This is a genomic window from Nocardia sp. NPDC051990, from assembly GCF_040680755.1.
In the GTDB taxonomy this organism is placed as follows: Bacteria; Actinomycetota; Actinomycetes; order Mycobacteriales; family Mycobacteriaceae; genus Nocardia.
In genome coordinates this window covers 1-57,671 of sequence record NZ_JBFAXH010000002.1, presented here as the reverse complement: position 1 = coordinate 57,671, position 57,671 = coordinate 1, and the positions used below count along the sequence as shown (strand labels likewise).

Here is a 57,671-nt window from a genome sequence, read left to right as displayed (position 1 = left end):
GACTACGGCGCACTCGGACACATCCACAAGCCCCAGCGCCTCGACAGCATCGGCTTTCCCGCCCACTACGCCGGAAGCCCCCTGCAGATGGACTTCGGCGAAACCCGCGACATCAAGAGCGTGGTGCTGACCGAAATCGCTCCTGGACGCGATCCGCGCATCGAAGTCGTGCCACTGACTTCCGGTCGCCGCCTCGTCAAGCTCGTCGGAACATTGCAGGAGATCAGGCAACGCGCGGGACGTATCGGTGACGCCTGGGTGAAGGCAGTGGTCAACGTCGCCGAACCCACCCCGTCGCTGCCGGAAACCCTTGCGGCCCTGCTGCCCAGGGCGACAATCATCGATATCGAGGAGCATCGTCCGGGCGCGGTGAGCCGCGTGCTGGACCGCGCGGCCTCGACCGATGAACTGCCCAGCGTCGAGTACCTGCTGCACGACTATTTGGCTGACCGCAAAGTGACCGGACGCACGCTGGACCGAGTCATGGCCACCCTCGCTCACCTGCAGGCCGAACCGGATCCCACCGACCCAACGCCGTGCTGTGAGGAAACGCTACTGACCGCCGCCATCGCGGGGCACGGCCTCGACGAGGTCGATCGCGCCGGGCTGCTGGTCAACGCCGAGACCATCGGATCGGAGGCGCAGCGATGAAACCGATTACGCTGTCGCTGAACGGATTCCGCAGCTACCCCAAGCCGGTCACCATCGACTTCACCGGTAAAGGTCTGGCCGCCGCGCTCGGTGACACCGGCGCCGGCAAGAGCAGCTTGCTGGACGCCATCACCTTCGCGTTGTTCCGCAAGAGCGCCTGGGACGCCAGCGAACCGCGCCAACTCATCGCCGACAACGCCGATGCCATGAGCGTCGAACTCGTATTCCTGCACGACGGGCACCGCTGGCAGGTGCACCGAACGATGCACGCCACCAACAGCAATGGCGGACGGAACCATCTGATCAACCTGGATACCGGTGAGGAGCTCGATGGCGTGGGACCCGTCGGCGCGCGCCTGAAAACCGTGCTGCAGATGGGTTATGACACCTTCCTGCGCGTCGGGCTACTACCCCAAGGCAAATTCGACAAGCTGCTTGTCGCCCCGACCAAGGAGCGTACGACCCGGCTTCGTGAACTGTTCGGCACCGATTCCCTTGCTGACGTCCGCCAGATCGCCGCCGACCACTCCACTCGGCTCACCGGGCTGATCGGACAGGCTCAGATCAAACGCGAAGCGATGCATAGTGATCCGGCTCGAACCGCCGCCGATGCCGGCACCGCGGCCGACGCCGCCGAAGCGCGCGCCGCGCGCCTGAACACCGCGATCGATGTCATCACGAAATTGCGTGAAGAGATCTCCTCGACGCGCTCCCGCGCGGATTCGGCGACCGCCGCGGCCGATAGGCTCGCCGAGCGGACGGTGCGGGAAGCGACGGAGGCCCTGGACGCCCTCGAACCTGTCGCCGCTCGAATCGCCACACAACGAGCGGCCCTGGACCTACGTGCTGCGACGGCCGCAAAGACGGAGAAAAACCTGGCCGCGCAGATCGCGGCCATCGAGTCCGGTGGTGAAGGCCAGGACAAGCTCAACAAGGCCGCCGCGATCCTCGACAACCTCGCGACACGCACCGCGGAGCACCGCGGCGAACGCCAGCGGATCGTCGACCGCACCGCACAACTCGAGGCCGACGCCGAGCAGATCATGGCCGCCCATACGGAGCTGGCTCATCGTGCCGTTCAGGCCCAGCCTCTCATCGACGCCGCGCACGCCGCCGAGAGCCTGGCCGCCGATCTCCGCGCCCACGCTTCCACCACCCGCACCCGCGTGACCGCCGCGACGACGGCCGCCCGCCGCATCGCTGAAACCACTCGGGCCCACCGCACAGCCGTCGACGCACACACCGTCCATATTCAGACGGTCGGCGGCCTCGAGCGGAAAAACGATTCCGCCGCCGAGGATGTCGCGACCGTCGAGGCGAAACTGGATGCGCTGAAACTACGCGACCAGGCCGCCGCAATCGCCGCCGATTTGAGTCCCGGAGACGACTGCCCGGTATGCCACCAACACCTGCCGGCCACCTTCGAACCAGCATCCGAGGCAACCGCCGCCGAGACGCGTGGCGCGAAAACGCTGCTGCGCCAAGCGAAGACCGCATACGAGAAAGTCGCGGCCGAACTCGCCCAAGCCCGAGCCTCGGTCACGCTGTCCGAAGCCGCCGTGCCCAAACACGCGGACGCCGTTCGAACGGCGCACCTGGAGGCAGAGAAGGTCAGCAACGCGGTACAACAGGATTTCGCGGATCTCGCCGCCTTGGCCGCGCGGGTAGGCGGATCCTTCGACACCGAAACCGCCTGGGCGGCACTGACCGCCGCCATGACCGCCTCGGCCGAACACACCGATGAGCACAGTGCCGAACTCGAAACGATCACCAGCCCACTGCTCTCGTCGATCACCGCCTGCGAACAAGCCGCTGCCGACTACGTCGGACGACGGCATGCCGAAGCCCTTGGCCATACCGCGAGGATCGAGGCCGATCGCAAGGCGCTGGGCGCACGCGAGGCCACCAACCAGGAGGACTTGCGAGCCACCCGGGAGGCGTCGCGGCGACTGGCAAAAGCCGTGGCCGTCACCGAAACCCAGGTACGTGCTCTACCCGACAGGATCCGGGCGCTACTGCCCGACGAGGTGATCGAGATCGGGCCCGACGATGTGACCGCGGCAGGCGCGGCGGTCGCCGACCGGCTCTCGGAGGTTCGAGGAATCTCCGAAGCCCGAGAGGCCGCGCGAGCGGAGAACACCGCGGTCCTCACCGCCCGGAATGCTCTCGACCGCGAGACGCACACGCAGCTGCAAACACCGCTGACCAAGCTGCGCGAAGCTCTCGACGGATGGGCGCATGCCGCCGACAACGCCATCGCCTACCTCGACGCTGGTATTCGCCATCGCGTCCCCGAGCCGCCCAGACGGTCGGGAATCACCGAGATCCGGGAATTCGCAGCCGAGTTGGCGAAGGTCACCTCCGCTCTCGACGCCGAGCTCACCGACGCTCATATCGCCTACAGGTTCCACGCGGATACCGCAGTCGCCCGTCTCATCGAACAGGCCGCCACGCTCGCTGACATCGACGGTTTCGACGATCGCGCCGACCTGATGGCACCAAATGCGTTGCACCCGTTGGTGGAGGCGAAGACCAAGGCGGACAAAGAGGCCGAGCACTGGCGCACCGAACAGCGCACAGCGCAACAGCAAGTGCAGCCCGCCGCCGATCTCGACTTCGCTATCACCGCCGGGCGCGCCCGCCTCGAAGCACTGGAGGTGCTGCGCCGCGAACTCGTCGAGGCCAGATTCCTCGGCCACCTCACCGCCTGGAACACCCGCGCGCTCCTGGGGATCGCCAGCGAACTGCTAGGCCAGTTGACCGACGAGACGTTCGGCTTCGCCGACAATTTCGAAATCGTCAGCCGCGGCTCCGGCGTCGTCCACCACGCCAACCGGCTCTCCGGCGGCGAGAAGTTCCTCGCCTCGCTCGCGCTCGCGCTGGCACTGGCCGAGCTGCACTCCTACAGCGGTCCGCGCCTCGGCTCACTATTCCTCGACGAAGGATTCGCGACCCTGGACCGGGCCGCGTTGGAGGCGGCGCTGGATGTGCTGCGCGCTAGGGCCGGCAGCGACCGCCTCGTCATGGTGATCAGCCACTTGCACGCCGTCGCCGAAGCTGTCGACGATGTCTTGTGGGTCGAACGCGAGCCCACCGGGTCAACGGCACGCTGGCTGACGGCGACCGAACGCGACGAGCTCATCCACGCCGACCTCGCCAGCGGTCTGCAGGATCTGGCGTAACGATGGTGGCGAGCCGAGCGCTTGACACCGTATTGGTAACTGCCGGTGTTGAATTGGGGCGGGGAGGAACCCGGATGACTGAAAAAGGTGGCCGCGGTCGCGGCGAACTGAGCGAATCGCCGGAGTGGTGGCGCAATGTGGTTCCTGGTGACTGGGCGGCCTTCGCGATACCCGAGGAGCCGTATCGCGAGCGCTACTCGGCACTGCTGGCAGCCCTGGAGGAACTGAGCACTCGCGGACCCAGATCGACCCTCGCCGAGATCACAGAGCGGCTGCGGGCCGTCGGTTTTCACGATCCGATCTCCGAGGCCGAGCTCAGAGCATTGCTGGACCAGCTCGCCAAATGGGGTCTGGCCGAGCCATTCCGAGATTTCGCGGCTCCTGTTCGCAATTTCCACGGCGTCCTCGGGAGGCAGGAGGCGTGGGCGCTGACCCGTCGAGGACGTGCTGTCGTCGCCGCGGTGCGAAATGCGGTCTCTTCGGCGGACCGGGCGTTGCAGTTGCCGAGCCGACTCCTCGACAGTGTCGAGCAAACCTTACGAACACTGTTGGAGCACGTCCAGGATCCGGCTTCGCATGGTCTCCTCGATGCGGACCTCAGCAATGTCGGAACGCGCATCGCCGAGTTGCAAAGGGTGACAGCCGATTTCTACGATGCGCTCGGTCAGCTGGTGCAGTCCGATGTCACCAAGGACGAGGTCTTCGACGGCAACCGAGACCGGGTGGTCGAGGCGCTGAGACAGTTCGCGCGAGAGTACGACCGCGGCTTGGTGCGGGTCGACGCGGCGCTCACCGAGCTACGGCTGGCCGGTCACCAGCATGTCGTGCAGTGCGCAGTCGCGCATGCGGGACTGCTCGAGCCGCACACACAGCAGCGTTGGGTCACCGATCGGGTGTCACTGTTGTCGGCGTTGGAAGCCTGGTTCGTGCCGGAGGGCAGCGTGCCCAGGCTCATCGAGTCGGCATACGGTGCGGTGAACACGCTGCTCAACGCGGTCGATCGCCGCTACAACGCGCGGCTGCGCGGGTCGGACCTGTCGGTCGATTTCCGGACCATAGCGCAATCGCTACATCAGCAGATCGATGACGAGAGCGCTCGACAGGTATACGCGGCCGCGTTCGGCGACTGGCCCGCGTGGCATGTCGTGGCGGGCCCGGCGCAGGAGAACGTCGACCACGCCACGACAGCGGCAGCCGGCCAGGTGCCGTTCACGGTGGAGTTGACGCTGCGTGAGCACGAGCGGCACGGTTCCGTCGGTGGCCGACCGAGGAAGGTCGCCGACGCCACGGCGGAGCGTAAGCGAGCGCTCATGCAGGCGCGGGCCCAAGCCCAGCACCGACGCCACTGCGCGGCGGCGTTGCTGACGCCGGGCGAGGTCGAACTCGACCACTTCGCGGGACTCGACGGGGAGACCGCAGCTGTGTTGTTCGACGCGCTGCAACTGGCCTTGGACATGATCGACCCCGCCACCGGAATCGGACAAGTCGAGGCCTACGAAGCAGGCGTACTCATCGGCGTCCGGATCGTCGACCGTCATGAGCGAGTGGTAGTGCCACTGGACGAAGGCGAGCTGAGCGCGCCCCACCTTCGGGTGACCGTAGTGTCCGCCGAGGCGGAGCTTCCCGCTCCGACAGTGCGGGCCGACTCGACATCAACCGCGAATGCAGGTGTCGCATGAGACAGGACGCGCTGCTCGATCCCGACCTCGCCGAGCCGGCGCGCCGACTGATCGCTCAGGCCCGATTGCTGGCCGAACGCGAACCCGAGCTGTATCGGGCCGCGGTTCGTGGACGCGGCGAGCTGACGAGGTTCTTCGCCGCCGAACTCGGGTGGACTCTGGACGTCTACGAACCGGCCGACATGGTCCGGTTGCACAAACGCAGGCACGACGTGCCCGGCGAGCGCGGGCCGCGACTGCGCCGATCGGGCCGGGATCAGACCGTAGCGCCCCGCCTCGTGTTGATCGTGGCAGCCCTGGTCTGCGAACAGCTGTGGCGCCGACCGCGGATGACGTTGAACGACCTGTTGCAGGCGGTGGCGCAGGTGTGCGCGGCCGACAGCGAGCAGGGTCTGTTGCCGCAGTTCGCGGTGGTGCCGGGCGATGGCGTGTCCAAGCGGGAAGCGCACGCCAATCGGCAGAGCCTGGTCGACGCCCTTCGGCTGCTCGAGGCTGATGGAACGGTCACCGTCGAAGGAGATTTGGATCAGACCGCCGAGGACGGCACCGGTGACGGAGTCGTCGCGGCGTCGAGGGACCGACTGGCGGCGAAGTTCTCTTCGCTCTCGCCCTCGTTGCTCAAGCTGTCGCAGCTTCCGCCACATCAGCACGCCATGGCCCTGACCGCTGACACCGCGGACATCGACTCCGAGTCCCCGTCGATAGACCAGTCCATTTCGACACCGGACGGTCGGGGTGGACGCGACGACACGACCCGCAGACGTCAGCAGGCGATCCGGCGACTGGTCGACGACCCGGGAACAGACCCGCGCTGCGACGACTACCTGCAAACCTCGCCCGGCCGCAATCGCGCACTCAACGTGCTGCACGCGCTGGGGTTGGTGGGTGTTGTCCGGCGCGACTGGTGGCAGGTTACTGATCCCTCCGGGCTCGGCAGCGCGCTGGACTTTCCCACCGGGCGACGCAATGAACGGCAAGCCGCTCTGGCACTGCTCGAGCACCTTTCGCGCCGCCCGCTGACCGACGACGGGCACGAGCGACCCATTGAGATCGGCGAGGCGGTGCGTCTGTTCGAGCAAGTGCGGGCTCGGATACCGCGGTGGGCAGCGGCATACGTCCAGCTGTCCCTGCTGGCGGAGGCTGCCGCGCGCGAGCTGGCCGATGCGGGATTCCTGATTCGAGTCGCACCGATCGACGGCACGTCCGAGGGTGACAACGACAACGAAAGCCGTTGGCTGCCCACCCCCGCGGTGCGGATGTGGCGAATCAAGCTCAACGCCCACGCCCCGGACTCGAGCGAAGAGCCGACCGACAAGACCGTCGATCCGGCCCCGCTGTTGCTGTTCGACAATTCCGAAGGAGCGCACTGAATGTCCACGGATATGTTTCGCACCGAAACCGCCACGGACTCACCCGTTTACGGGATTCCCGGGGTCACTGGCCGCTGGCAGCCCACCCGTGCCGGGGTGCTCAACAGCTGGAAATGGACCGACGAGGAGTTCCAGTTCGCCGACGGCTGGCTTGCGTTCATCGGCCGCAATGGCTCGGGCAAATCCTTGACCGCTTCCCAGCTTGTCACCGTCCTGCTCGATGGTGACACCTCGCAAACCGCACTCAGCGTCTCCGGCCGTGCGGCGGGGACCCTGATGAGTCGGCATACCGACAATCGTGACAAGGACGACAAGACGGGGGTGTGGTGGCTCGAATACGGCCGAACAGATCCCGTCACCGGTGCGACCGAGTATGTGACGACGGGTCTGTGGCTCCGCTCGTCCGGGCAATCGTTGCTGCGCGCGTTCTTCCTGGTCCCGGCCAGAGTCGGCGAAGAACTCACCCTCCAGATCGACCGCAACGCGGTGTCCATCGACCGCCTGGCCGAGCAACTCGCCGCCCGCGGCGGCGAACTCTTCACCGACGCACAGCGTCTCAGGCCGAAAGCGGCCGCGCACCTAAGTTCCATCGGTGCCGAGTTGGGATACCGCACGGCGGTGCGCACACGATTGTTCGCACCGCTCGACGAACTCCAATACGACGCGCTGCTCAGTGTCCTGCGCACGTTACGCAGCGTCCGGACCGCGGAGAAGATCTCCGCACGCGAGATGCTCGATGTGCTCACCAGTGCGTTGCCCGCCCTCGACCAGGGAAAGATGCGCGAAATCGCCACGGCGATGCAACGAATCGCCACCCTGGAGAGTCAACTGGCCGACACGACGGAGCAAGCGAAGAAGCTCGCCGCAACCGACCGGGTGTACGAGCTATACCGGAGGGCGGTCGCATTGACCGTCGCCGCGGCATTGCGGTCGGCGAACACCGATTTCGACAACCTCACCCGTTCCGAGCGAACCGCGGAAAAAGAACTCGGTGACGCCTTATCGATCATCGAGCAACAACAGAAGGCCTTGAAGCAGGCCAAATTCGAGGTTTCCCGGCTCGAGGGCGAAGTTCGTGCCGCCGAGACAGCCTTGCGTGACCATGCCGGTGCCGAACTCCCCCACCTCGAACAGCGCGCCAAGGACCTGGACACCTCCGCGGCGTCCGCCGAGGAGCGAGCAGAGCAAGGACGAAGCGACGCGGTCGCCGCGAGTGCGACTGCGGCGCAGGCCGATCGAGACGCCGTCGCAGCGCAACAGAGCCTGACGAAGGCGGTGCAAGAGTTGTCCCGGACCGGCGGCGCAATCGCTGCTGAGAGCGTTCTGACAAGACTCGTATCGACCGCCGAGGAGCTGGCCCGTCCTGACCAGCTCGATCCGGATGCCGTGGCATCGAGCGACATTCCGGTCGACGAAATCGCCACCACCCCCTTGGAATGGGTTCGTATGCGTCGAGGCCAGGTCGAGGAGGTCAGCGGCGCGCTCGGCGCGCTGGGTGCGGCGAATCGGACTGCGACCGACGCCGCCGACGAGCACCGCGCGGCGCAGGATGAGGCCGAACGACGCGACGCCGCACTGTCCGAATGCGTCACGGCGCGCAGCACGATCGAGCAGCAACTCGACACCGCGATCACCGCATGGCAGCAAACCACCGAATTCTTTCCGCCGGTACCCGACGCTTTGCTCGAACCGGACCCGATCGAGGGCCGGGTCGATCCGGCGCGGCTCACGGCGTGGCTCGACCAGCAGGCCGGTGCAATTCGGGATCGGCTCGACGTCCCCGGTCACCGCGTTCGCAAAACCGCTGCCGATGACGCCGCGAACCGAGCCGCAGCATTCGCCTCGGACCAGAAGACGGCTGCCGACAAAGCTGCCGACGCTGTCGTGAAGGTGAAGACTCGTTACGACGAGCACTGCCAGCAGAACCTCATCGCCGACGAGTCCGAGGCCCGCACCGAACGCCAGGCCGAGCTGGAACACGACCGTCTGGTCGACGCCGCGCGGGAGCACCGGCATATGGCGATCGTCGAGCAACTCGACCGTACTGAGGAGGCACTGCGGGCGCTCGTCGACTGGTCAGATGGTGTCCGGAATTGGCGATCCGGCCTGCAGCACCTGGGTGGCGACTGGACGATTAGGTCGCAACTGCCCACTACCGATCCGCAAGAGATGCTCACCGAGCTGAGCGCGGCCAGAACCCAGGCAAGCGAGGATCGGCTCGATCGCACCACGCCCCCGGTAGCTGTCGCCGATCGATCGCTGTCGGTGCTCGCCGACTACGACGACGGACCCTTACAGGCGGCGATGGCCGAGGCGGCCCAAACCGCGGTCGCCCGATTGAACCGTCGGCTCGCCGAGGCCGATCACGACGTGGACCAGCGCCGAGAACGGGTCGACGAGACGAGCGCGGAGCTCCTCGACGCCAGGCGAGCGCCGCTTCCGCCGACAGCCCCGAACTGGCGGACCCGTTCGGATGGCAGTCCGCTGTGGTCGCTGATCAACTTCTATGACGATATCCCCGCTGACCTCCGAAACCGTTGCGAGGGCGCACTTCTGGTTTCCGGGATCCTGGACGCCGTCGTCACCGCAGACGGCCGGGCACGCGTCGGCGACACCGTTCTAACGGGCAACCCACCCGTTCACGGACCCAACCTCGCCGATCTACTCACCGTCGAACCCGACAGCCCGATCGACCCGGCAGTGACAGTGTCAGTGCTACGCAGCATCTCCTTCGTCGATTCTGTGGAAGGCACCACTGTTCAGTCCGGCGTGCTGACCGCAGCCGCGCCGACCAACTACACCTGTCGCTACATCGGGACTACAGCACGAGAACGAGCTCGCGCGGAACGGATCGCCGATCTCGAAACCCGGCTCGAAGGATTCACCGCCGAACTCGAATCCGCCCTGCTCGAACGGCAGCGATGCCAGGACGCGATAGCCGAGGCGCATGCCGAGCAGGAATCGTTACCCTCGTCAGCGCCTTGGAAGGCCGCTCGCTCGAACGCGCGCACGGCGCAGGGCGCCGCACACACCGCTGATCACGAAGCCGCCGAACGCCATTCACGCGCAGACGCCGATTTGCGTTCCGTCCGCGACACCTTGGCCGCGGCGCGACGCGCCCGCACCGACTCCCTCGCCGCCGTAGGCAACGAAGTCGACACCGCGCGTGCACTGGCACAGCAGGCCGAAGACTCGGCGGCCAACGCAGCCGAGAAGGCCGAGGAAGCAACCGAATTCGCGGTCCTAGCCGCAGCACGGCTCGAGGACGCGGCAGCGGCACAAAACCGCACCGACGACGATCAGCGCAGGTTCCCATCGCTGGAAGTCCTGTTCGACGCCCTTGCCGAAGAGGACGACGCCGCCCAACAGTTGACCACCGCTCGAACCCAGGTCGTCACCACCACAGAACGGCTTCGTAGAGCACAGGCCAAGTCGAGGCAGGCGCTGCTGGCTTTGAACCGGGCGGTGGACCTGGGCGAGGGCCGGATGCTGCCGACGGACCGCGCCGCGTTGAAGAACTTCTCGAGCTCGCTCACGCAGCTTTTCGAGCAGGTACACACCTGGCAGCGCTGCATCGACCGAGCGCTGAACCTGTGTGCCCGAGCACGCACATCGACCGCCACGTCGCTCAAGCTCCACAAACGCGCCGACAGGCAGTCAGAGGAAGCGACCAATGCGCGAGCGGAGGCGCTGTCCGAAGCCGCAACCGTCGCCCAGATGCGCGAACTTCACGGTGCCGCGTACGAGCAGCTGCGCCACGCACTTACAGAGTCGACGACAGCTTATGAGAACGCGCAAACGCATGCCGAAGAAGTCCGCGACGAGATCCATCGAGCCGAAGTGGCGGCGTCGGGTGCGCGCAGCACCCTCGAAAACATTGCGCCGCAACGTAAACAGGCAGAACTGGGGCGCGAACGATGCCTGCGGCAGATGAATCGGCTCGTCGACGAGCACATCGCGACCGTCGACGACGACATCCCCGTCGACGTGGCCGGGCGACCGACCAATCTCACCGCGGCCCTGGCGTGGGGCACGAGCATGCTGGCGGCCGAGCCGCGCGCCTACCCCCGTGACGAACTCGCCAAGCTGCTCGAGAATCGGCGCGTCCGATTGGAGGCCGAAGCCAAGAAGACCAGCACCGAGCTGGTCCGATTCGACCGGCAGGTGACGCTGCAGACCATCCCGGGAACCGATTGGCGCAGGGCGGTCGTCGCCGCCCCGGACGCCTTGATCGGCGAAGACCTGCACGAGACGGTCATGACGCTGCAGCAGACCGCCGAGCAGCTGCAGCGCGACCTGCGAGACGACGTGAAGAACACGCTCAAGACGAGTATGTTCACGGCGCTGCGCCGAGAGATCGCCACCCGTCGGGCCGCCGCGCAAGAACTGGTCCGGCAGATCCGCGCCACGCTCGCCGGCGTGCGCACAGGTGTGGCTCGAGTAGGCGTCGAAGTCGACTGGAAAGTCAAGTCCGATCCCGACGCTCAGAAGATGATCGAGCTGGTCAGTGCTTTGCCGTCGGATGAAACTTTCCAGCAGATGTACGACGTGCTGCGCCAGCGGCTCGAAGACGCGACCGGAGACACCTGGGAGGCCCGCGTCGCGCATACCTTCGACTACCGCGTCTGGCACGAGTGGGACATCAAGGTCACCCATGCCTCGTTCGGCGACGGTGCGACCGAGGTATTCCGACCGCTCACGGCCCGCACGAACCCGCTCGCCTCGTTCAGCACCGGTGAAATGCGGTTGGCGACAATGCTTCCGTTGTTGGCGGCCGCCTGGTCGATGTACGGAACACCGGACTACCAAGGCCCGCGGCTGTTGTTCGTCGACGAGATGAACGCCGCGTTCGACCCGCAAAACGTCCGAAAGTTGCTGGCGCTGCTTCGGAAATGGAACTTCGATGTTCTCTCGACCGCGCCGGAGATGAGCGCCATGCTCAAGGCCGAGGCTGAACGGGTCATGATCGCTCAGGTGACTCACTCGGGTGATGTGCGGGTCGTGATGCCCTGGCTCTGGACCGGTTCGGGTCAGCCAGTGCTGATCGCCGAAGGCATCGGGAACACGGCGGAACTGTCGTGACGGAACCACAAATGCCACACACCGTCCGAGAGCTCGCCGATGACGCGGATCTGCTCCCGCTGTGGGAGGCGGTTCACGAACGACTTTGTGCAGGAACCAAACCAGCACGGATCGCGACGATCACCGTTTCCAACATGCCTGCCGGTGGTGTGGCTGTACTGAGGAACTGGCTCGACATAAGCACCCGTCGCCGACGTGGGAACTCGGCGGTCTCGACCGCGGGCAACCAAACGCAGGTGCCCTTGCGAGAACTACTCGACCATTTTGGTTTGGATCCCGAGCAATTACCGGTGATTGCGGCCCTGGCGGTAGGTCGGCCAGTGGTTAACCGAGCGCTGGCTCGCGCGGTCAGCGCCACTGCGCGAGAACAGCTCTGGGCTCAGGTCGAATCCGACCTGGCGGCGGTTCCACGATTGGCTCGCCGGATCTGTGCCAGCGGGGTCGCCGAGTCGGACATCGAGGCGATCGCTCTGCAATGTCAACGGCTCAAAGCCGCCCTGATCGCGATCGACACCCTACGAGGATCGGTGGCCGCACCGTTGACCTTGGCGAAGCTAGCGCACGACTGCGCAGGCGATCCCCACGCCTTCGATCTGGACACCCTCACTGGACGGCGTCTGGTGGAGGCAGTTGCGGAGCTACTCGACGAGCCGGAACCCACCCGGCCTGACGCGGTGCGTGCTCTACTGGCCCGAGTCGGCATTCTCGCCGACCGCCTCTCTTCGTCCGTGCTAGTGCTCAACCTACAGGCCTCGGGAAACGGGATCGTGGACCAACGCCTTCGGCTCGGCGGGGGACCACTGCCGCTGACCCTGTACGACCTCACTGTCCATCCGCCGGACCTCGAGGCAACTCCGCTACTTGTGGTTGAAAATCCATCGGTTCTCGAAGCAGCTCTTGCAATTGGATTTACCAAGCCACTGGCCTGCACCAGTGGGCATCTACGAGCCGTCGATCACGCTTTCCTCCAACGAGCCCTCGATTGCGAAGTGCCCTTGTCCTATTCGGGCGACCTCGACCGGGACGGGCTGATCATCGCCGGTCAGATCCGGGATCTCTATGGAGCGCGAATCGTTGGGATGAACGAGGAGGTCGTCCGACAAGCCGGATCCTGTCCGTCAACGGTGTCGCTGAACGCTCTTCCGCCTGTACTCCCGGCGGAGCTGGCAGTGGCGCTTACCGAAACCGGCAGGGCGGTCTTCCAAGAGAACGACGCTGTCCTGCAAGCCCTGCTCACCTGACGGAGACGTGTCCAGAAGTCGAAGCGACAGCCAAATCGAGAGGGCGCATCCCGAGATGGACAATTCGCCGAGACGATCCACGGTCTCTACAAGACCGAGTTGATCAAACCACGCGGCCAGTGGCGAGCTGGGGCACTCCCGCGAGGGATCACCGAGCGGCACTACATCGCGTCACCCCGGCAGGCACCGAACTCATCGGCGGTGCTGGAGCGGGGATTCGGCGCGGCGGCCCGCTGACGAACGTTGTAGCGCTGAATTTTTGGTGTTTTCTTGGAAATGGTCCAATCCAACGGATGAAACGAATCAGGCCCCTGACCAGATTGCCTGGTCAGGGGCCTGATTTTGCTCCCCCATCTGGACTCGAACCAGAAACCTGGCGTTGCCGTAGCCATTCCCGGCAGCCGGACCAAACCGTCGGACATGAAGTGAAATCGTGCTCAAGGCCAGGTGTCAGATCACACCCGGCACAGTGAGTTCAATTCAGGTTGTCCCACGCCCACGGTGTTGCGGGCATGGTTTCAGGTTGAATTCCGAACCGGAACCGCTCGTTGTCATTGCATATAGCCATGAAATCGTCGAACTCACCGATTGCGGGCAGACGTCTGGCAAGGTCGGCTGCCTGCGCATCTGCCCCGGCGTGTTTGAGCGTGATCGCGAGATCACCGGCACCATGCAGGTCGGTGGAAGGGATGCGTCCGGCCGGATCGCGTTTCAGAAGGGTGGCTATCTGCGCGTGCATGTTGGATTCCGACAACACGTCTAGTAGATTGGCGACCTCGAATGGTTTGTCGAGGGGCGCATGCTCGGCGGCGCGGTTCGCCAATGCGATGAATTGCTGGTTGGCCCCTATCTTCAGCAGTGCGTGCAATAAGTCGCCGATGTCGTAGACGTTGTCGAGTGGTAAAAGTTCGGCGGGGTTACGCGTCAATAGGGCGTCGACCTGGTCATCGGCACCAGCATCCCGCAGCTTGTATAGCAGGAAAGCCACTTCGTAAGGTTTGGCGAGCGGGATGCGTTCGGCGGGGTTGCGTGCGAGTAGCGCCGCCACCTGGTCAGCTGCCCTGGTTCTCTGCAGTATCTCGAGAAGGTCACCCAGGGCATACCCGGTGAGCGGGACGCACTCGACGGCGCGTTGGGCCAGGGTGATGACCGCCTGTCCAGCGCCGACGCGATGCAGTACTTCAAACGCGACGGTCAACCAGTCCGGATGATCGACTGGAACGTGTTCCACGAAATCGCGGGCAAACCACCTCGTGACCTCTGCGTCGGCTCCGAGTTTGTACAGCGCATCCAGCAAGTCGATCACGTACAGGTCCTGGAGGCGAGCGTGTCCGACGGGATCGCGGGCCAACAACGTGGCGATCTGGTCATCCGCCCCGACCTCTCCGAGGGCGGTCAGCAGTTGGGCGACCTGGCGCGGCTGATCGATTGGCACGCGTGCAGCCGGGTTGCGCGTCAGCAGCGCGGTGATCTGAGCCTCGGCTCCTGCCTCGCGCAACGTCGTCAACAACTCCGATACAGCCTGGGCGTTTTCAATAGCCACGTATTCGATGGCGCGTAGGGCGAGAATCGCGACCTGATCGACTGCTCCGAGCTCGTTCAGTTTGTTCATGAGAAGCCGAACGCCCACTTCGCGGTCGAGTGCACAGTCCCCGGCAGGGTTGCGTGCCAGCAGAGCGGAGATTTGGTCGTGCGCCCCCGCGTTTCGTAGCGCAGTCAGCAAGAAGAACACGTAGTGGGGGTCGTCCAGGACGCTGTGTGCGCCGGGGTTGCGAGCCAGTAGCGTGGCGATCTGGTCAGCTACCCCCATCTCCAGCATCGTGTTCAGCAGCGAAGCCACGATGCCCGGTTGGTCGACAGGGATCTTCTGGGCAAGCCATGCTATGGGACCGTGGACAGGCAGCTGCAGGGCTCTGAAGTGGCGCAGCAGTTCGTACAGCGCGCGAGCGTCGCCGTGGCAGGTGGCGTTCTTCCAAAGCTGGGCGGCGGTGCGGTACAAGCCGCGCTTCCGGGCCGATTGCCCGAGGCTAGATAGGTCGTCCGGGCGCGCGTACTGGGTGGCCGCCGCCCAGAAGCCGCTGGGCGGAAACCCGTTGCTGCGGTGGTTTCGGCCGTACTGGTCGAGAAAGTCGGCCAGTCGGTACCTCATGGAGTCGGCACCAGCAGCAACACCATTGCGGCTGAGGGCAGGTGTCTGCTGCTCGGTCGGATCCGAGGGCCGCGGCCGGATAGGAGTAAGGGGCCCGAGCACTCCTTTGCAGGGCTCGTTGGTCTCGACGAGCGCTCGGTCCAACCAGCCCTCTGTGACCTGCCCCCAGTCCCTGTCGGTCATGTAGTACGGCGCCGCATGGTGCAGGAAGTCGTATGAGAGGGAGTTGGTATGTCCCATCCGTACGGCGTCCATCGCGGCATCGATGACAGCCTTGGCAGCTGGTGACGCTGAGAATCGGTATCGGTTCACCAGTTCCGGCCCGCCGGCCAGGTATTGGGTGAACTGGTTGTTGTCGGCCCCTTTGACAGCGGCAGCAATCCGAGGGTCGCTGTCCGCGGCGTCACGAATCGCGGCAAGATCGTTGCCGGAGAACGATTCCGGCACAGGGATCAGTTTGCCGTTCAGCAGCTTCGACACCGACGACATCGGTTCGCGACAGAGATCTTTGTGATGGCTGCGCCAGAGCGTGCCCAATACCAGTACCGGAGCTCGGCTGGCGTCGGACAGCAGATCGTGCAGCGCGGCGGCTGCATGTTCGGCGTCTGGACCGCTCAGATACTCCTGGGTTTCATTCAGCCACACCACCGTGCGGGGACCGACCCGTGTAATCGAGTCGTGGAACGCTTGGCGGCGAGTCGGCTGCCACGGATGCCACAATCGCCATCCGGGCGCGGCACGGAGCGGAGTCAGAGCTTCCCACAACGCCGTGGTCTTGCCAGTCGATGAGTCACCCACCAGCACCACCATTTCGCTCGCGCCCTGCACAACACGCTGGACTGTGTCAGCCAGTGCGGCGTCGTGATCACGAGAGACGTACGGCGGAAGGGGCGGGAGATCACCGGCACCGGCCACTGCGATCGGCTGATGGACTTCGAACTCGAACGGATCGAGCTGTGCAGTCAACGGCTTGCCGACGGACACGCTGGCCCGTTTGAGCGCCGTCTGCCACGGGTCGATCTCGGTAGGTGGCACGCCCCACGTTTTCAGTACTGGCCGCAACGTCGACCAGCGAGGCACTTGCCCCTGCTTGATCCAGGCATAGACCGAGGCGACACTTACGCCCGAATCGGCCGCGAGTTGATGGTAAGAACGGCCGTCGTGGTCATGCAGGGTCTTGAGTGCGGCGTGTAGGTCACTGCGGGTGCTGATGCGTTCGGGATCGATTCTCAAGCTGTGTCACCTACCAGTTGCCGTTCGATTTCGTTCGGACGATATGCGCGTCTCTTCCTGAGTACCAGGTCGTTTCGGCGGGTTCTGCTCGCCGAATGCGTCCGAACGGTCAGCTCGCCGATCGTGGTCGCATGACCGAAGCAATCGTGTACATCACCCTGATCGTTCTCGTGCTCCAGGCTGCGAATCAGGTGCCGCTCGCGGTCGCCGAGCTACTGCGCTCCTGCCAGGCCACGCTTCTCGCGATTCGTGACCTGCGCGCGGTGCTCAATCCACCAGCGGCTTCGTCGGACGATAACCAGGCATCCAGCATCGATAAGCAACGACAGTGATCCGCACGCCTACCAGCCGACCCCCATGCACCCCACACGACGGCCGCCGCGCAATCAGGGTGCCGTCCCCGTACAAGACCATCTCGATCAATTCGACCCCGCACGCACGCGTCCCCTCGCCTCCGACCCTGAAATCGCTGCGGCACAACAACACCAGGACTACACCGACACCCGCAGCGACGGCGACGACAAACCCGAATACTGGCCGATCCCCCGCGGATTCGACCACCCCTATTACGTCGCGCCCCTACCACCGCGACCGCATCATGAACGGACCCGAATACGGCGAAGACGACCCCGACTACGACCGCTTCACCGTCCGCAACACCCATGACTTGCCATGTGTTGCCCGCGGGATCGGCCGCGCCGCCAACGAAGCCCGCCCGATACCACCCCGACGCAGCGACGACGGTCTATGCGAGGTATGCCGCTACGACAACCGCCAGCCCACAGATGCAATCGGCTTCGATCACCAGCCGCCCGCCCGAGGCCGCAGATCGTCCCCGTTCCCTTGTTCGACGCGCCCCGCCAGGGACGCACACCATTCGTGGGAACGACAGACGGAACGCCCCTATCGCCCTTGGCCAGAAATCTGATTCGTCGTGCCGGTGCGCCTCCAACTTCGGGTTGGTGAACAGCTCCGAAGCGACCAGAGGCGGCCCGCCCCGTTCAGGCGCCTCACTCAGCAACCATCGACCATGCCCGGGGGCGGCGGCTGGTGATCAGAACAGCGAGATTGGGCGGTCGCGGACGAGCTGAACGTGTGATGTGACCCCCGCGATGCTCCGGCTGGCATCATCGGCTGCTGCGTTGCCGGACACACAACATCCCGGCCCAGATCTACGATTTTTCTACGATTTGGCGCCAAGTCACGCCGGGAAATGATGGGACATTGCGTGCCGCCATGGGACGACCAGAATCGATCTACCTGCATAAACGGGTTTTGTTGGGTTTCGTCGGTCAACGATGGGATCCAGGCGAATCCTTGTGCCGACTTCATGACCAACACGGTTCCCGGCTCTGGCGAATCCACGCGGGAGCGCCGCAGGTATGGCTGGTGCGGGACGCCAGCTACTGATCACGAAGAAGTGCGACGCCAGTCTTTCCAGCGTGATGGTGCCACACTGCCAATGTCGTCGGGAATCCGTGCAATCTGGGCCGCGTTGTCCATTTCCAGTGTCAGTCGCGGTGGGTTCGGTTCGCGGTAGCTGACACGCTTCCACATGCCATATCCGATGTAGTACTTCCCCAGCCCATCGGCGAACGCATGCTGTAGCAGTTGATGATCACCGGACACGAACAGCTTCTCCGACCTCGGTTGCGTCGGCTCTGGCGGCAATGCGTACGTCGCTGAGCGATAGCTCACCAGCGGTATACCCCACAAGAATGGTCTGCCCAGAGTGGTCTTCTTCTGTTGCGCGAGAAAAATCACCGCGACCGGGTGCGTCAGCTCCGAGCCGCCCACCGGTAGTCGGTTGCGCAATACCCAGATTCGCTGTGGCACGTAGAGGAAGTTCAGCCACTCCACGCGTTCGCCCCGACATTCGGCAATCCACTCGACGTTGGGGTCAGCACCGCGGGCTGCGTAGTCTTCCAGCAGCGCAGCGATTTTCGCGGCAGTGTTAAGAACCGTGGTCAGTCTCTCGACTACTACTTGGCTGCCGCCACCGACGCTCACGCGGGGGTCGGCTGGCCCGAACGCTTCCGGAACCACCAACCGGTACCGTGGGCGCCCATCAGTGGATCGGTCACGCACCAGCGCCTCGCCGCTGCTGTCGCGTATCACCCGGATCCTCTCGCCAACGTTATAGAAGCAGTTCCGGGCATGTTGATTACCGCCGCCGGGTTCCGGCTTGCGACGGAAGTATGGCCGCTGCGGACGCGACCGTTCCTTCGGCGGCGGATACACCGCCTGCACCACCGCCTCACAGTCCGCGCAGCGCAACGCAGCGCTGGACCATGTCCGCTGATGTGTCGGAATGTCCTCGGCACGAACACGAACCGGTGGATCGATGTCGATTCGGCGCGCCTCAGGCATCGACATTGTCGATCGGTGTTCCTGTTGATCCCCCATCTACCAACTATGCCGTGCTCCACCCCGACGTGAGCGGGCATCCACAGTCCTGTTGCCGAAATGAGTCCGCCCACAACCGATGTCGACAAGCAGCCCGAGTATCCCTACCCTGTCAGTACGGACCGCACCGCATACACAACTCAACTCTCGAACTCACTCGGCGATACATACTCGTACTGATACTCCAGCCGATTCAGGCTCCTTGCACTCACCTCAGCCGAACCTCAAATCTCTTCGAATAGCGCGGCCCGTCTCAGCCCTCCGGTCATCGCCGGAAGGCTCGGCGTCCTATTCGACAGGGGTGTTTCGAGTTGGGTTCCTCCAACGAAATCATGGTCGCGCTCGATCTGGCGCGCGGCCAATACGTCTGCATGCCAGCGGATCCGACCGACCCGCGTACGCATGAACTCAGAAACAAGAGCATCGCAGGTGACCGGACGCTCGTGTGCGCTCTCTGCTATGCCGAACGCGGCCGCAGGGTTCCCGTCGTCGTCAGATCCCGCGTGGCCGGCCAACGCCGACCGCACTTCGCCCACCCATCAGGCTGTGCGCCGCCCGACGGTCGACACAACCCCGAAACCATGTGGCACCTGACCAGCAAGTCGACACTGGTCACATGGGCGCGAAGACAGCCCGGCGTGGTCGACGTCCGAACCGAGGTATGGCTGCCCAACCACGAACGCCGTGCCGATGTCCGTGTCGTGTTCGCCGACGAGCGCGAGGTCGCCATCGAGATCCAGGGGTATCCCCTGACCGATACCGAATGGACCAACCGGCACCGCGACTACCGCCACAACGGCGTAGTCGACATCTGGCTGTGGCACCCCGCCAACCGACCACACCGGATCGTCCTCAGCGATCCCGACCACCAACAGCAATTATGGGCCTTCGACCCAGACCAGCGATCCATCACCCTCATGGTTGGCGCACCACACCGAACGTTGTGGCCCGAACCACCAGCTCGCGACGACATCGCCCACCGAGTCCCGCACCTGCCTCCATGTATCCACGACGAACTGATACCCCATCAGTACTCGCTGGACGAGCTCACCCTGACCCCGCACGGCATCGAGATCCCCACAGCACTGCAAGAGTCGCTGGCCGCGGAACTCTTACACGAACACAACCGAACCCGAACCCGCATGCTCCGGCAACAAGAACGCGACCGGAATGAACACGCCCTTCTACCACGCACGCGACCCACCGCATCCGCCGCGTCCGCCGAGCGGGTCGCCGGCTCCGCATCACCTCGCTCAGTCATCGACGCACATGCACTCGCGCATCTGACTTGGATCGCACTCCAGAACCACTTCATGAAGGTTGGCCACGTCCCCGCATACCAAGACGCACCACGTCTCCCGTGTCCGAGCGCGAAACACCAACTCGTGCAATGCATCAACTGTGGCCTTGCCGTTTCATCACAGTGCGCTCTCGCCGACATCCCAACATGCACGCCGCGATTCACGGCGCTACGAGACAACCGTCAGTCGCCACAGGCACCAAACCGGCCACACCACACCCCTACCGAACTGAATACACCAACGTCTCGACTGCCTACATCGCCCAAGGCGACGACCCGTACCCGATCAACCACACGCGGCCGAACCACCAACCCAGACCAACTCCCCCTGTTCTAACTCGAACCCGCGGTCATACCAGGCTCGGAACTCGGGTCACTCTCTTGTGGCATCGCTTCGGATGCAGGCCGATGCTATGGCCTGCTGAGCGAGCGCGAGTGCGCCATCCCCGGGCAGTCCCTAACTGAAACCAGCACCGTAACAAACGAATTCATCGGCAAACCACCACAACATCGCTCTTTCCGAATTCCTGCCTGCTGCTGCGAAGTGTCGTGTGCGAACTCCCGGACATTAGAAGGCCGGGCCGCGCACCATGGTCATATGGTGTGGCGAAGCGATCAACTTACTGACCGGCAAGGCGATCTCCTGGAGCGGATCGCAGACGGCGATGACTTGAGCAAACCGGAGTGTGCTCCTCACCGGGTCTCGGCCCGGGCACTACAGTCTCGCGGGCTGGTCACCATCTCGAAGCGCAAGGGGTTCTTCGCGGCCGGCATCACCGATGTCGGCAGGTACTACCTGAAGCATGGCTATCATCCCGAATGCGATCAAACATCGGGCGGATACTCCTACGGTGACTCAGAGAATGCGGAGCTTCTGATCAGTCGGCTGGGCACGACATCGACCGGGACCGTGCGGATTACGGAGCCGGACGAGAAGACACGAGCTGCGTATCGTGGCGCTGTATACGCTGCGCGGCAACGAGGACTCGTGCCGGACGGCCAAATGCTCCGATACACCGGTCGATCAGACGGCGATATCGTCGTACGCCTGCTGGATGCCGACGAGGACAACGACACCGACTGGTACCGGATTCGACAGAAAGCGCGGAAGTCGAAGGCGGCGAAGAAGAAGGTTCCACAACAGGATCTGCGCCAGTTGCTGATCGAGAATCCGGCAGCGCTACAGGTCAGCGACGGACAGCGAGACCGGGCGATACGGTTCTTGCTCGATCTCAATGCCGCAGCGGCAAAGCACGATCAGGAAGTCCGGCTGGCGCGTCGCGGCGAACACGCCAAGCTGGGCTACCGCATTGGCACCGAACAGTGGGAGTTGAGCCTCACCGAGGAATACCTCAATGCGTCCGGGCGCACCGCAGATTACTGGGAGATCAGGTCCTCCTACAGCAAGACGACACCGACAGGAAAGCTGCAGCTGAAGATCGGCGCGCACCCGAGCATGGGGAACATCCACACCTGGGAGGACGAAAAGCGTTCGCCGCTCGAACGGCGCATCCGCAAGATCATCACCGACGTCAAAGCCAGCTTCGCCGAGTCCGAGCGCCGAGCAGAGGACAGCTATCGAAAGCACTTGGCGTATCTGGCGCAACAGAATCAAAAGCGCTTGGAGGAGCGGCGACAGTGGGAATTGGCCATGGCTTCCGCGCATCTGCGGGCGAAAGCGATGCTCCAGCATAGAACCATGGTCGCGGCTCTAGATGCTTGGCGTAATGCACAGGACCTTCGAGAAATCTGCAGCATTCTTGACGACACCGCTACTGCTGCAGACCACGTGAACGACCCGCACGCGGCGGCAAACCTGCGTAGCTGGTGCGCAGTCGGCCGCGAGTTGGCGGATCAACTCGATCCCACAACCGGTCCAGACTCATTGGCCAACATGCCGTTCGACATCGAGCCCGGTGTCGACGACTTGCGTCTCTATCTCGACGGGTGGAGCCCGGACGGCCCACGCCAGGACTATCAGCGGAAACCCGTTGATCAGCTGGAGCTGAGCAAACCATGGCCGCCGGAATGGGAACTCAGACTTCTCCCCTGAATGCTCCCCGCCGCGATAACTCAGTTTTCCGGGCGCGGTTGTCCGACACGTTCGCCACGGCACTGGATACCGACCGCGCCGGGCGAGAATCGTTTTGCCCCCAGTCCGACTGTGTCAACGAAACCCTTGCGCTGCGGTTGGCGAGCGACACACCCTGGGTGCCTGGAATGACTGTGGGACCGGTTGCGACCACCTGACGACGATGACGTCGCGATGTCTCAGGTCGTTAACCGATTGTGTTGCGCGACAGGAGAAACCGGGCGGGTTCCACTTGGGCGACCTGCCCTAGCATCCAACTCACGAAGAACCAGCAGGTCACAGGCTCAGTGAAGGCCCTCGGGTCAGTGACTCAGTCAGACGTCGAAGTAGGCGACGCCACCGAGGCTCGTGGGATGAATTGGACATTGTCGAGGAGGTGATCGTCCCTCTCGAGGTTCAGCTGGATCTCGTCGCGGGTGAAGTTGCGCGCCCATTGGATCTTGCCGTGGTCGATGATGTAGTGGGTTGGCATGGCAACGCCCAGTTCCCGATCGATGGCCTTATCGTGACCGTGCCGTCAAACATGAGCACCCACTGGGCCGGTGAGAGAGGCGTAATGACTTCGCGGCCACAGCCGCAGGCACACAGATGCGCGGCGGTGGAGAACTGGGCTGACACGTAAAGGTGGCCTGGCTCCAGTTCTGCGGGAAACGATGTCACGAACACGGGGACGATCCGGGTCATTCTCACGCCGCATCGTCCCCTGCATCATCCCCATCCCCGCTGCGGATGGTTCCCGTGAAAATCCGGTATACGGTCTCATCGACCGGTTTGAGTTCGGCGTAGTTGTGGATCGCAGTGTGCATCCCGTCCAATCTGTCCTATGTGGTCGATATTCTCCGTTATGTAGTTGAGCCGCAATGGTGTTGGAGGGTGCGATGGTAGAACAGCTCGACGTAGGCAATGCCAAGGAGGGCAGCGGCAGGACCGTCGACGGTATCGGCAAGGCGGCGCGAACCGCTTCATCGCAGTTCGTCGGGCAGGTCGGCAACGTCAAGGACGCTGCCAGGCAGGGTCGAGAAGCTGACTGCGAAAGGGCCGGACCCCTACGAAGTGGCCGTGGCGGAATACAACGGCGTCTTCACGGCGATGGCCGACAGGGGCCTGTCTCTGTTGCGTCAGCGCGAACGTTCGACGGACCTGATCGAGCTGGTCGAGCAGTTGGTGAACAGCATCGCCAACACCCCGAAATCATTCGATACCGACTTCGACGAGATTGAGGTACATCGGAAACGGTTCCTGAACGCGGAGGATTTCGCTCAGAAAGTGCTGGAAGCGGCGCGGTTGTCGGCTGCTGGCGTCGGCGCCGGATTCGCGGCGGGCACCGCGGTAGCGGGCCTGGCACCGTCGGCGGCGATATGGGTCGCCACCACCTTCGGGACAGCGTCGACCGGCACCGCGATCTCGACCCTTTCCGGGGCGGCAGCCAGCCAGGCAGCACTGGCGTGGCTCGGTGGCGGCGCGCTGGCCGCCGGTGGCGGCGGCACTGCGGCAGGCACTACATTGCTCGCGCTTGCCGGCCCGATCGGCTGGACAATCGCGGGCGCAACCCTACTCGCGTCGATCGCCCTGTTCGCGAAGAAGAAGTTCGAGAATCGAGAGGCGAAGCACGAAGCGCTGACTGCGATAAAGCACAACACCACCCTCGTCAAAGGCATGGATGCTCAGATCGACGACCTCCTCCAGCGGACGACCTCGCTCCGCGAAGGGCTGGTAAAGAGTTACGGCGAAGCCTTGGTGCACTTCCGCGCCGATTTCCACGCGCTCGCTCCTGCCGAGCGGTCGACACTCGCTACGCTGGTGAACAACACGAAGTCGTGCGCGACGATGCTGAGCATGCGCATCGAACAGGATGCCGATAGTGAGTGACGCTGCCGAGTTCGTCACGAGCGCCCAGGAGCAGGCAGTTGCTTCCTGGGTGAGCTATCTCAACCAGCTCCGCATAGACAACCTTCTGAGCGCGCTCAGCCAGCAGGACGAGCGCCTTCGGGACGCCCTCACCAGTGTCGATGAAGCCGTCAGGAAGATCGACCTCGAGGTGGTCGCCGCCAACCGCGGCGGACAGCATGGCATGCACGGCTTCATCGCCGAGATCGCCGAGGTCGGGATCGGCAACGCCCGAAAGCAGATCCTCGGCCACGAGGCCGTCTACCAGTGGGTCAACGACAACGGACCCGTCGACCTGATGCGCGGAAGTGTCGAGATCCAGCAGAAGTTCGTCGCAGCGGGTGGACGCTTCTCGCTGGGCGCGATCGCCGAGCACCTGCAGAAGTATCCCGAATACGTGCGCAACGGTGGGAAATACCAGATCCCCCGTGATCACTTCGAGGTGATCCAGCGGCTACATGCCTTGTCGCCCGAGGAATCGAGCAAGCTACTGTCACGCAGCGGCGACGGACCTTCCCTCAGAGACTGGCAGCGGGTCCAGGCGTTCTTCCAAGAGAGATCGGTCGGCTTCGAATCGCTTGAACCCTCGACGCTCGAATACAACGAAGTGCAGCGCGATGTCTACACCTCGACCATGGCGGCCGAAAAAGGCTTGCTCCACACCACGGACCGGTCCCTGCGCGACGATGCCTACCAGCGCAGCCGTCCGACGCTGCGAGAAGGAGGCACGGCCGCACTCACCGCCGCCGCGACCGCGGGCGGGACCACGTTCGTACTGGCCGTGGTCGCCAAACGTCGGGAAGGCAAGCGGCTCAATGAGTTCAGCGGGCGCGACTGGATCGACCTCGCAGGCGAGACCGGCTCAGGTTTAGGCAAGGGCGGCGTCCGAGGACTGAGCATCTACGCGCTCACGAATTTCACCGCGACCTCCGCAGCCGTCGCCAGCTCGATCGTCACCACATCCTTCAGCATCGCAGAACAAGCGAACAAGCTCCGCCGGGACCAGATCGACGAACTCGAGTTCATCGAGAACTCCGAGATCATCGCCTTGGAGGCCGCAGTACGCGCGCTGTCCTCTATCGTCGGTCAGGCGACCATCCCCATCCCGGTCCTCGGCGCCGTCATCGGCACGACGGTCGGCACTGTGATGTACAAGGCCGTCGCATCGTCATTGACGAAGCGAGAGGCGGCGCTGATCGAGCGTTACCTCGACGAGCAGCGCACACTCGACGAGCAACTCGCCGCGGAGCACCAGGCCACACTGGAAAAGCTGGACCAGAGCATGTCGGACTATCTCGGGCTGCTCGAACGAGCCTTCTCACCTGACGTGCAGGTCGCGCTCGTCGGATCGGTCGAGCTAGCGGCGGAACTCGGCGTGGCTTCGGACGAAGTCCTGGATACCGATAAGAAAGTCGACGCCTACTTCCTCGACTAGCGAGAGCGAGGCCACAGCCGACGCAGCAACCTATCCATCAACTTGCGCTGCGGGCGGCGTGCACAACGGGGAGACAGGGACGCAGCAGTTCGGCCAGGGCACTGCCATTGGCCGGGCGCACATCGCGACCGCGAGCGGAACCTGATTCGCAGCCCGGGGGTAGCGGTGCATGGACGGACTCAGACAATGCAGGGTGGGCCGGTAGATGAGCTCTTGGAGGCAGATTCGCGTACCGGTGCACATCGGCTAGCAACGTGGAGTAACTGCGCCGCAACGGTTCCCGCCATCGGGAGCCCGCCGGTAGAACAGCAGGTCTCCGGTCGACTGACCTTCGATCCTTGCTATCGCCCGACCCTCGCGAGTTACTGCGTACGATGTCGCCATGGCAGGAACCCCCCGCACCATGCCAGGTGAATCAGGCTCTGCACGTTCGCTTTTCGCATCGGAACTAGCCGAACTATGTGCTGTCGCGGGAATCCGACGTTGCAGAGGATCGCGACGGCGTCTATTGCTCGGATGCGGCCAACGAAAGGCCATAGCAGCACTGGGGAGGTCACGGCGCAACGTATCAGCGACTGGCGGTCCGGTCGTAACCTGCCCCGCACCTTCGAGGTACTCGAGCCGGTTGTCCTGACCTTGATCGACCTCGCGAAGCGAACCCCGGCCCCCATTCGCGCCGAACTCGGGGATATCAACGTCTGGCAGCGCCTGTGGACTCGAGCGGCCACCGAAGCAGATCGCCCCGTCCGGACCACGAAGCCACCCACCGCAGTTCACGCTGCCACCGCGAACAACCCGGCCGATCCCCATCGACCGGCCGTCACCACGACGCTTCGCCGCGACCTCAGTACATTCATCGGTCGCGACGCCGAACTAGAGCGAATCCTCGACGCGGCCACAAGAACTGGCGGGGTGGTGTCCATCCACACCGTCGACGGCATGCCCGGTGTCGGCAAGACCGCTTTGGCGACCCGAGCGGCGCACTTGTTGGCGGACCGTTTTCCCGATGGTCGCTACTTCGTGGATTTGCACACCCACACCCCGGGTCTGGCCCCCGCTGATCCGTTCAACGTGCTTGCCATCTTGCTCACCAACCTCGGTATCGCCCCGCAAAATGTTCCCGACACCCTCGAAGGACGTCGTGACCTATGGCAGGGACGCCTGACCGACAAACGAGTACTGGTGGTGCTCGACGACGCCCGCGACCACACCCAACTCGAACCGCTGCTGCCCACCGGACCCCGGTGTTCGGCGCTGATCACCAGTCGCCGCCGACTCATCGCCCTCGACGGTGCCACGCCACTTTCGCTGGGCACCCTCGACCCCGACGATGCCGCGGGCCTGTTCTGCACGTTGGCCAGCCGCAATGCCGACGCGGCTGACGCCGCGGCTGTCGCCGAGATCGTCCGGTTGTGCGGATACCTTCCGTTGGCGATCGCGCTGCTGGCCGGCCGCTTGGCTCACCACCCCACCTGGAGGATCGCCACCGTCGCGGCCAACCTCAGCGCTGCCCACGACCGACTCGACGAACTCGACACCGGCCATCGAGCCGTTCGACTGGCGTTCATGACCTCCTATGAGGATCTTCCACCGGCTCGGCAACTATTGTTCCGGCGACTGGGATTACATCCCGGACCCGACCTGGACCACTTCGCCGTGGCAGCACTGGCCGACGTCCCCGCCGTCGAGGCCCGTCGGGAACTCGAGGCGCTCTACACCGATCACCTGGTCGACGAAACCGCCCCGGGCCGCTACCGACTGCACGATCTGCTCGGTGAATACGCCCGCATGCTCGCCGAGGAGGAACCCCTCGAGAACCGGGCACCCGCCTTCGACCGACTCGTCGACTATTACCAACGCACCGCCCTGGCCGCAGTCCGGCACACCCACACCACACAATCAGAACCCGCGGTGCAATCACCGCGCGCAGCCGCGCCGATGGTCGCCACCTATGTCTCCGCCGCGGCATGGATGCGGACAGAACGACCGAATCTGCTGGCCTGCCTACTGTCGGCCGCATCGACCAGGCAACTGCACCACGCGATCGACCTCACCAACGCCCTCACCAGCGAAGTGCGCTTGCACGGCACCTGGCAACTAGCAATTGGTGTACAACGACGCACGACCATCGCGCCCCACACCATCAGCGACCACTCGATCGAGGCGTTCGCGGTCAAAGACCTCGGAGCCGTGGGATTCCTCGCCGACGACTACACCACCGCCGCCGATGCCTTGCACCGACTCCTGGCCGCGGCCGGTGACGACACGGACATACAGAGCCGAGGCTCGGCACTTCGTGCCTTGGCCCGAGCACGCTACCTCGCCGCCGACTTCCCCGCAGCGATCGAAGTGTTGGGGCAAGCGTTGTCGCTGTACCGCAGCATCGGGCTTCGATCCGCAGAGGCAGCGGTCTGCAACACGCTGGGCTGGGTCACCCACCTCACCGGTGACTATCCGACCGCAATCACTCTGATACAGGACGCGTTGACGATCAACCAAGATATCGGCAACCGCGCCGGTGTCGCCGCCGCACTGAACTCACTGGGATGGATACGGCTTCTGACCGGTGATCACACCGCTGCGTTCGACCTGCTGCAGCGATGCCACGACATCTGTCGCGAGGTCGGCAACCGGACCACCCAAGCCTTCGTCACCTGCACCATAGGGTGGCTGCGGTACCTGACCGGCGACTACACGCTGGCCGAGCAAGCCGCGCTACCGGCGCTCGCTATCTTCCGTGACATCGGCAACATCGCCGGCGAAGCATTCGTCCTGGGCCACCTCGGTTCTATGTGGGGGCGAATCATCGGGAACTACCCAGCCGCCACCGACGCCCTGCAACGAGCACTGGCGATCTACCGCAGCGTCGACAACAAACCCGGCGAAGCGAGTGCCCTCAACAACCTCGGACGAATCCGGGCCCTCGACGGCGACATCGCCACAGGCAAAGACCTGATCGAACACGCGCTGCAGATCCACCGCACCATCGGCAACCAGATCGGTGAAGCCGACGCACTCAGCAACCTGGGCTGGATACGATCCCTGACCAACGACTACCCAACAGCACACGCCCTGTTACACCAGGCGCTAGCAACATTCCGAACCGTCGGGCACCGAACCGGAGAAGCAGAGACACTCAACCGGATCGCAACACTACTTGCCCGATCCGGCGACCTCACCGAAGCAACAGCAACCTACGGACAAGCACTGGAACTCACCCTCCGAATCAACAATCCGCTGGAACAAGCCCACGCCCTGCAAGGCCTCGCCGACTGCCACACGCGTCTGGGCGATCCGGCGTCTGCATGCAGCGAACTACGCAAAGCCCTTACCATCTACGAAGATCTGGGCGTACCCGAAACCCACACTGCAGCAGCATCTCTCGAAGCCAGCCTCAAGACCATCCAATGAGTGCGGACCTTGCGAAGAAAGACCGCCCTTCACACACATCCCAATCGCCGCACGAACATCGGCGGCGACGTCGCTGTGGAGAGAACGACCCGTATCCTGCGGCCCGGCCGCGCCCTTGTGCAGGTCCGCTGTGGCAGTGTCGCAGGTTGCCGCTTAGAAAGCACCAAGGCGGGCCAATAGCAGCACGATGAGAGTGACGGTACTGGCGAATCCGACGCAGCCGTCGCGGATCGCGGCCGCGAGGTGCTCACCATCGGCGTGGGTGAGCAGGCCACTGAGTATGCCGACGATGATCCCGACCAACACCGAGATCGTGAGCAGCAAAGCCTTACGCAACATGTCGTGCACAACGTTCACCCTCTCGGGCAGACGCAGCGCGAGAAACGTCGCGATCGCAAGCCATCCTCGCGCGGTACCAGCACCGCGGCCGGATCACCATCGGTGTCATAGGCCCAATCGCGATGGATATCGCGCGGTGGCGCTTGATCCATTCCCCCGATCGTTGTCATCCCAACTGTCATGGCGCGTTTCCCTTTCTGTGCCCCCTGAAAAGCACATCGCAAATGTGCGAGGGGTAGGCGGTGGGGGTGTCGGCGAACATCCCGCCGACACTCACCGACAGTAGGGACAAGCTCGAAATCACCGCGCGAATAACTATCCGGTCGTGTGCGCAGATACACAGGTAGAGCGATACTTCCTGACCGGATAACCGACGCTCCGGCCGGATGAACCGGATACTGCGCCCTGTGTCAGAAGGGAGATTTCATCGCCGGTGACTCCAGCCGCCACCGACTTCTCGATGGATCCGGCGGGCGCTGACACGCCATTCGCCAGGATGCGTTCAGATGGCGTCGTCGGACCGACCAGATGAAGATCTCGGCCTCGTGCCCGACGCGCTCGCGGGTGGCGCATGCGAGTCCACAGCCAACTCGAACAGACTCTCGCGCTAGAAGGGGCGAGCCCGGTGCCGGGTCGGCCTCGGCGACACGGTCGCTGCCGTGACCAAGCTGCGGGAAGCCGTAGATCTACCAGCGGCGCACCCGGAGCCGACCCCGCCGCGACCTACCTCGCCACACCGGAAACGGCGATATCGAATTGGTGCGAGATCATCAGCCCGCCGACGAGCTGCTGCATCTCCTTGTCCCCGACCCGCGGCGATTGATGTTGTACCGCTTGGCCCCGCACTGCCTGCCCGGCGCAATCTGCGAGTGGTAACTGTTAATCTTCCTCAACCGGCAGCTTCTTCTCCATCAAGTCCACGATGGTGTTGAGCATGTCCGCGACCCGCTGGATCACCGACTCGAACGCCTCCAGGTTGCTCATATCCTCGATGCCGAGGGCCACCCGTGTCTGCCGGGCCTCCGATCCAGCGAAGTGTGCGACGCCGCCCTTGGATCGGAATTCATACAGCTGCCGAAGAATCGCGGTGCAGTTGTCTTCATCACCGAGCTCCGCGGTGAATCGCTGGAGCAAGCTCAGCGATCGCTCGCCCTTCTCCGCGCCGCCCAGGTACTTCTTCAGCGGCGCTGGGTTGATCGCGTCGATGATCGCGATCGGCAAGAGCATCAGCGACTTGCCGAGCGACGCCGGATCCTCGTTGAGCGGACCGATCATCGATTCCCACTCCGGAAGGTGGTTCTCGGGCAAGGTGCGCCAGAGAGGTTCGCCCAGCAGCCTTTCCGACACTTCCGACCCGTGTTCCCTGGCCCGTCTGAGATCGCCGGGAAGGTCCTTCGAATTAGCCCATTGTCCCAGGAAGTCTCGTCGGAAGCGCCCCTCGTCCATCGTGCCCTCGGGCAACACGTTGTGCGCCAGCCAGCGTCCCCATTCTTCCGGCGGAAGCTTGCCTCCGAGGTCGCCGAGGTAGACCTGCACCAGGCCAACAGAGTTGAAGCCAATGTCTATGCCCCACAGGTTGAGGCAGCTGAGGTGGGTCGCCGTGATCCGGAAGGTCGTCGGCTGGGCGGCGTACGGCTCCAGCACCTCCCGTTTGAAGCAGACGGGCGTCAGGTAATGCAACCGGCTATCGTCATCATCGAAGTACGTGCCGAGCTCATCCGGGTCGCAGGTGTGCTTGAGTGGAACGTTCGTGTCGGGGTTAATGCCGTAGATGAACTCGGGGAACTTGACGTCGTCCCGGTCGAACTCCTCGAACCGGGGAATACGGGGCCCGCGCTGCCCAATGAGGATGTACTGCCCCACGACACGCGACATGGACGGTCTAACCAGCCCGTCCTCGACTCCGACAAACTGCAGGTGCGCCCATTCCTTTCGGAACGTGTCATCAACGCGCTCGAAACCGGATTGATTCGAATATCGGACAACGTCGACCTGCATGATGGCGCTCTTGCCCACGGCAGCCAGGTACTGGCGGAACTCAAGAACCCGAATCTCAACCTTCCAAGTGTCTTTCGCGCACTGGTACCGGATCAGGTCGTGCTTCCGGCCCGCTTGATCGAGGTACTCCCAGCCACCGCTGATCGGGTACGCATCCCAGTACCAGAGAAACGACAAAGCAACGTCGACTGTAGGAGTTGCGGCTCCCAGCGGCTGCCGCACCTGCACGAAGAACTCCAGCTCGGCCTCGGCCTCGATCATGGCGAGGCCGAGTTCAAATCTGCCATCGTGTTGAACCCAGAACGACCCCAGCTCGTCCCCGACCCACCCTGTCCCGTTCAGCGTCCGCACGGCCTGGTCGGGTACGACCAGCACGCAGCTGCGCCCATCCCGCAAGTCTTCGCTGGCAGTGAGCTGTTCGATCGTCAGCCACTCACTAGGTTGTGTCGTGAGGGTCCGCAGAGCGTCGATCGGCCATAGTTCCGCCGGAAACTCACCGCCGGGCTTCGTCCACAGGTCCGCGAGGGTGTTACGGACGGGAGGTGTTGTGAATCCGGGAATCGATGGCATGCTCACTGGACCAGCGTAGGCGGCGGTACCGACAGAAACCCCGCTGCCGCTCGCAGCGCCAACACTGATCGGAGTTGCGATGCGGATTGGGCTCGCCCACAGTGGCTGGAGCTGGTCCCGGGCGAAATGACCTCCGCGCCTTCACATTTGGGGACAGTACGCATTTGGGGACAGTAGACACTGAAAAGGCCCTCTGAACTGGGTCTCAGGTCAGAGGGCCTTCAGTGGACCTTGCGAGAACTTACTCGAACCGGACCGACCTACTCCAGAACTTTGCTGAACCGCGCGAACGCATCGACCAAAGCGGACCGCGCAGGTCAAAGCCTCTACCACCGAAGAAAGCTGGCGGGCGGAAGAAGCAGCTCGGTCCGGCCGAGGTCGCCGAGATCATTGCCAAGTACACCGCGGGGACGTCGATGGCCCAGCTGAAGGCGGAACATCACATGGCGAAGCGAACGGTGGCGAAGTTGCTGCGGGAGAATGGCGTCGCCATCCGCCCGCACGGAGGACAGCGGCACTGCTGAATCTTTGGCGCTCTAATCGAACTGGCCCAGGAACCGAAGTCGTTCGGCGTACCAGACGACGACTCCCCCATCGACCCTAGAATCTAGCCATGAACGGAGCGGGGGCAGCCAAGCGGATCACCGCACTGCTCGACCAGATCGATGAGCTCGCTACATTCGGCACAGTGACCCAGGGTGAGGACGAATCAGATGCTGAGCTAGCAATACGCCAACTGCAGGACCGCTATCCGTTGTGGTACTCGGCTTCACTCTCCTCGTTGCCGGACGATCTCCGTGGACGGTTTATCGAGCAGTTCGAGGCAAGATATCCAACTGTAAGTCCCAGGATCAAACAATTCATCGCCCACCCCAGAAAGCCGTGGGCGCTGTATGACTCTGTTCCGCGCTTCCTGAAGGGCCATGGCCGATGGCAATACTCACTGAAGGATAGCTACAAGGAGCCTCTACTTGAGCAACGCCGCTTGTTGTTGGAAGCCAAAGCGCGATTCGCGATCAATCCTGAAGTCCAACACACCGCAGAACAGTTGACTGAGCTATTTCGCCGGCTTCCAGCTGCTTTGACCATCTTGGAACGCGAGCACCGCCACAGGCCCGGTCTTACCGTGGCAGACGAGTACGACCTCCAGAAAGTGCTGCATGCCCTGCTTCGACTCCACTTCGATGACGTAGAGCCAGAAGAAACGACCCCGCGTAGGGCAGGCGGCTCGTATCGCATCGACTTCGTGCTACGCCAGGAACAGGTGGCGATAGAAGCAAAGATGACCCGGGAATCGCTCGGAGCTAAGGAAATCCGTAGCCAACTCGTCGACGACATGTTCGGCTATCGAGGACAGAAGAACGTCGCTGCGCTTGTCGTAGTGGTCTATGACCCAACTCGGCGAATCGACAACCCAGCCGGATTCGAGCACGATCTCAACACTGACGACCCCGAGCTCCTGGTTCGAATTGTCGTTGCTCAGGGCTGATTCATTTGGCCTAATGGTGGTTTTCCGGCGTGGCGGTTCGAGTAAGGGACACAGCGCGACGGCCCCACAGGTCTCTGACCTGCGGGGCCGTCAGGGGTGGGCCTAACGCTCCACAACCCGAACCCGCTGATAGTGGAGGGGCCAGCGATTCGAATCACGCCGGTAGCTACCCGGCGGATATGAGCGGTCGGGCGTACGCCACTGCCATTTCAGGCGGGCAGCCACCGGCGGATCCTATGTAGGTCCGGCGTGTCTTCCGAATTCGCTGGGAATGCTCGTCTTCTCGTGGCATGCTGGTCGGTCCGCGTGTGACAGGTCCCCCGGCGGGCAGGACATGATGGGTTGGGTCAGGTAGATGCAGTCATGTCGAAGACCAGCGGTTCGAGCGGCTGTAGCGTCGTTGCTTGTCGCCGCGCTGTGCGACCTTGGGGGCCGCGACAGTACCCCAATGGTTGGCACGATGCCTGATCCTCTTCACTCAAGAGTCCTTCATCGCGTTACGTCCCAGCGCCTGGAGCATGCCTGAGCGCGTCACCGTGGTCGGCTGGCTGAACACGTTCGATGAGATGATCGCGGTCCGAGAAGCGATAGACGCCGATTCGATCTTGTGTACCCGGGTCGACACGATGGTGGGCACCGAGTTCTCGCTCCAACAGCGCAGACTCGACTGGTTACTCGTCGAGCACCTGCTTGAGCCGATGATCATCACCTCTCACACCTACGAATTCGACGAGGCGGTATTCAACCTGCACTACAACCGGCTCGAAGCCGGCCTGCTCGCCGACACTTTCCGATTCGTCGAGTTCGTCCCGCTCAACGGGTTCGAGTCGAATATGACCGAAATCGTGCTGCCCGGCGGCGTGTTCCTACGCCCGATGACCGACCGGCAGATGAGTCGTGCCATCCAAGTGCTCGCGGTCCCGGCCGAGTTAAGCGGCGGTCCCAACAGTGTGCGGGTCTCGCGCTTTCACCAGTGGGCCGTGACAATGGGGCGGCGCTACCCGGTCCGCTCGTACAAGCAGGGTATGCCCGAGAATCCGCAAGCCCCCTGCTTTCCCAGCCTGGAGGAGCTCGTTCAGCGGCTGGTCACGGCGCTACGTGTGGTGTGCGGCGGATCGGTGGTGGCCACACGCTCGATCCACGCACTACACGACGACGAGTATCCGCACGACGTCGGCGGCAGCGCTGTCCTGTCCCCACTGGATGTCGCCGACGTGAACCGGCCCACTCTGCTCCTGACCGAGCACCACATCGATGCTGTGCGCAGCGTGCACGAGATGCTCACGGTGCCCGCAGTCGTACGGGATCACTCGTTGCAAATCGCCCTGCGGAGGTTCGTCTTCGCAGGCTCGAAGTCCCTGCCGAAGGATCGGCTCATCGACCTCACCATCTGCCTCGAAGCGCTGTTCATCAAGCGCGGCAGGATCAAAGGAAAACAGAAGGCCGCGCCCGCGGCAGAAGTAGCCGGACAGCTGCTGGGCGGTGACGTGGTACTCGGAGTCGAACGAGCGGAGATCGAAAGGTTCGTCGTAGAGGCATACCGGATACGGAACGCGGAGATCCACGGTGACCACCCCGCCCGGAGGACGATGACGCTTCTCCGCGGAGCAACAACCGACGACCTCATCCCCTTCGTCGAGGACCTTGCCCGCCTGCTGGGCCGCGCGATTCAGTTGGTGCTCATCGAACTCGCCCGGCCGTTGGTCCCCGGCGCGACAAGACTGTCCTGCCGCTGACAACGAACGCGATATGACAGACCCCCATCTGTTGACTTGCGGCGCCGTGTGGTCGGGTACTGAAACGAGCTGTAGAAATCGCAAGCACCAACCAGCAATTTCTTACCGAGTGGACCTGATGCGACGTTATTCGAACCAGGCCACTCTAACTGCGGTTCTTGAGTCGATTCGGCAACGATTAGTCGCTGACCAGGGAGTCTGTCGTCGGGTTGCTGCGCCGCGCGCGCTACGGCGTCGTCTTACCGCCGAGCATCGCGCGTCGATCTTCGCCCAGTATGAGGCGGGTCGCTCCGTAAAACAGCTTGTGGCCAAGCATCAGCTGGGTAAGGGGACGGTGCTCAAGATCCTTCGGGCTGGGGGCGCAGCAATTCGGTCGCAGCGTCGATTGAACGAGGGCGAGATCGATCAGGCGATCACGCTGTATCTGGCTGGGGAGTCTCTGGCTCGGGTCGGCGCGCGGTTGGGGTTGTGGCGGACACCATCAGCGCTGTGTTGGCCCGGCAGGGGATTGCGCGTCGGGACCCGCAAGGACAGGCTAGGTAGCGACTGCAACGGCCGTATTTGAGATACGAAAATAGCTGAGGCTCAATGCCTCCTGCGAGGACTACGCTGCACGGGCCGGCCGTAGCCAGCGGGCGGGATCATCCGCTGAAAGTCATCCAAGGCTGCAGCAAGAGCCTTCAACCTTGGATGGTTTGCACCGTCGTGTAGCAGATCACGCACAGTGTGGGATGCGGTCAGTACCGACTCGCCGGTGGCCTCGGGGTGGAGGGCCGCGGTTGCAGGAATCATCGCGATCAATCTCTCCACGTATTCCACGATGAGCGATGCGTCATGATGCGAGTGGTCAGTGAGTTGGTAGAGCGCACGCGTCATGGCCGCAAAGGACTGAATCAACAGGCCGCTGATGTCACGGTCCGTGAGGTTCTCGAGGCAAGCCTCCTCCATGCAGAGGTAGTAGACCGCTTCCTCCCATTTGCCGAGAAAACCAAGGGTTCCAGCAAGATTCCCCCACAGCTGTGCATTGGCTTGACTTAGCGGGCTGATTTCATTAGCGAGCTCGGACACAGCGATGGCGTGCTGTACGAGGGCAGCAGCGAGTTGCATGTCGTCGTTAGCGGCAAAGAACCCCATCCACGCCTGTGTGGAGTAGGCAGCCCGGAAAAGAGTGATGTCGGTATGGCCCTCACGTTCGACTAGTTGCCGCACGACGGACTGCACAATGTCATTCATCGCGACTGTGACGTCCAGCAGCCTGGCTGGGCCGCGCGCCCCAGCCCTGGAAATGAACATCTGTTCGTCCAGGGTGACAAGGCAATCGCGTTTGATCGCGCGAAGCACCTCACCGGCTGGCGGATCGCTCGTGGCATAGTGCGGAAACCGTTGGTCGACAGTGTCTCCGGCGCATCCCAGCAGAAGATTGACGGGAATCTGACGTGATGCCAGGAATGCCGCTGTGCGCAGGGCTGTCGCCGCCAGCATGTCAGCGGCCCCTGTTCGAGCGGCAAGCCGTGCCCACGTCAAGGTGATGGCGCCGACCACAGTGACGGGGTACTCGCGGTAATCCAAAGGCACCGAGTGCATGTCGTCCATAGCTCGTTCGAGCAGATACTCGAACTCTGCAACCGCTTGCGGAATATCGTCGTCGTATTCGAGATGGGTGGTCAGCAAGTACCCGGCGGCGAGTTCGAGGGCCAGCGGCCAGCAGTGCAGGCGGTCTGCCAGCTGATCGAGCGCCCGTTCATCGCTCCTGTTTGGCAGTCGATTAGGGAGTAGACGCCGCGAGAGCAGGCGTGTGGCCTCCGTTGCCTCCATGCCCTCAACGAACATCGTTGAGGAATTCGGCCCTGAAAGTGGAGTCTGGTCGGTGCTGGTCACGACGATGTGCCCATGCCCACGCCGTGGAATCCAGCCGCGTACAACGCTCTGATCAGCGCAGTTGTCGAACACCATCAGCCACGGTCTAGCGCTGCGCGCCAGTGCAATCGAGACTCGCTGGCCGACCGGCACGGTCTGGTCGCTGTCGATCAAACCGTTGTCCTCCAACCACCGTGCAGCGATGTTGTATGACTCCCTCACTCGACGTTCGTTCGTGGCGTCGATCCAGATGATCGCCCAGTATGCGTAGGCGTTTTCGTCCGCCCAGGCGGCGACAAGGCTGCTCTTTCCTGTTCCTGACAAACCAGTAACCAGGCATACTGGCGCGGCATCTCGCGGGACGGGTATGGGCAGTCGGCGGGCCAATTCCGTCAGCAGGTCCTTGCGGGCAACGTCGGTGGTGCGTGGCGGCGGTGTGACGTGGACGGCCCAGTCACGTTGGCGCATCAACGATTTCACAGTGTCGGCATCGACGCACAATGCCTCCGATAACTCAGTCTTGGAGAGTACCGCCTTTTGCGGCCCGGAGGCTCGCGCCATAACCTCCCAGACCAGGTAGCCGGTCAGCAGTCCTGTCGCATCCCACCCCACCGACGAAGGGGCAGCTCGGTGCCGGGCAGTACGGACCAGCTGCTGAACCTCTGTCCTCACCTGTTCGATGCCGCGTTTGTCTAGTCGGATTTCCGTGCGCTGCAAGCGTTCCCAGAACGTGTCGCCTGTTGCTGCGAGCTCGCTTGAGATCTTCGCTCGTGAAACCAGGGAGAGAACCTCGGTGCGAATGCATGTACCGCCGACCGTTATCAACTCCAGCAGCTTGTCAAGGCTGTCTTGCGCCGCACGGTTCGTGATTACCAAGTACCGATCCGCGTCGTGGCTGTACATTCTCGGCAGAATCGCCATCACATCGACGGCGGACAGGGTGCTTCCCGGCCCGCCGCTCTTGACCTGTGCGACGGTATGGACATGGTGCCCTGAAGCCAACGAAAAGTCGACGATCTCCTGGTCGGCCTCCAGTTTCGTGGTGAGCACACCCTCGACCTGTACATCGGTGAGTCCCGAATCGCCCAGGAGCATCGTGACCAGCGCATACTCCAACGTGATGAGGTACTGATACTCAAATCCGCGTGCCGCGTCCTGTCCACCCATCTAGACCCCTGCCTTTAGGCGACTCCCGACCAGAGCGAATCTGGCAATGGCGCAACAGTATCCGACCGCACCGACACGCCCATCGTGCTCGAGACAACCGAGTCGATGGACGATGTTGTGTGATTCAGTTTGAGCTCCCACTCGGTCGGACCTGCAAGGAGATCGACCTGATTCGTGGTGTCGACGTCGGGCCCGTGGCCTGGTATGCCGGGATAGCGATGCAGGGCAGCCTGTTCCAGGTGGACCATCCTTCGGTCTCGAAAGCCAACATCTGCCGAGAGCTTGAACGAGTCACCGGCGTTCCCCTACGATGGTTGTCGGCCATCCATGCTGGCCTGAATCTGAGCCGCACCTTCCGCCCACGCCGGACGCGGTGATGATGACCGAAGGGGCTCTGACTCGCTTGTGCCGAATCGTTTCTTTCGGCAGAGTTTGCGTGGGATCTCTGCCTGGAAGCAGCGAACAATGACACGTAACAAAGCACGAAAGCGCGCTGCGCGGCGCTATGCTCAGTCGGCGGGAATCTCGTACACGCGAGCCCATTTCATGGCCCAATTGCGGTCGGCGGCACAGTTCCGGGTACCTCGCAGCGCGAAGTTGTCAATAGCGCTCGCGCGATCGCGGTATACGGGTGAGTCGTTCGCCGCCGCGCGTGCAGGTACACCTAGAGACGGTTCACTAGGTCTCGACATATGCTCACCACAACAGCGGAAACTCCGCGCTCTGTTGGCGATCGGCCTCTTCAACCGAGGATACGAGGATAATTGGTCGCCCGCCGACTGGAGTGTGCACACCGTCCTTGCCTACAGCATTACGATTTCGCCACAACCGCAGAGATTGGTCGTCATTGCGGACACTCCGCATAACGTTGTGGGCTGGCTGCGCGCTCTTCCTGGACTTAGGTTGGAATCGTTGCGTGACCACTGGACATATGAGTTCCGTCATATGCCAACGGGCGCAATAGTGTTGGTGACCGGCAATCCCTCCGGTACCTGGTCGAAATCCGTGGACCACCGTATGACCGGCGATGGCCGCGGCCTTCGGACGGTCAACGTGCCACTTGCCGCCGACGAAGAAGACCAGCTGAGATCAATCCCAGAAATTTCAATCGACGCAGAGTATCTGCTGGCTGGGCTAACATGTCGTGTTGATACCCGCGACCCAAATTCGAGGTGGGCGCTAGGACATTGGTTCTACGATCCCTTGTCCTTTACTCCTGAAAACCGTGATCGGCGGGAGGGAAGACCCAATTCATCACGTCAGAGGTATGAAAGGCGGCTCTGAGGATCTAGGGACACTTGGGCGCTACATCTGAACGATATTCCCTACATCGATGACCTCGCGGCCGCACTTACTGAGCCCCCAGTAGGTATACAAGGTGCCACCTGCCTCGACAATGGCGATCACCTCACCATCAGCCTTGGAAGTGCGAGTCTCGCTATCTATGGGCTCAGACGGCATCCTCATCGTCCGCACTCAGCCAACCACGTATCCGCAGATATTTGGAGCGATGCCTGGTGAACTGGGATCAAATCACTCTCCTCATACTCGCAGCGTTCGGATGCCTGACTCTGGTGTTGACGCAGGTGAGCGAGATCCTCTCAAAACTGCCAGACATCATCCGTGCTTGGCATCGTGTCAGGCGAGCGCTCCGAGCGCATTTACCCGAAAGTCCCCACGTCGATGGCAATATCAATAAAGCCCACGAACTGCGTGAACCTCATGAATGATCGACAATCTTGAGTTGCCTCGGTATATGCTCTTTGAGGGATTTCGCATATTGTCGCCTTAGCGGCGTGCACAGTCGGTCAAGTGCTCGTGAAAGCTCCAGGGTGCGCGATCATGAATGGTCGTGCACCGGAGCTAATTTGCGACCTCGCTGGATACTTAGACCTCCTCTTCCCAGACGGGAAGCGGACAGTTCCACTTCGTAACATATGCCGAATGCAGATCGTCCCGGCATATCTTTCGAAGCTCTAGTTCGAGTGCTCGGATGCTCTCGGCGAGAGTGTGCAGCTCGTCGAGACTCCAGCAGGACTCCTCGGTATTTCGTCGGTAGCGGCTACGCAGGACATGGAATGTTCTGTCGGACAGTAAGGTTTGTGGCGAGCGTGGCTTGCAGCCCTGTGGATCGGACGCATTTGAGAATGTGCATCGTGTTCGCCACTCGCCATGAACTACTATGTTCCGATCATTCTTCAAGTGTTCGGCCGACTTCAAGAGGTCGCGCAGGGAATGTCCAGGGGAGCTGAGGCGGTGATTGGAAGGAAAGTCGTCGATCGCCGCAATACTGTTCTGGATAAGCCAATCGATCGACTGGCCTTCGAGGATGATCAGGCCATCATCCAGGTTCGCGATGGCCGCAAGGGTAGTCCGTAGCGTGCCTTCGAGCACCGCGCTCGCTGCGGCGATGCGACCGATCACCCTCAAGAGATCGTCCGGCAAAGCCGACATAGAAGCGTTCGTACTCACCGATCGAGTATGCGGGTCGATATGGTCTGTCGCACATCCTTTTTGGTGGGTTTCCTGGCCCTCCTCGGGGGCCTGTATGGAGATCGTTCAAGTGCAGCTGCTGAAGATCGGTGTGCGGCTCGTGTCGGTCAAGGAGGACTTCGGTGAGGGGCCGTATGCCATCGCGATGGAGGGCATGCTCGACATCATGAACGGCCTGCAGAACACGTTGCAGGGCCTCGACCTTCAAGACAAGATGCTGCAGAAGGCCGTCAATGGCGGAACCAACGGGTTCGCCAAACTCGGCTACCGCAACGTGCACGCCGAGTTCGAAGGCAAGCGGTTCAACACGATTGAGGTGGATCCCGAGCGGGCTCCGCTGGTCCAGATGGCCTGGAAGCTGTACACCACAGGCGATTACACGCTCGAAGGGCTCGAAGCGACGATCCGACATGGGACTCACCAGCCGCGCGCGAGGCAAACTGCCCGAACGGCCGGTCGACCTGAAGCAATTCCAGCGCATGCTCAGCGACGTCTACTACCTCGGCTACGTCGTTTACAAGGGCCAGGTCTACCCGGCGCGGCACGAGCCACTGATCGATCAGGAGCTGTTCGATCGAGTCCAGGATGTCCGCAACCTGAGAAGTCGTCCCGGGCAGCGGGATCGAGTTCTCCAGCACTACCTCAAAGGCGCTCTGTTCTGTCGTCGCTGCCGCGAACTTGAGCGCACCTCACGCCTTATCTACACGGAGGCCAGGAGCCGCACCGGCCGCTCGTACGGCTACTTCCTGTGCCGTAGCCGCCAGAACGGGGCATGCGACCCGCCGCATCTGCCCGCTGCACTCGTTGAGCAGGCCATGGTCGACCAGTACGCCACGCTTCGACTGCCGGGGGACTTCATCGCCGAAGTCAACGCGCTGCTCGACGATGCCCTCGCTGACGAACAGAGCAGCGGCCGAACTATGCACACGGCGCTGAAGCGGCGACTCGAGGAGCTCGACGGGCAAGAGGAGCGTCTGCTGGATCTGGCGGCAGACGGCTCGATACCGCAGGAGAAGATCAAGACCCGCCTCCGGCGAATCCAAGTCGAGCGCGATCGTGCGAAGGAAGGTCTCCTCGGGACCGGTGCCGAGCTCGGGGCCGGAGCCAACGTGCTGCGGGAGGCCCTCAGCTTCATAGCTGACCCGCACGCGATGTATCGCGACGCTTGTGACGAGACCCGCCGCCTTATGAACCAGACGTTCTATGAACGGTTCTACGTCGACGAGGAGATCGTGATCCGCGGCAGGCTCAGCAGCCCGTTCGACGACTTCCATGAAGCGGCCAAGTTGCGTGTACGGCGCGGAACCGGCGGCTGTAGGACTTCAACGCCGATCAAATGGAAGGGCCCGCAGCCTCCCGAGCAGGACTCCGGAAACGAGAAATGTCCCTCACTCACCGGTATCTATGCGGTACCGGGTTCGAGTAAGGGACATCTGGTGGAGCTGAGGGGACTCGAACCCCTGACATCACTCAGGAGTTCGTGATGTCTCGTGATTCCCGCTGGGTCCCACTCCTGGGCAGAACGATCCCTCATCCCAAGTGCGCGAACGTTTCTTGGGTTATCAGCGTTCCCCAGGAAACCGGCGGTCAGAACCAGTCCCATCCTTATAGTGCCCCGCCGGGGCTCGAACCTACGGCACACCGGACCAGAACCGTCACGCGCTATTTGCCGATGACCAGCAGTTTTCGGTGCTGCAGCAGGTTGGTGTACTGGTCGATACCCCCTCCGGACACTTACCATAACCCCAACCGTGCGGGTCGAGAGATGTCTCGACCCGCACGAGTCGTGTTGCGGGGTGGTAGGTCATCTGCAGGTTGAGGTGCTGGTAGACCTGGGCTTTGTCCACCGGATCCGCTCCGGACAGCACGTGTCGGATATCTCCGAGTTCGTTGATGAGATCGCGGATCTCCTCGCTGGTCATTCGCCGTTGCCTAGTGGTCGGCCGTGAACGGGCGAGGGCTTCGGCGCGGCGGGCTTGGACCTCGGCTATCCATTGCGCCACCAGATGCGGGTCGGCTCCTGCTTCCAGGGCTGCCCGGTGTCGCGCCAGGATCCGGTCACAGTCTTCGATCGCCTGTGCGACGGCCGCTGCCGACGGGTCGAGGTCGTGGTCGGGTTGGGACCGGTAGAGAGTATCGATGGTCTCGGCGACTCGGTGCGGGGCCAAGCATGTGCCCAGCCAATCATCGAGCGGGCCGAGTAGGTCCCGTTCGGCCAGATACACGTTGCGGGGATGGGTGACTTTGTTCGCCAGGGCGTACTCGTTGGGATACCGGCATCGGTAGAGCAGCATGTCCCGGCTTCGCTGGCCTTGCATCCGCCGCTGGCACAGTCCACACCGCAGCCGACCGCGAAACATGTAGGTGTGATGGGTGCGGTGCCGTTCCCGCGTCCCTCGGCCCGCTCCCTTCGCGGCCAGGACCTGCTGGGCGCGTTCGAATGTGTCGGTGTCGATGATCGGGTCGTGCACCGTGTGATCGGAGAAGACCCACTGGTCACGGTCGTTCCACCGCATCCGGGTCTCATGCCCCAAAGCGATGTCCTCGACATCGATGAGGATTTCGTCTTTGCGTTGTTTGTTCCACACCTGCCGCCCGGTGTAGCGAGGGTTGGACAGGATCACCCGAATCGCGCCTTTGGACCAGGCCACCCTGGGGCGGTGTCGGTTTCGTGCGGGGTCGTAGGCCGACGGCGAGGGGACATCGTCGCGGGTCAGTGCCTCCGCGATCGCGAAAATTCCTCGGCCACCGACGACAGCCCACAGAAGAACCTCGGCCAAGGCGGCGACCGCGATGCCGAGTTCGCCGACAGCGTCGCTGTTGACGACTTCTACAAGCATCTCCACGATTGGCTGTCAGGGCCCGGCGAAGGCGCTCAGATCTTCGTGGTCGACAATGCCCCACCGGCCTCAGCCGACAACGACATCGTCGTCCGCTACTCGCGAAGAGCAGACCAGCCACCATACGGTCTGATCGAAGACGAAGTCGCCTAAATCCCGGGCGGTACCCGATCACTTCCTCCCGACTCCGCAGCTCGGCCCTGCCATCACCGCGAGGCGCAATCCATTGACAAACAGTCCGGAGGTCTCACCGAAGCCGTAACACGATCAGTAGCCAGAAGTCATTTATCACCGCGGCCGGTATGAAAGGTGTTTAGAGATGGCGCGTTTGACGACGCGAGGGCTGGTGCGGGCTCGTCGGGCTGGTAGGGGCGCGGCCAGGATGGCGCGGCCGATCTGTACGACGAGGTCGACGATGGTCCCGGCGATGATGCTGGCTGCTCGGACGAGCTGGTCACGGGCGGTGTTGAGGGCGACGGTGAAGCTGCCGCGGTCGGCACTGATCGCGCCGGTGGCCAGAGTGGCGTCGGCGATGGCGGTCCGCAGAGCCTGATAGGCGATCAGTAGTGCGTAGATCTCCTGGGTAACCAGTTCGGGCTGGCGCGCACGCAGAACGCGTCCGCCGAGCATGGTGGATTTCAGTTCCGCACAACTGGTTTCGATCTCCCATTTCTGATGGTAAAGAACCGCTAAATCCTTTGCTGGATAAAACTTTTCGTCGACGAGGGTGGTGATCAGCTGGTAGCGCTCGACACACCGGACAGCCTGTCGATCACCGGTACCGGTGATGACGATGTCGGCGTCGATCACACGCACCGTGACCGTGCCGATACGGGTCAGCCACGACCCGTTAGCGAGCCGCGCCGCCACCGACATCTTGTGTCTCCCCTGGCCGCGGATCAGCAGCTGCGCGCCGGTAGCGGCGGCGGATTCGATGATGGTGGCCGCGTCGAAGTTGCGGTCGGCCAGCAACAGCATCCCCGCCCGCAGACAGCTGAACAGTTTTGGTGCATAAGTGATTTCGCCGCAGCGATCGGAACCGAACACCGCATCTACCACGGTGCGCGTCCCGCAAGCCACCACCGCGACCAACCGAAGCATCGGGAAGCCGGAATCACCGTTGGGTCCGGCCCGATGACGATTGTAAGCGGCGAGATTGGCGTCACTGGCCGGGGCGTAGAGGCAGGTACCGTCCAAGGCGCACACCAGCAGCCCCCGCCACCGGACCGCACCGGCAGCGGGCCCTTTGACCAGGTCGAACAACGCCCGCAACGGCTTCGGGCCTACCCGCCGGCGCGCCTGCGACAACGCCGACGACCCGGGCGAGGCCACCACCGAACCCACACCGGCGACCAGCCGGGCCCATACCTGGGTATAGTCCATGCCCTCGCACAACGCCGCGGCCAGCAGCAGATACACCACCACCCGCGACGGCAACTCCCGCACCCGCGACCGCGCCGAGCTGGTGGCCTCCAATACCGAATCGACCATCTCGAACGGCACGATCTGGGTCAGCTCGCCCAGATGTCCCGGCGCGAACCGCCCCGCCGCTACCCCCGACACACGATTGATGACAGACTGCACAGACAGCGGAACTCCCCGGTGGAACGGTTTTCTTGGTCGTTAGCCTCTCTACCAGGAGTTCCGCTGTTCCATATCGCGACATGCCAAGCGCCTCAGCGCAACTCACTTGCACTGCACCCATCCACGCTAACTGCGCGGCATTGGGTCTAGTCCCCGCACATGCGGCGCGAGTGCGAGATGGGGCAGAACGAGCAGCGCCATCGACAGCAGTGCCTGGGTGTAGGTGTCAATGGGTTGCCGCGGCTTCGATCAGCGGGCGTAACACCTCCAGATAGTGCGGGTTGACGGCTTCACGGACGGCGGTGCGGGCGATCGGGTCGAATTCGAGATCGGCGGTCGCGACTACGCCCTTCGCGGCGCAGTCGCTCGGCGGCCAGCGGCAAGCCGCCGGACCTGGCAGCCATGACCCTCTTGACTTGTTGTTGCGACAACAGATACTGTTGTTGCAACAACAAGTTGTCGCCGCTGGCGGAGTCAGGGAGTGTTCCGATGTATGTGATTCACGAAGAAGCCGTAATCACCGGAGGGATCGAGGAGATCTGGCAGGCGGCCACCGATGTCGCCAACTGGCCGTCCTGGGATCCGCATGAGGAGAAGGCCCGGATCGACGGGCCATTCGCGCCGGGGACGACCGGCTGGGTGAAGCCCAAAGGCGCGCCGGCCGGTCCGTTCACCATCATCGCGGTCGAGCCGGGGTGTTCGTGGACCAGTGAGGCCGGAATCCCGTTCGGCAAGATTCGCGGCCATTACACCTATGAACCGCTCGGCGACGGGACGGTGCGGGTCGGGAAGCGGATGGAGGTGCACGGTCCGTTCCGGCCGATCTTCCGATTGATCTGGGAGCGCGGCATCCGCGCCGATATGCATTTGACCATCGCGGCGCTGGAGGTCGAGGCGCGACGACTGGCGGGTGCGGCGCAGGAGCCCGAACATGGCTGAACCGCGGGGTCCGCTGATGAGCCCCGGGTTCTGGCTGCACCACGCCGCGCTGGAGTGGCGCGCCACCGTGGAACGCAACCTCCGCCCCCTCGGCCTCACATTGACGCAGTTCAATTTGCTCGCCTCCGCGGGCTGGCTCGGCAGACAGGGCGCGGAGCTACCGACTCAGCAGCAAGTGGTGGATATGGCGGGCGCGGACCGGATGATGGGGTCTCGGGTCATTCGCGTCCTGGAAGATCGCGCCCTGCTCGTCCGTCGCCCGGATTCCGATGACGCAAGAATCCTGCGCGTCGAGGTGACCGCCGAGGGGCGCGATCTCGCCCGCCGAGCCATCCGGATCGTCGTCGACACCGACCAACAGGTATTCGGTACCGATAGCGAAGAGCTACGCGACCGGCTGAGATCGATCGCCGCCCGGCGCGGCGGGAGATGATGTGACAATTAAACGGAGATCCGACCTCCGGATTCGACTAGTGCCGCGTCCGGGAACCTTTGCCCTGTTTCGTAGGTGACGCGCCGGTGGAAATCCCTGTGTGGATCGTGTGGTGGTTCAGGCTGTCGGGGTGGCAGAACGAGTTCGGGTCCGTGAGCTTGATGATGACGAGGGCCGCAGGCTGCTGCGGATCATCCGCAGGGGCACGGGGTCGGTGGTGACGTGGCGGCGTGCGCAGGTGGTGCTGCTGTCGGGCCAGGGTATGCCGGTCGCCAGGATCGCTGAGGTGACCTTCACCAGTGCTGATCGGGTCCGGGATGTGGTGCACAACTTCAACACCGACGGATTCGCGTCGCTGTATCCGAAATACAAAGGCGGGCGGCCGAAAACATTCACCCTGGCAGAGCGTCGTGAGATCAAGAAGATCGCCAAGTCCACGCCGGTCGAACACGGCCTGCCGTTCTCGACCTGGAGCCTGGCCAAGCTGGCCGACTTCCTGGTCGCCGAGGGGATGGTCGACGACATCAGCCATGAGGGCCTTCGGGTCCTGCTCCGAGAGGAGGGCGTGTCGTTTCAACGCGTGAAGACCTGGAAGACCTCCCGCGACCCCGATTACGCGGTCAAGAAGGCGCGCGTCGAGCACCTTTACGCGATCGCTGACGGCGAGGTCGCACCCGAGGACGGCGAGCCGAGGGTGATCTACTGCCTCGATGAGTTCGGACCGCTGAATCTGCAACCGCATCCGGGCAGGCAGTGGGCCGAACGCGGCGGCAAACACAAAGATCCCGACAGGGGGCCTCGGCCGCGGCGGCGCGCCACATTCAACCGGCCGCATGGCGTGCGGCACTTGTTCGCCGCGTTCGACCTGCGAGCGGATAAGCTCTATGGCCACGTCAAACCACGCAAGACCCGCACCCAGTTCCTCGAATTCTGCCACTATCTGCGGACTCTGCACCCACCGCATGTGCCCATCGCCATCGTCTGCGACAACTTCGCACCGCATCTGAGCACCCGCGTCGACAGCCGCGTCGGCGATTGGGCCGAGGTCAACAACGTCGAAATCGCCTAACACCCCAACGAATTCCTCGTGGCTCAACCGCAGCATTCGAGGTGCGGTCGGTTTCGGGTACGACAGACCGCCCTGGCTGTGTCCGAACACCGGCCGGTCGATCACCAGTCCCGTGTGTCGGTGGGAGAGACACGACGATCAGGGCCTTCACCATCATCAATGTCGGTGGGTGGTGGTGAGGAGGGCAGCCGCACTGTGACGTGGAGTCCGCCGGCGGGGCGGGGGACGATGATGAGGGTTCCGTCGTGCGCATGGGTGATGCTCTAGACGAGCGCGAGGCCCAGGCCGACACCCGCGTGGTCGGTGTGTATGCGTTCGGTGCCGCGTTGGAACGGTTTGGTGAGTGTTGAGACCACCTGCGGCGCGAGTATGTCACCGGTGTTCTCGACGGTGAGCACGGCGCAGTCGGGGCGGATGAAGGTATCGACCTGTACGGTGCCGTGTTCGGGGAGGTTGTGGACGATAGCGTTGTGTATGAGGTTCGTGGTCATCCGCAGCAGGAGGGCAGGTGAGCCGATGGTGGGGGTGATCTCCCCGGATGTCTGGATGGTGACGTCGTTCTTTTCTGCCAGGGGGAGCAACGTTTCGGCGGCTTCTTCGGCCAGGAGGGACAAGTCGACGTGTTCGCGGGTGAAAGATCGCTGGTCGGCACGGCTGAGCAGGAGCAGTGCTTCGGTGAGGGCGATCGCTCGGGAATTGACGGTGCGCAGGCGCTCATCGAGCTCGCCGGTGTCCCGGTTCGGATCGGCGCGGGCGACGTCGAGGAGGGTCTGCGTGATCGCCAGTGGGGTGCGCAGTTCGTGGGAGGCGTTGGCGGCGAACCATTGTTGGTCGGCGACGTGCGCTTCGAGCTGGGCGAGCATGGCGTCGAAACTGTCGGCGAGTTCGCGGAACTCGTCTCGAGGGCCGGGCAACCCGATCCGGTGGGAGAGCGACCCCCTCGCAGCCAGGCGTGTGGCGGCGGTGATGCGAGTCAGGGGCGCGAGGATGCGGCCGGCGAGAAGCCACCCTCCGAGCAGACCGAACACCAACAGGAAGACCAGCACAGCGCCCGCGGCCTGCGCGAAGTGCCGCGCAAGCCCGGAGCGGGTCAGCACACCCCCGGGGACGGCGGTCACGTCCGGCACCTCATCCAGCAAGTACAGCCACACGGCAGCCAGCAGCATGGCACCCGCGAGCATGAGGAAGCCGGCGTAGCTGAGGATCAGTTTGAGGCGAACGCTCAAACCCGGTGCCCTATCCGCCCGCGACGCACACCGCATCGGCGTCCGGTCCTGCATCGATGCGGTAACCGACGCCTGGAACCGTGGCGATCAGCCCAGGCTCGCCGAGCCGTTTGCGCAGGGCCGACACGATGATGCGCACGGCATTGGTGAAGGGGTCCGCGTTCTCATCCCACGCGCGCTGCAAGAGTTGTTCGGCGCTGACGACGCCGCCTCCGGCAGCGACAAGAACATCGAGCACAGCGAACTGTTTCCGGGTGAGCGCGACGTAGCGGCCGTCGCGGTAGACCTCACGGCGGAACGGGTCCAGACGCAGGCCGGCGATCTCTGTTACGGGTGGTCGGGAGTGCGCGCGCCTGCGGTCGAGTGCTCTGAGCCTGAGCACGAGCTCGCGCAGTTCGAACGGCTTGGTGAGGTAGTCGTCGGCGCCCAGCTCGAACCCGGAGGCCTTGTCGTCGAGTCGGTCGGCAGCGGTGAGCATCAGGATCGGCATGCCGCTGCCCGAAGCGACAATCCCTTCGGCGATCTCGTCACCGGAAGGCCCGGGAATGTCGCGGTCGAGGACGGCGATGTCGTAGGCGTTGACGCGCAACAGCTCCAGGGCGGTGTCTCCGTCACCGGCGAGGTCGGCCGCGATCGCTTCCAGACGCAGCCCATCGCGGATGGCCTCTGCCAGATAGGGCTCGTCCTCGACAACCAACACACGCATGCACCCAAGGCTACGAGCCGGCGCATATCGCCGGCGTATCGAAAACCTCATACGGCCCGGCAACACCACGTTGTCCAGGCTGGCGTCATGAGCCAGACAACGGCAGCACGAACGAGGTCCGATAGCGCTGATGACGTGGGGACGGAGCCGGATCGACCCGAGCCTGCGAGGTGGAAACCGCTCACCCGCATCGCGTTCCGGTTCTGCCTGCTGTATTTCGGCTCGGTCTGCTTATTCATTCCACCGATCGTCTTCGTGCTGACCGGATGGTTCGGATTCTGGCTGGGTCACGGTGCGGCGTATTGGCCTGTCCGGACAGTGCAGCCCGCCCTGAATTGGGTGAGCCGGCGCCTGTTCGGTGTCTCCACGCAGCTGTATCCGAGCGGTGTCGGTGACCAGACAATCTTCTGGGTCCTGTTGTTCTGCGTGCTGGTCGTGGCGGTGGCCGGGACAGCGGTATGGTCGCTGCTGGACCGGCGACGCGCGCACTATCGCACGCTCGCGGGCTGGTATCTCCTCGTCATCCGGCTGTCGCTGGCCGGCCAGATGTTGAGCTACGGCTGCGCCAAGGCGATGGCGGTGCAGATGCCGCAGCCATCGCTGACTGCGCTATTGACCAAGTACGGCGACTTCACGCCGATGGCCGTGCTGTGGTCGCAGGTAGGTGTGTCGAGACCGTACGAAATAATGCTCGGCGCCGCGGAAATCACGGCCGCGATTCTGCTGTTCATTCCGCGGACCGCGCTGCTCGGCGCGTTGCTGGCTATGATCGACACGCTGCAGATCCTCGTGCTGAACATGACCTTCGATGTGCCGGAGAAGATCTTGTCCGCACATCTGCTGCTGATGTCGTTGCTGCTGCTGGCGCCCGAGGCGCCGCGGTTGATACGAGTATTGCTGCTCAACCGCGGCACCGGTCCTTCCGCCGTGCCGTATCCGTTCCGCACCACGAGATGGCGCCGTATCGCGGCGCTGACGCAGGTCGCGTTCGGCATTTGGATCGCGGCGGCGCAGGTGCATGGCAGCTTGCACGCCTGGCGCACAGGTGGGCCCGATCGGCCCAAACCTCCGCTGTACGGCATCTGGTCGGTATCGCAGTACATCCGCGACGGCCAACCGGTGCCACCGCTGACCACCGACGAAACCCGCTGGAAAACTGTGGTGTTCGACTACCCGAACATAGTCACCTACCAGCAGATGGACGACACTCTGGTGACCGTTTCCGCAGACGTGGAGGCCGCCGACCATCGGATCCGGCTGATCGGCGACAGGCCACAACCCGGATCGACGGCCGAACCCGCCCGCACTCTCAATCCGCAGGGCATCCTCACCTTCCAGCAACCCAACCCCGACAACGCAGTGCTGACCGGCGAACTGGATGGCCACCATGTAACACTGACACTCGACCGGATAAACCCGAACAGCTTCCCACAGCGAAACACACCGTTTCACTGGATGCAGAACACTCCGCGACTCTGAACTCATCGCTCGACCCGCGCCCTGCCGGGTCAAGTCCAAATGCGTGGTGTATTGAGGTGATTGCCACGTGATCCTGTTGGGTCAGGCGGTCAGTGCTGGGGTTGTGTCCTCCTGTTCGGTGGGGTCGGACAGGCCGCGGGAGCGGGCGAGGACGTCGAGGCCGAGGTAGCGGCGGCCCTCTATCCATTCGTCGTGTTGTTCGGCGAGGACGGCGCCGACGAGGCGGATGATGGCTTGTCGGTCGGGGAAGATTCCGACAACATCGGTGCGCCGGCGGATTTCCTTGTTCAGTCGTTCCTGCGGGTTATTGCTCCAAATCTGGCGCCAGATTTGTTTGGGGAACGCGGTGAACGACAGCAGATCGGCGCGGGCCGCATCGAGGTGCGCGGCGACCTTCGGGAGTTTCTCGGCCAGGGCGTCGAGCATCCGATCATATTGGGCGGCAACTGATTCGGCGTCTGCCTGGTCGAATACCGAGTGCAGCAAGGTCCGCACCCACGGCCATGATGATTTCGGAGTGATCGACATCAAATTCACCGTGTAATGGGTGCGACACCGCTGCCAGGCCGCTCCGGGCAAGGTTGCTCCGATCGCGGCGACCAATCCAGCGTGCGCGTCGGAAGTGACCACTGAGACCCCCGACAGGCCACGGGCGACCAGATCGCGGAAGAACGCCAGCCAGCCTGCGCCGTCCTCACCGCTGGTGACCTGGATACCGAGGATCTCCCGGTATCCGTCGGCGTTGACTCCGGTAGCCACCAGAGCGTGCACGTTCACGACACGGCCGTTCTCGCGGACCTTCAACACCAGGGCGTCGGCGGCGACGAACGTGTAGGGGCCTTGATCGAGTGGCCGGGTGCGGAACGCTTCGACCTGGGCGTCGAGCTCGGCGGCCATGATGGAGACCTGTGACTTGGAAAGCTTTGTCACGCCCAGTGATTCGACGAGTTTCTCCATCCTTCGGGTCGACACACCGAGTAGATAACAGGTTGCCACCACCGAGGTCAGCGCACGTTCGGCGCGTTTGCGGCGCTCGAGCAGCCACTCCGGAAAATACGAGCCCGACCGCAGTTTCGGGATCGCTACATCGATCGTGCCGACCCGGGTGTCGAAATCGCGGTGGCGGTAGCCGTTTCGCGAGTTCACCCGCTCGTCGCTGCGTTCGCCGTAGCCGGCACCGCACATCGAGTCGGCCTCGTTGCTCATCAGGGCCTGGATGAACGTAGACATCATCTCGCGCAGCAGATCCGGACTCGCGACAGCGAGTTGATCCGACAGCATCCTGGACGGGTCGATAGGCTGGACAGAGGTCATCGCGTGAAACTTTCTTCCTTCAGTGACTTGGTAGGTCTGTTGAAGGATCACGCGGTGACCACCCTCTATCCGGCTACGACACGCCCAGACATTGCTGGCGTCCGGTCGTACACCATCCTGCTGGACTTAACCCCCTGCCCGATGGCGTTCCGGTGAGGCTGGACGGTGCCGGAGCCTGCCGCGAAAAGATGCAGATCGACTCATACCCGGACATATCACAAGGCGCCGAGCACTTTGCGGTTGATCCGGTCACGGCACTGTTCGTGCCGGCCTTCGTCAAGGTCCCCGACGATCCGGATACCCGAACGAAGAATAATGATTAGCGAATCATGAATCAAGACCGTTCTGGGGGGACACGCCGAAGGTGATCCCCCGGCCCGACGGGTACCCGGATCGGCTACGAGCTCCGACAGCTGTTCGTGCAATGCCACAATCGCCACGCAGCCGCAGGCACTTGACCTGCGGCTTCGTTACTCTGTGGAGCTCCCCACTTACCAGGCCCTCGAAGAACTCGGCCGCGCGGTGCGCACCATCTTCGCCTGCGATGGTCAAGTACGCGACCGCGCTGCGGTTGGGCACCGCCGGGTCGGAGTCGATCCTGCGCCGGTTCACCCAGGCGATCGTGAATACCGGCGAGCACGAGGAGACCGAAGCCACGTTGCGGCATGTGCGGCGGCACTTCGTGACCCGCGACAACATGCGCCGCGCTGGACCCCGATAAGCGTCCACGCCCGGCACCGGCACCGCGGCGACTGGGCAGCGGTAGCTACTGGTCCGCGCCTGGTTCCCGACAAACCGCCAGTCGGTACCCTCCGATCGATCGGAGGAAGAGCTGATCTGTTCCCACGGTTGGGCAGCTCGACTGGTTGTGGTGTGTGGACCTCTCGATAATCATATTGAATCGAAACTCTATGGCTGCCAGCGCATCTCGACCGTCTCCGCTAGTCAAGCGGCTGCGCATCGGCAATCGATGAGTTTCGCATCAAATATTACGGCCAGTCAGTATGGAAAGGGGTAGATCAATGAACATTCAATCGGAAACCAGGGATGATTCAGCCCGGTCGGACGGCTTCGACTTCGGGTCCGAGACGGGCATCGAGTTGCTGGAGACGCTGGACCAGGCCTCGATGGGCACCATGCGGTCCTCCATCTTGACATAGCGGCAGGACGCGGTCATGCGGCAGTACTCCGATGAGGCGAGGTGTGCTGCATGACCCGGTCCGGCAGTCGGGTTTGTTTCAGACCGCAAAGAGGTGCCTCCCGTTGAAGACCGAATTGCCTCTGCCCCTGCAGAGCGGGTTCCGCATGTGGTTGCCCCCACGGGTCCGTCTGGCCGCGGGCACGCGAGTCGATTCGACAGATACGAGTATCTGTCTGCGGCGCAATGAGTCGATACTGACTGTGCGGTTGACCGCCCGCCCGCGTGACGCGCTGATGACCGCTCTCCGTGACCCTGATCGTGGAATGGCGACCGAAGGTCTCGCGCCCGCGTGGCGCCAACTGCTCGAAAAACTTGGAGCGACCGGAATGCTGGCGGACTGCGAGCCGCCGGCGGCAGGCGTATCCGGCCTCGATGCCGTCTCCGCGGTGCTCGATCGCATCCACGCGAGCATGGTCGAGCACAACCGCGGCGATACCACGTTGAATAGGCTGGTAGAGGGGCGTTACGACCGGGCCGCTGGGGTGAGATGGCTGGTGGAGAACTACCACTTCACCAAGAGCGCCAGCTACCACATCTCCCCTGTCTTCGGCCACGAGATGTCTTCCGACGAGCGGAAACTCTGGACGCGCTTTCTCGAGGAGGAGTCGTGGCACTGGCGAATCTACCGTCCTGCCGGGTCGGTATTCGGGTTGGGTTTCGACGAGCTGGATGCGGCCGGGCCTAGGGAGTCGACGAGGCAGTTCGTTGAACTGATCCGAGCCGCGGCCGTCCGGAGCCCGGTTGCCTACGCGGCAACACTAGCTTTCATCGAGAAGTCCCCCGCCTCGACGGATGTCGCCGACAACCTGCTGTTGTCGAGTCTCATGAAACACTATGGGTTCACCTCAACCGCAGTACGGCCGTTGTGGTGGCATCAGTTGGAAAATGCGACTGCGGGACACAACGACCTGTCCGCAATCGTGATCTCCAATCGACAGGTCATCGATGCCGCCGATTTCGACGATGCCATCGCCACAGCGGCCGACGTCGTTCGCGGGTCGCGGCTGTGGTACGACGACATGTTCTCGGACTACTGACTTTCGGTCGGCTGTCAAAACCTTCTGAAGGCGCGCCGTAATGTACATACCGAGCTTCACCGACTTGGTCGGCGACGAGTCTGTCTTCGCCGCAGAATATTTCGACCGCCGTCCGCTATTGCGTCGTGGTGCACTCAGTGGGCCGTCCTGTACAGAACTTCTGGCAGTCGCGGATCTCGATGATCTGTTGAACTCCGAGATCGTGCGCCCTCCGTACATCAGGCTATCGGCGCAGGGCCGAGATGTTCCGGTGGACAATTACACCCGATCGATGAATGTGCAAGGCAAGGACATCGGCGGGTACGTCGACCCGAAGAAGGTTCTGCGATTCTTCCGGACCGGCGCGACGATAACGTGGAATTCACTCGGCCACACTCGGCCCAACCTGAGAGCGTTCATCGCCGTACTGGCCGATCGGTTCGCGACCCTGTGCGACCTCAACGCCATCCTCACCCCCGCCGGGCAACAGGGCTTCCTGCCCCATCACGACCCCGTCGACGTCTTTGTCGTACAACTGCACGGCACCAAGTCATGGCGCGTATGGCCGAGACCGCAGACACCACACCGAGATGTGGCACACTACACGCCGGAGAAACTGGGGGAACCATTGCTCGCCGCATCTGTGCGACCGGGCGACGTCATATATCTGCCCCACGGGGCGCCGCATGCCGCCGTCGCCGAAGACTCGATGTCACTACACCTCTCAATCATGATCACCCCACAGAGGTGGTCGGATCTTGTTCTGCAGACAGCCCGCAGCATCATGGACAGCAATCCCGATTTTCACATCACCCCCTATCTCAACTCCGCAAACCGCGAGCAGCTCACCCACGATCTGGCCGCGCGCCTGGAGATTTTGTACACCGAACTGCGTTCCCGAGAAACCGGACAGATTGTCGACGATCTCATCACCGCCAGCAAAGAAGCTGTGGACTCGACAGTGACTCGGCCGTTCGCGGACCTTGCGGATGCGGAAGGATTGTCTGATAACAGTATCGTCAGCCGGCATCCTGGCAATGCCGTCTCGGTGGAAGTCGCTTCCACCAACAACGAGAAGTCTGTGGTGTTCGTCGACGGGAACAGGTATGCGATGCCCGTACAGGTTGCAATCCGGCTCGCGGAACTAACTCCCGGCACCGAGATTAAGGCAGGTGACTTCCTCGGCTCGGGAACCGAAATCAGTCTCCGGACCGTCCGGACCTTGGCCCGGATCGGGGCTGTCCACGTACGACACGATAGCCGTTGATCCCCGTCGGTAAGTCATTGAGGTGATCTCACCGACTTTCAAGCGGTCCGGCGGTATTCGAAGCGAGTGAGGACCAGCGCGGCCTTGACGATGGTGCCGATTTTCTCGGGACTACAGGTGAAGTGGCGCAGGGCGCGCCAGCGGCTGGGGTCCCGCTCGCCAGGTCATGCCAGCGTCGGCTGGTACCGGATGCACCGGCGTCAGCGCTCGCGCCGTCCGCTCGGCGACCTCTCGCGCGGCGGCAGCCGCAGCCCCGCCAGCGCCTGGCCCGAACGGCTCGGTCATCCTTCCTCCCGTAGCCCCACAAGAACAACCGGCACTCGATCATAGGGGTGCCGTTAAGGATGGTGTCACCTGGTACATACGGCGAGAGAAAACCCAGGTAACACAGCTATTCTGTGATCTTGAATTGAGTCGGCGCTGCGATGTACTTCAGTGACACCCGTCGGCGTGAAGCTGCCACGTACAGCGCCGAACTGCGGAAACGTCGTGCAGCCCAGCGGCGTCTCGCTGACGTTCATTACCGTCGCCCCCTGATTGCCTCATGTGGCGCGATTCTTACCGGCACCCCTATCGGCCCGACGTGTGAGGCCCGCGAACGCGTCGAGCTGCGCGCCCGCGAACGCGCCGAGCTGACCCTCTTCGACATCGCGGCCTGAGCCACGGCCGTTGGTACTCGGGGGATTCGGTGGCAAGCCCTCCCGTTGAGGGAGGGCGCGGCAGCTTCGATCTTCAGCGGCGCGGCGCGGTCAGCAGGGTGTCGTCTGGAACGGGAAGCAGGTCTGTGGAGGGGCGGTCGTCCGCGCGGGCGAGGGCACCACGGCGGTGTCGGCCGGTCGGTCGGGGGATCGTAGGGAGGTGAGGGTCAGCACGACCAGCAGCAGGACCGGCACGCCCACCAGCGTCGCGAGGCCCCACAGGATCGGTATGGGCGAGGCACTGCGGTAGCCGGGGTAGTACGGGGACCGGGAGCGCGGCCGTCGCGCGGGGCGGTCGACGAAGCGGATCGACCCGCGCACGTTGCTCCCGCCTATCCGCCCCCTACGGGAATGCGCCCGCCTGGCTTCATACCCCATGCGCATCAGTATGGCGTGCGGCTCTGAGGCGCTACTCCGTTTCGCTTGTCTTGGGGGTGGGAGAGTGGGAATGTAGGCGATACGCGGCCATAGCCACCATGGCGTCTGAGGGCTTGCCGGTGCAGGCCGCGTGCCGACTCCTCGACGTCGCCGAATCGGGCTACTACCACTGGCGGTCACGACCGCCGTCTCAGCGTTCGATCCGGCATGTGTGGCTACTGGATCAGATCCGAGCCGTGCATACCGCTTCCCGGGGCACCTACGGTGCCCATCGTGTTCATGCCGAACTCACTCTCGGTCTCGGGATCAGCGTGGGCCACGGCCAGATCGAGCTGCTGATGGCCCGCGCCGGGATCAAGGGGCTGCCCGGCAACCGCCGGCCCCGGCCGAAGCATCAGACCCCGACCGCAGGAGATCTGGTCAACCGGTCGTTCACCCGATCGCAGCCAAATCAGTTGTGGGTCACCGACATTACCGAACATCGGACCCGGGAAGGCAAGGTGTATTGCGCCGTCGTGCTCGACACGTTCTCCCGCCGGGTCGTCGGCTGGTCGATCGACTCGACCCAGACCGCGGCGCTGGTGACCAACGCGCTGGGCATGGCCATCGCCAACCGCTCACCGCAGGCCGGGACAATCATTCATTCCGACCACGGGGTCCAAGGCGAATTCAACTGGTCGAAGCAACATTTCGTTGTTGAAGCGATTGTAGATGCTGTTCCATCGCCTCGGCCGGAGTGCGCCACCCAAGGACC

39 protein-coding genes and 1 pseudogene (1 of these 40 running past the window's edge) are annotated in these 57,671 nt (G+C 63.4%); 25 read left to right on the top strand and 15 right to left on the bottom strand.

The window, feature by feature from the left end:
• From AB0L63_RS03835 to AB0L63_RS03810, 6 genes are all read left to right on the top strand, one after another.
• Positions 1 to 651: the 3' portion of an exonuclease SbcCD subunit D gene (locus tag AB0L63_RS03835; protein WP_364494196.1), read on the top strand. Its footprint begins 672 nt before the window's first position; the window shows 651 of its 1,323 coding nt (coding positions 673–1,323); its start codon lies off the left edge, out of view; the stop codon is at positions 649 to 651.
• Positions 648 to 3,833, top strand: a complete 3,186-nt coding sequence (locus AB0L63_RS03830) for an SMC family ATPase (protein WP_364494193.1) — start codon at positions 648 to 650, stop codon at positions 3,831 to 3,833. Before AB0L63_RS03835 ends, AB0L63_RS03830 begins: the two co-directional genes overlap by 4 nt.
• Positions 3,834 to 3,907: 74 nt before the next feature.
• Entirely contained in the window at positions 3,908 to 5,512 is a 1,605-nt protein-coding gene (locus AB0L63_RS03825) for a DUF2397 family protein (RefSeq protein ID WP_364494191.1), read from the top strand.
• Positions 5,509 to 6,882, top strand: a complete 1,374-nt coding sequence (locus AB0L63_RS03820; RefSeq protein ID WP_364494188.1) for a DUF2398 family protein — start codon at positions 5,509 to 5,511, stop codon at positions 6,880 to 6,882. The genes AB0L63_RS03825 and AB0L63_RS03820 overlap by 4 nt, the downstream gene beginning before the upstream one ends.
• A complete protein-coding gene (locus AB0L63_RS03815) occupies positions 6,883 to 11,964 on the top strand; it encodes an SbcC/MukB-like Walker B domain-containing protein (RefSeq protein ID WP_364494185.1) in 5,082 nt (1,693 codons plus the stop codon).
• Positions 11,965 to 11,975: 11 nt separating this feature from the next.
• The gene (locus AB0L63_RS03810; protein ID WP_364494182.1) at positions 11,976 to 13,205 is read left to right on the top strand and encodes a TIGR02679 domain-containing protein; all 1,230 of its coding nucleotides are present in this window, start codon (positions 11,976 to 11,978) and stop codon (positions 13,203 to 13,205) included.
• Between the two features lie 161 nt (positions 13,206 to 13,366).
• Here AB0L63_RS03810 and AB0L63_RS03805 read toward each other — a convergent pair whose 3' ends face one another.
• Both AB0L63_RS03805 and AB0L63_RS03800 read right to left on the bottom strand, forming a co-directional pair.
• A complete protein-coding gene (locus AB0L63_RS03805; RefSeq protein ID WP_364494179.1) occupies positions 13,367 to 13,627 on the bottom strand; it encodes a hypothetical protein in 261 nt (86 codons plus the stop codon).
• A gap of 53 nt (positions 13,628 to 13,680) precedes the next feature.
• Positions 13,681 to 16,587, bottom strand: coding sequence for an ATP-binding protein (locus AB0L63_RS03800; RefSeq protein ID WP_364494176.1), 2,907 nt, complete (start codon positions 16,585 to 16,587; stop codon positions 13,681 to 13,683).
• Between the two features lie 131 nt (positions 16,588 to 16,718).
• Between AB0L63_RS03800 and AB0L63_RS03795 the strand changes: the two genes are divergently transcribed.
• Positions 16,719 to 16,919: a hypothetical protein gene (locus AB0L63_RS03795; protein WP_364494173.1), complete on the top strand. Its 201-nt coding sequence runs from the start codon at positions 16,719 to 16,721 to the stop codon at positions 16,917 to 16,919.
• A gap of 1,078 nt (positions 16,920 to 17,997) precedes the next feature.
• On the opposite strand, the gene AB0L63_RS03790 is transcribed toward AB0L63_RS03795, so the two are convergent.
• A complete protein-coding gene (locus AB0L63_RS03790; protein ID WP_364494170.1) occupies positions 17,998 to 18,840 on the bottom strand; it encodes a hypothetical protein in 843 nt (280 codons plus the stop codon).
• A 485-nt stretch (positions 18,841 to 19,325) separates the two neighbouring features.
• Here AB0L63_RS03790 and AB0L63_RS03785 point away from each other — a divergent pair, with 485 nt between their 5' ends.
• Positions 19,326 to 20,630, top strand: a complete 1,305-nt coding sequence (locus AB0L63_RS03785) for a competence protein CoiA family protein (protein WP_364495595.1) — start codon at positions 19,326 to 19,328, stop codon at positions 20,628 to 20,630.
• A 261-nt stretch (positions 20,631 to 20,891) separates the two neighbouring features.
• On the top strand, positions 20,892 to 22,346 hold the full coding sequence (locus AB0L63_RS03780; RefSeq protein ID WP_364494167.1) for a hypothetical protein: 1,455 nt from the start codon (positions 20,892 to 20,894) through the stop codon (positions 22,344 to 22,346).
• 349 nt (positions 22,347 to 22,695) lie between these two features.
• Here the strand turns inward: AB0L63_RS03780 and AB0L63_RS03775 are convergent, their stop codons facing one another.
• Complete coding sequence (locus AB0L63_RS03775) at positions 22,696 to 22,857, bottom strand: hypothetical protein (protein ID WP_364495711.1); 162 nt, start codon at positions 22,855 to 22,857, stop codon at positions 22,696 to 22,698.
• On the bottom strand, positions 22,782 to 23,069 hold the full coding sequence (locus AB0L63_RS03770) for a DUF6527 family protein (protein ID WP_364494164.1): 288 nt from the start codon (positions 23,067 to 23,069) through the stop codon (positions 22,782 to 22,784). The genes AB0L63_RS03775 and AB0L63_RS03770 overlap by 76 nt, the downstream gene beginning before the upstream one ends.
• 369 nt (positions 23,070 to 23,438) lie before the next feature.
• Here AB0L63_RS03770 and AB0L63_RS03765 point away from each other — a divergent pair, with 369 nt between their 5' ends.
• The 3 genes from AB0L63_RS03765 (at position 23,439) to AB0L63_RS03755 (ending at position 29,118) form a co-directional block, all read left to right on the top strand.
• On the top strand, positions 23,439 to 24,254 hold the full coding sequence (locus AB0L63_RS03765; protein WP_364494161.1) for a hypothetical protein: 816 nt from the start codon (positions 23,439 to 23,441) through the stop codon (positions 24,252 to 24,254).
• Positions 24,247 to 25,707: a hypothetical protein gene (locus tag AB0L63_RS03760; RefSeq protein ID WP_364494158.1), complete on the top strand. Its 1,461-nt coding sequence runs from the start codon at positions 24,247 to 24,249 to the stop codon at positions 25,705 to 25,707. The genes AB0L63_RS03765 and AB0L63_RS03760 overlap by 8 nt, the downstream gene beginning before the upstream one ends.
• Before the next feature lie 516 nt (positions 25,708 to 26,223).
• Positions 26,224 to 29,118 carry a tetratricopeptide repeat protein gene (locus AB0L63_RS03755; RefSeq protein WP_364494155.1) on the top strand — a complete coding sequence of 965 codons (2,895 nt, stop codon included), beginning with the start codon at positions 26,224 to 26,226 and terminating at the stop codon, positions 29,116 to 29,118.
• A gap of 153 nt (positions 29,119 to 29,271) precedes the next feature.
• Here AB0L63_RS03755 and AB0L63_RS03750 read toward each other — a convergent pair whose 3' ends face one another.
• Positions 29,272 to 29,466, bottom strand: a complete 195-nt coding sequence (locus AB0L63_RS03750) for a hypothetical protein (protein WP_364494152.1) — start codon at positions 29,464 to 29,466, stop codon at positions 29,272 to 29,274.
• Between the two features lie 870 nt (positions 29,467 to 30,336).
• On the bottom strand, positions 30,337 to 32,031 hold the full coding sequence (locus AB0L63_RS03745; RefSeq protein ID WP_364494149.1) for a hypothetical protein: 1,695 nt from the start codon (positions 32,029 to 32,031) through the stop codon (positions 30,337 to 30,339).
• A 218-nt stretch (positions 32,032 to 32,249) separates the two neighbouring features.
• On the opposite strand from AB0L63_RS03745, the gene AB0L63_RS03740 reads away from it, so the two are divergent.
• From AB0L63_RS03740 to AB0L63_RS03730, 3 genes are all read left to right on the top strand, one after another.
• Positions 32,250 to 32,549 (top strand): hypothetical protein, encoded by a 300-nt coding sequence (locus tag AB0L63_RS03740; protein ID WP_364494146.1) that lies wholly within the window; start codon positions 32,250 to 32,252, stop codon positions 32,547 to 32,549.
• Positions 32,550 to 32,638: 89 nt separating this feature from the next.
• A complete protein-coding gene (locus AB0L63_RS03735; RefSeq protein ID WP_364494143.1) occupies positions 32,639 to 33,514 on the top strand; it encodes a hypothetical protein in 876 nt (291 codons plus the stop codon).
• Positions 33,515 to 34,032: 518 nt separating this feature from the next.
• Positions 34,033 to 35,250 (top strand): hypothetical protein, encoded by a 1,218-nt coding sequence (locus AB0L63_RS03730; RefSeq protein WP_364494140.1) that lies wholly within the window; start codon positions 34,033 to 34,035, stop codon positions 35,248 to 35,250.
• 585 nt (positions 35,251 to 35,835) lie between these two features.
• Here the strand turns inward: AB0L63_RS03730 and AB0L63_RS03725 are convergent.
• The gene (locus AB0L63_RS03725; protein WP_364494137.1) at positions 35,836 to 38,274 is read right to left on the bottom strand and encodes a hypothetical protein; all 2,439 of its coding nucleotides are present in this window, start codon (positions 38,272 to 38,274) and stop codon (positions 35,836 to 35,838) included.
• A 1,887-nt stretch (positions 38,275 to 40,161) separates the two neighbouring features.
• Positions 40,162 to 40,746, bottom strand: coding sequence for a hypothetical protein (locus AB0L63_RS03720; protein ID WP_364494134.1), 585 nt, complete (start codon positions 40,744 to 40,746; stop codon positions 40,162 to 40,164).
• Positions 40,747 to 41,246: 500 nt separating this feature from the next.
• On the opposite strand from AB0L63_RS03720, the gene AB0L63_RS03715 reads away from it, so the two are divergent.
• Positions 41,247 to 42,251 (top strand): hypothetical protein, encoded by a 1,005-nt coding sequence (locus AB0L63_RS03715; RefSeq protein WP_364494131.1) that lies wholly within the window; start codon positions 41,247 to 41,249, stop codon positions 42,249 to 42,251.
• Positions 42,252 to 42,422: 171 nt separating this feature from the next.
• Here the strand turns inward: AB0L63_RS03715 and AB0L63_RS03710 are convergent, their stop codons facing one another.
• Together AB0L63_RS03710 and AB0L63_RS03705 are read right to left on the bottom strand one after the other, a co-directional pair.
• Positions 42,423 to 43,607 (bottom strand): recombinase family protein, encoded by a 1,185-nt coding sequence (locus AB0L63_RS03710; RefSeq protein ID WP_364494128.1) that lies wholly within the window; start codon positions 43,605 to 43,607, stop codon positions 42,423 to 42,425.
• Between the two features lie 288 nt (positions 43,608 to 43,895).
• Entirely contained in the window at positions 43,896 to 45,170 is a 1,275-nt protein-coding gene (locus tag AB0L63_RS03705) for an IS4 family transposase (RefSeq protein WP_364494125.1), read from the bottom strand.
• 510 nt (positions 45,171 to 45,680) lie between these two features.
• Between AB0L63_RS03705 and AB0L63_RS03700 the strand changes: the two genes are divergently transcribed.
• The 3 genes and pseudogenes from AB0L63_RS03700 to AB0L63_RS03690 all read left to right on the top strand — a co-directional run.
• A complete protein-coding gene (locus AB0L63_RS03700) occupies positions 45,681 to 46,130 on the top strand; it encodes an SRPBCC family protein (protein ID WP_364494122.1) in 450 nt (149 codons plus the stop codon).
• On the top strand, positions 46,123 to 46,563 hold the full coding sequence (locus tag AB0L63_RS03695; protein ID WP_364494119.1) for a MarR family transcriptional regulator: 441 nt from the start codon (positions 46,123 to 46,125) through the stop codon (positions 46,561 to 46,563). The genes AB0L63_RS03700 and AB0L63_RS03695 overlap by 8 nt, the downstream gene beginning before the upstream one ends.
• A gap of 130 nt (positions 46,564 to 46,693) precedes the next feature.
• A pseudogene (locus AB0L63_RS03690) lies at positions 46,694 to 47,663 on the top strand (IS630 family transposase); the annotation flags it as partial.
• 232 nt (positions 47,664 to 47,895) lie between these two features.
• On the opposite strand, the gene AB0L63_RS03685 reads toward AB0L63_RS03690, so the two are convergent.
• Entirely contained in the window at positions 47,896 to 48,858 is a 963-nt protein-coding gene (locus AB0L63_RS03685) for a HAMP domain-containing sensor histidine kinase (protein ID WP_364494116.1), read from the bottom strand.
• Between the two features lie 10 nt (positions 48,859 to 48,868).
• Entirely contained in the window at positions 48,869 to 49,564 is a 696-nt protein-coding gene (locus AB0L63_RS03680) for a response regulator transcription factor (protein ID WP_364495592.1), read from the bottom strand.
• A gap of 87 nt (positions 49,565 to 49,651) precedes the next feature.
• On the opposite strand from AB0L63_RS03680, the gene AB0L63_RS03675 reads away from it, so the two are divergent.
• On the top strand, positions 49,652 to 51,043 hold the full coding sequence (locus AB0L63_RS03675) for a DoxX family protein (RefSeq protein WP_364494113.1): 1,392 nt from the start codon (positions 49,652 to 49,654) through the stop codon (positions 51,041 to 51,043).
• An 81-nt stretch (positions 51,044 to 51,124) separates the two neighbouring features.
• Here AB0L63_RS03675 and AB0L63_RS03670 read toward each other — a convergent pair whose 3' ends face one another.
• Positions 51,125 to 52,357, bottom strand: a complete 1,233-nt coding sequence (locus AB0L63_RS03670) for an IS256 family transposase (RefSeq protein ID WP_364494110.1) — start codon at positions 52,355 to 52,357, stop codon at positions 51,125 to 51,127.
• A 544-nt stretch (positions 52,358 to 52,901) separates the two neighbouring features.
• Between AB0L63_RS03670 and AB0L63_RS03665 the strand changes: the two genes are divergently transcribed.
• From AB0L63_RS03665 to AB0L63_RS03650, 4 genes are all read left to right on the top strand, one after another.
• A complete protein-coding gene (locus AB0L63_RS03665) occupies positions 52,902 to 53,078 on the top strand; it encodes a hypothetical protein (RefSeq protein WP_364494107.1) in 177 nt (58 codons plus the stop codon).
• 301 nt (positions 53,079 to 53,379) lie between these two features.
• Positions 53,380 to 53,517 carry a hypothetical protein gene (locus tag AB0L63_RS03660; RefSeq protein WP_364494104.1) on the top strand — a complete coding sequence of 46 codons (138 nt, stop codon included), beginning with the start codon at positions 53,380 to 53,382 and terminating at the stop codon, positions 53,515 to 53,517.
• Positions 53,518 to 53,821: 304 nt separating this feature from the next.
• Entirely contained in the window at positions 53,822 to 54,595 is a 774-nt protein-coding gene (locus tag AB0L63_RS03655) for a hypothetical protein (RefSeq protein ID WP_364494101.1), read from the top strand.
• Between the two features lie 40 nt (positions 54,596 to 54,635).
• Positions 54,636 to 55,841, top strand: coding sequence for a cupin domain-containing protein (locus AB0L63_RS03650; protein ID WP_364494098.1), 1,206 nt, complete (start codon positions 54,636 to 54,638; stop codon positions 55,839 to 55,841).
• 749 nt (positions 55,842 to 56,590) lie between these two features.
• On the opposite strand, the gene AB0L63_RS03645 is transcribed toward AB0L63_RS03650, so the two are convergent.
• Entirely contained in the window at positions 56,591 to 56,860 is a 270-nt protein-coding gene (locus AB0L63_RS03645; protein ID WP_364494095.1) for a hypothetical protein, read from the bottom strand.
• A 155-nt stretch (positions 56,861 to 57,015) separates the two neighbouring features.
• Here AB0L63_RS03645 and AB0L63_RS03640 point away from each other — a divergent pair.
• Positions 57,016 to 57,671, top strand: a 656-nt coding sequence (locus AB0L63_RS03640; protein WP_364494092.1) for an IS3 family transposase, incomplete at its 3' end; no start/stop codon positions are given.

Bases quoted from the DNA above. Each gene is read 5' to 3' on its own strand.
- AB0L63_RS03680 (WP_364495592.1), bottom strand. From the start codon at position 49,564: ATGCGTGTGTTGGTTGTCGAGGACGAGCCCTATCTGGCAGAGGCCATC.
- AB0L63_RS03655 (WP_364494101.1), top strand. From the start codon at position 53,822: ATGGCGACCGAAGGTCTCGCGCCCGCGTGGCGCCAACTGCTCGAAAAA.
- AB0L63_RS03665 (WP_364494107.1), top strand. From the start codon at position 52,902: ATGGTCAAGTACGCGACCGCGCTGCGGTTGGGCACCGCCGGGTCGGAG.
- AB0L63_RS03675 (WP_364494113.1), top strand. From the start codon at position 49,652: ATGAGCCAGACAACGGCAGCACGAACGAGGTCCGATAGCGCTGATGAC.
- AB0L63_RS03815 (WP_364494185.1), top strand. From the start codon at position 6,883: ATGTCCACGGATATGTTTCGCACCGAAACCGCCACGGACTCACCCGTT.
- AB0L63_RS03780 (WP_364494167.1), top strand. From the start codon at position 20,892: ATGGTGTGGCGAAGCGATCAACTTACTGACCGGCAAGGCGATCTCCTG.
- AB0L63_RS03770 (WP_364494164.1), bottom strand. From the start codon at position 23,069: ATGACCCGGATCGTCCCCGTGTTCGTGACATCGTTTCCCGCAGAACTG.
- AB0L63_RS03660 (WP_364494104.1), top strand. From the start codon at position 53,380: ATGAACATTCAATCGGAAACCAGGGATGATTCAGCCCGGTCGGACGGC.
- AB0L63_RS03710 (WP_364494128.1), bottom strand. From the start codon at position 43,607: ATGCTTGTAGAAGTCGTCAACAGCGACGCTGTCGGCGAACTCGGCATC.
- AB0L63_RS03825 (WP_364494191.1), top strand. From the start codon at position 3,908: ATGACTGAAAAAGGTGGCCGCGGTCGCGGCGAACTGAGCGAATCGCCG.
- AB0L63_RS03805 (WP_364494179.1), bottom strand. From the start codon at position 13,627: ATGTCCGACGGTTTGGTCCGGCTGCCGGGAATGGCTACGGCAACGCCA.
- AB0L63_RS03820 (WP_364494188.1), top strand. From the start codon at position 5,509: ATGAGACAGGACGCGCTGCTCGATCCCGACCTCGCCGAGCCGGCGCGC.
- AB0L63_RS03810 (WP_364494182.1), top strand. From the start codon at position 11,976: ATGCCACACACCGTCCGAGAGCTCGCCGATGACGCGGATCTGCTCCCG.
- AB0L63_RS03730 (WP_364494140.1), top strand. From the start codon at position 34,033: ATGCCTGAGCGCGTCACCGTGGTCGGCTGGCTGAACACGTTCGATGAG.
- AB0L63_RS03715 (WP_364494131.1), top strand. From the start codon at position 41,247: ATGCTCAGCGACGTCTACTACCTCGGCTACGTCGTTTACAAGGGCCAG.
- AB0L63_RS03830 (WP_364494193.1), top strand. From the start codon at position 648: ATGAAACCGATTACGCTGTCGCTGAACGGATTCCGCAGCTACCCCAAG.
- AB0L63_RS03735 (WP_364494143.1), top strand. From the start codon at position 32,639: ATGAACGGAGCGGGGGCAGCCAAGCGGATCACCGCACTGCTCGACCAG.
- AB0L63_RS03775 (WP_364495711.1), bottom strand. From the start codon at position 22,857: ATGCCAACCCACTACATCATCGACCACGGCAAGATCCAATGGGCGCGC.
- AB0L63_RS03695 (WP_364494119.1), top strand. From the start codon at position 46,123: ATGGCTGAACCGCGGGGTCCGCTGATGAGCCCCGGGTTCTGGCTGCAC.
- AB0L63_RS03795 (WP_364494173.1), top strand. From the start codon at position 16,719: ATGACCGAAGCAATCGTGTACATCACCCTGATCGTTCTCGTGCTCCAG.
- AB0L63_RS03670 (WP_364494110.1), bottom strand. From the start codon at position 52,357: ATGACCTCTGTCCAGCCTATCGACCCGTCCAGGATGCTGTCGGATCAA.
- AB0L63_RS03755 (WP_364494155.1), top strand. From the start codon at position 26,224: ATGCGGCCAACGAAAGGCCATAGCAGCACTGGGGAGGTCACGGCGCAA.
- AB0L63_RS03785 (WP_364495595.1), top strand. From the start codon at position 19,326: ATGGTCGCGCTCGATCTGGCGCGCGGCCAATACGTCTGCATGCCAGCG.
- AB0L63_RS03650 (WP_364494098.1), top strand. From the start codon at position 54,636: ATGTACATACCGAGCTTCACCGACTTGGTCGGCGACGAGTCTGTCTTC.
- AB0L63_RS03700 (WP_364494122.1), top strand. From the start codon at position 45,681: ATGTATGTGATTCACGAAGAAGCCGTAATCACCGGAGGGATCGAGGAG.
- AB0L63_RS03725 (WP_364494137.1), bottom strand. From the start codon at position 38,274: ATGGGTGGACAGGACGCGGCACGCGGATTTGAGTATCAGTACCTCATC.